Below are 57,671 nucleotides of genomic sequence, written 5' to 3' on the forward strand. Positions count from 1 at the left end.
AATAATAAGGGTAAATTCAAAAAATTATCGGTGAAACTTTTATGTCTTCAGATTGTAGTTAAGTGGTAATACTGCGTCTCAAAAAGGCAATGGTGGATTTATTCGCTTTAAGAGAAATCATTTCTTTTAAAGCATCAGGAATTTTCCTTCTAAACGAGTAGATAGAAAAATTTTTCAAGAAATTCGTTTAAAAGGCGTGTTTTTTAACAGTTGGTGATAGTAAATGAAAAGGGAGTGGGGAAATGGAATTAAAACAGATTTCTAAAACAATTGAGAATAAGTCGATTTTGACCAATATCGACCTCGAAGTTCGACCGGGAGAAATCGTTGGGTTGATCGGTCCTAATGGTGCTGGCAAGACCACCACGATGAAGATAATGAGCGGTTTAACGGTTAACTATACAGGAGAAGTGATTGGCGATGAACGGGTGGGTATGTTGATTGATGGACCAAAATATTTTCCAAAAAAGACAGCAAGAGAAAACTTAGCTTATTTTCAAGCTATGTCTAATGATAGTTATTCGCTAGAATATATCGAGTCGCTTTTTGACATGGAAGGCTATCAAAACAAAAAAGTGAAGAACTTCTCTTTAGGCATGAAACAACGCTTAGGAATGGGAATCGCACTCATTAATAAGAATGATTTATTGATTTTGGATGAACCGATGAACGGTCTTGATCCAGATGGAATTCAAGCAACCATTGACACATTGAAACACCTTGCGAAAGATTTAAATCTCTCGATAATCATATCGAGCCATATTTTAAGAGACTTAGAGAAACTTTGTGACAGAGCTTATTTCATCAAGAATGGCGAAATTGTCTATCATGCGGAACTCGGCGCAAAAGAGCGTTATCAATTTGTTTTCTCAAAAGAAGACATAACCAACGTTGAGAAATTGATCGGCCAAATTGGAGAATATGAACAATTAAATGAAACCTTTATCGTAGACGCTTCGGTAAGAATTGAATTAATGAAATTACTTGTTCGTTTTGATTTATTTCCAACTGAAATAAAAAAATACCAATCAAATTTGGAAGAGCTGTATTTTTCAATGTAGGAAGGAGCAAGAATAATGAATGTATCCGTATTAACAAGAAAAGATATTCGAAGACGCGTTGTCTCTTTTGGCAGCAAATATTTAATTGCAGTTAGCCTAGTTTGTTTAGCATTGCCATTCTTGAACTATTTCATGGGAGATCCTTTGGATTTCACTGATTATCTTGGCGCCGTTAATTTTATTTTCCCTATTTTGTTGCCTATACTAGCTGTTAACTTTTTAATAGACGATCAAAACACGCATATTGGCGATTTCTTCTTTAAAACAAAGAAAGGTAGAAGGAACTATCTTCTTTCGCTTTTTCTCTCTGCACTTGCTCTAGGTATTGTGGCAGGAATATTACTGGTTATTTTTAGTCTGGTCTTCCAATTTGGTTTTCAAGTGACCGTTTTATGGGACCCCGTTCTGCTTTCAATAGGGGCTTATCTGTTGTGTCCGCTTTTCTATTTGAGCATTGCGTTGATTCTAGCTCTTTTTGTTAAATATGAAGGGGTAACACTAATGACCATCACGATTTTGCTGCTGATCCTGTTACCAATATTGATCTCGATTGGTGCAGCAAATATCGGGCTTTCTTTTCTCTTTGAGACACCCTTTTATTTGCTTAGTTTTTTAGGAGTAGGATCCGTTGCAGCAATCGATCTTGTGTATACAGCAGCTGTGGTTCTTATTCTTTATCTGATAGCTAATTGGAGAATCAAAAGGATTGATTTCTAAATGGATCATTCAGTAAAACAATATCTGTTCGTTGACGAATGAACATCCGTCTTTAAAAAGATTCTTTAAAACGTTTAATTTCAAAATTCGCCTACGATCAACCGATATGTAGGTGATTTTTTTCGGCTCTTAAAGCCATTGTCTCTGGCCTTGATCAATCAGCTAGAGATAAGAAGATCAGAGAATCGCAACGATTCAATAAAAGACAATTCATCAGATTTGAGGTGGGAACAGTGCAAACATTTCTAACAAAAACATCACTGAAGAAAGTAATCTTATTAGATTATTTACTGGAAAGGAATACTCCTTGCGAAATCAACGAATTAAAAAGGATTCTCCATTTAACGGATCGATCCATCTTAAACTATCTAGAGGAACTGACTGAATTATTCAAAAGGTATGATGGGAAAATTTGGTTGTTGAATGATAAAAACAAACGATTTCAGATCCAAAAAGAAGAAGATTTTCCGATATACACTATCTATCTTTATTTTTACAAAGCATCCTACAATTATCATTTGATTCAGTTCATGTACCATCACCCGGAAAAGAACTTGAAAAAATTTGCTGAAAACCAGTTTACAAGTGTTTCAACGGTTCTTCGCTACGCAAAGCTTCTTGAACCGTATTTTCATCGTTATCGAATACATTTCCATCCCTATCGACTACAATTGACTGCGGATGAGCGAAACATCCGCTGTTTTTTCTATTACTTTTATTGGAACGCCACTAGAGAAACTGAGGATAAATGGCCTTTCCAAATTAAGTTCGATAGAATAGAAAGTCTAATCCAATCATTTGAAAAAATCTATCAAATCACATTGGAACCCTTGCAAAAAAGGATATTCTCTTACTGGTTAGCAATTAATTTAGAGAGAAGTAGGATCAAGAAGATTGTTGTTCCTGTCGAGGATCAAACTGTGATCAATGATGACCCAAATTTTGTGCGTCTGCGTCAATGGGACAGTCAAACAGGGCTCATTCTTGATGAAAATGAACTTTATTTTCTTTACCAAGTGATTTATTCATTTGGCATTATCGATGGAAATAGCCAATACGAAAATAGTTATGCTGCGGCGCAAAGAAAACATCAGACATGTTCCTACAGAGTCGTCCAACATTTGACGAAAGTTTTAAAGGAGATGTTTAAGTTTACTTTGGCTATTGATGATCCTGAATTACTATTTAATTTTATTGCATTTCATGAGCGTAGTTCTTTCTTCTTCGGGAATACCGATCTTTTTTTTAATCGTTCTTACAGCGATGAAGTAAAAGAAGAGAGTTCCCAAAAAAATCGCATTCTCGAAGAATTTCATCTGCGAATGAGCGATACAGAAGATAAAGAGGTGGCTCAACTTCTTGAAAATTGGGAACAACTATTTTTAGATTATTACTTTATTCTCGATTATTACGATTTATTCTCATTTTATATTGATCCGGTAAAAATTTTAGTCCACGATGATTTACATCATACCCATCGTCTGTGGTTAATGAATAAGATCAATGCACTCTTTGGGCATTCCTATACCTTTGCATTCTATGATTATCAAACAGATGTAGGGGATGTTGATTTGGTCATTTCAAATTATTACTTCAATACAGGCGAAGTCCCCCTGATATTAATGAAGAACATTCCTACTGAAAGAAATTGGCACCAATTAGGTGAGGTTTTGTACCAGTTAACAACGATCAAAGCAAGTTATCGCTAAACGCGGACTTGCTTTTTTTTTACAATTTAATCGTAACTTTTTTCAAGAAAGATGAAAATTCTTGAACTAGAAAACCCATAGTAATCGTGTCAGAATAATCTTAGATCTAAATTAGATCAATTATTATCTAGGAGGAATTATAAAATGAAAAAAACATTGGTTGCTACAACCGCACTAGGACTACTCACGCTTATCGCAACAGGTGTGACTGCTTTCGCAGAGAGTCAAGAAAGTCAATTAACAGGGATTACAAACAAAACTGACGTAACATTTACACCGGGATCAGGAGAAGATGTAGATCCAATCGTTCCTGATGATACCCATGATGACGATCCAAGCACAGGAGATACCGGTTCATTATCGATTCCTTTCGCTTCGAACATTACCTTTGGTCAACATGAAATCTCTCAAGGAGACGAAACTTACTTTGCATTGAACCAAAAACCACACGTTCAAGTAAATGACACCCGGGGTGGGGCAAAAGGCTGGTCGCTTGGTGTAACATTAAAACCTTTTGTTGGAGAAAATGGTCATGAATTAACAGGAGCCAAAATGACATTGTCGAATGGTAAAGTTGTAACTAAAAACAATCAATCACCGATGCCAAAAATGACAAACACAACAGTTGATTTGAATGAACAATACCAAGACTTAATGCTTGCTAAAGAAGGGCAAGGTGCCGGTGGCTTCGCTGCTGTTTTTGAAGGGGAAGACGGCAATAACCAAAACGTGAAGCTGTATGTTCCACGAGCTAGTGTTGAAGCACAAGCCTATACAGCAGATCTAACGTGGGTGTTAACTGATGCGCCAGCCTAAGAATCACGGAGGATGGGGAATAGCATTCTCCATCTTTTTTCTTTTTTCTGTCTTCTTCTTAGTAGCTACATTTCCCTTAAATGGTTTTGCAGAAACAGATTCAAAAACAACGAATAAAGTTTCTTTTGATGCACAGGCAGTGTTGCCAGAAAATCAACAATCAGAAGCAAGCTATTACGATTTGAAAGTTACTCCTGGCAGCGAACAAAAATTGATTCTTAAACTGCGAAATACCAGTACAAAGGACATCAAGGTCAATGTAGAAGCAAACAACGGAGTAACCAATCAGAATGGGGCGATTGACTATTCCAAACATGGAGAAAAACTTCTCGGAGGACCTTCTTTTGAAGAACTGATTTCGAAATCACAAAAAATCGCCTTAAAACCAGAGGAAGAAAAAGAGGTGGTTTTTGAACTGGAAATTCCTGAAAAAGGTTTTGATGGGACTGTACTAGGCGGATTTTATTGCTATGAAGACACGGAAGGAAAAGAAGAACAAGCCAAAGGATTTACTCTAAACAACAAATTTGCTTATACGATAGGGGCGAAATTGATTTGCTCCAGCAAAGAAGTACAGCCAAAATTTGCGTTAACAAAAGTCACACCCGGTTTGGATAATGGTTATTTGACGGTTTTTGCTGATTTAGAAAATTCGCAACCCGTCCTCATGAGTAAACTGGCTATGCATGCAACAGTCACTAAAAAAGGCCAAAAAGAAGTGCTAAAAGAGATGGATAAAAAAATCTCTTTTGCTCCACGAACAAAATTCAGCCTACCAATCAGCTGGAACAACGAACCGTTAAAAAAAGGGATCTACGAATTGAACATTGATTTGAAGAATGAACAAGGAAAAACGTGGCAGTTAAAGAAAGAGTTTGAGATCAAGGGGAAAGATGAAGAACTAAACACGAAAGCAGTCGAAGTAAAAGAACAGAATCACACAATGATTTATCTCATTGCCGCACTGTTTTTGGTGATTATTCTTGTGTTAGTCGGCTATATTTTCAATTTGAAACGTAAACAGCCATAGAATGGGGGAAACAAAATGAAAAAACTCTTTAGTCTGTTCATATTGGTTTTAATTTTTGGGGGAGCAACATCGGTATCTGCAAGTGAACAAGTGAATAGTGAAGTGGGAATCTCTTTTTATCAACCTACTAATAAAAATCAAGTGATCCCCATGGAGAAGGTAAATGCCGGGGATCACGAAATAGCGGTTGGCCCGAAAACATTACCAAAGACCGGGGAAGAACGACCATTTTTATTTCAAGGATTTGGTGTACTATTCGTTGGTGTAGCAACTACACTTTACTTATTGAAGAATCAGAAGGATAAAAGGGATGCCTCATGAGAAAATATAAGCAGTTATTCTTTTGGTTGATTCTATTCTCTGGTCTTTTTTTTGGGGCAGTGACTGCAGAAGCAGCCCCAAGGCCTTTAACGGATCTAGGCTACTTTCATTGGGCCAATCAATCAGTGACCCCTGCTGAAAACACGTTTATCATGCATTACGGTGAAAATACAACGATTGAACCAATTGAAGGCGATGTGTACTCGGATTATTTAACAGTTGGTAAGAGTGCTGCTAGTCTTAGTAAAGCAGTGGTTAAAAACGTAGGTTATTATCAAGGAAAATCAGTAAATTTACTAGTAACTTTGAAAAAAAATAAGAGCAACATGGATGGCGGTTCAATAAGCTTTGATAAGTCATATTTTTTAGGTATAACTGTTGTTGGAGAAGTAATGGTAAGTCTAGATTTTATTGATCAAGATGGGAATCCAATGATAATAAAAACAGCTTTTAATTATTACGGATTAAACGCAAATAAGTATATTGGATATAAGGACCCAGGGGATCTTATTCATTCTCTATATGCAAATAATCCAACACATATTCTTTATGATACTTGGGATGGAGGGAAAGATGATTATTGGCTCTATCTAAAAAATCAAACGCCAGGAATTCCATGGCGCGATCCAAGACAAAGATTTGAGTTAGTGACCAATGCCATTTCCAATATGACTTTTGTTGTCCATAATAATGATAATACGCCATCTTCCATTGTTTACTTTACAGATTTTTTGGCTAAACCAGAATTTCCTCCGGCTTATGCATCAGATTCTAAATTTGAAAAAGTAAAAGGAGTTTCGCTGAATGCGAAACAAACCATTCCTAATGTAGATCAATGGCAGAAATCTCAACAGATAGAGATTGATTTCAACTTGGATCAAGTGGAAAAAACCAAACAGTTTGAATTTGAGAAAGTTTGTGTCACAAATTTTGCTGGTGATGATCTTACAGATTTATTTACTAGCAAGATGATAGATGAGAAAAAAATCCAAATTGTTGCTAAGAATCCTAGCGATAATCGCTTGTATGATACCGTTTTACAATACCAAGTAATACTAAAATGGATAGGCAATGAACATCCTGTGGATCCTTCCATTCTTTCAGATGGTGACTTAGATTTACCATTTAATGTGAATACAATCTTCGATGGAACTAACCTAGGAGAAAAATCGGCGTCCTCATTAGTCAACTATAGTAGTCAAGTAACTGTTGCTTTTCTTGATGAAAATGACAATATTCTTCTTGCCTCGTTAACAAAAAAAGGGATTTTAACAACATCATTTGATTTATCTGATGATTACCCTGAAATAGCTGGCTACACACCAATTAAAAATAATAGACAAGACAAAGGGACCTTTTTACCAGATAATCAATTGGTTGTTCATCGATACAAAAAAGGGCAACCTTTACACTTTGAACTTTTTAATAAAGAAAGTCCCCTACAAGTCTCAAGATTTAACAATAAAAGAGAGTTAGCTATCCAATACTCTCAAGATCCTTCAAAAGAGAAAGCGACAACTCTCTCTTTCGTTGCCAAGTATCAGGAGGAAGAAAAGGTCATAAAAGAATTTCCGTCTGCTCCTCAAAAAGGGGATGCTAAAGTTACCTTTGCATTTCCAGAACAATGGATAGGCCATGAAGTTTCTTTCTATATGAAAGATAATGACGGACAGGAATCGAATATGGAAACGAGAGTAGTTGAAAAAGAAAAGGGGCCAAGTTTCTCTCTTCCGGAAGAAATTAGTTTCGGTAAAGTTCACATTCCTTCAAAGGAAAAAACTGTTTTCTCAACTACTAAAGATAATGCTCAAGTAGAAGATCATAGTAAGTTAGATGAAAGTCACTGGACAGTGAAAGTAAAAGAAGAACAGCCGCTTACGAATAAACAGAAAGACGTATTAGCTCAACGGTTAATCCTAAAAGGCGATAAAACAGACTTACGGATCAATCATGCCGAGCAAGAAATCTGGACAGGAAGTGGAAGTGCTGCATTTGACTTATCGAAAGATCTAAAATTGACTGTTTATCCTTCTGATAGTGTGGGAAGCTATCATGGTTCTCTACGCTGGACCTTTGAAGATGCACCAGACTAAGTAATTTGAGTAATAAAATCCAGCGCTCTTTTATCAAAGAAAAGTTGAAAGGACTAGCGAATCAGCTAGTCCTTTTTTGCCTTTCTATTCCCATGTTTGATTCATTTTGTCAGCGTAAAAAGCAATCGCTTTGCGATAATCATTGATTTTTTGATCCGATGAAGTTTGTGCCAGTAGTTCTAATAAAATTTGATTGGATTGATTGTATTGTCGAAGATTAAAAAGAGCCATCGCATAGAACACTTTTAACCCATTGTTTGTCGGAAATTTATCTTGTCCTTCACGCAAGACTTCTTCCGCTTTTTGATAGTTCCCTAAAGCGCGATACGTGCTTCCCAAACCGAGATAGGCTTCTTCCAGATCTGGATCCGTCAAGCCTAATTCAATTGCGCGTTCATAATAAGGCACCGCTTGTGACTCTTTCCCTAAGACATCAAAGCTCCAAGCAATTTGATAATTCAAATAGGCATTCTCGGGATCACTTGGATAGGTTTTTAGCAATAGATCATTTGAATTTTGAAGCTTTCCAGCTTTGCGTAACTGGATGGCAGTTTCGATGATAGCCAGTTGGTTTTTCTTCATCTATGTTTCCCCATTCCTAGTAGACATAATCAAATTATATTATTCTTGATAAGCTTTCAGCCAGTGATGAGGTTGCAAACTGCTCAACTTTGCAAATTCAATCCTGTGAAAATCTTTTGTGGTCAATGCGCATAACACATCGCCACCCCAAAGAGCAAGCCGTTCTTGACATATGCCGCAGGGAGAAAGAATTTTGAAAGGAGCGTTTTCGTCCTCTCGAACCAAACAGAGGGTATGGGTGATTTGAGCATTCATTTTAGCCGCTTCCAACATACAACCTAGTTCCATACACACACTAGAACCGGCATTGGGAAAGTCTGGCGAGATGCCAATCACTATTTCATCATTCTCTAAATAGGCACCAGCAACACCACCCCAACCTGTCGGATACCGCTGAAGTAACTCGGATTTAACCGTTTCAAAAAGTTTTGTTTCAGCTTTCATGAAAAACTCCTTTGCTTGATTTTTTATTGTCTTTAGTCTGAAAAAAGCTTATTCCTTCGCTCTCAGAAGCAGAGAAAAGTTAGGCACTGAATGGCGAAAGGATTTGGATGCTCGCCGTTTTAGGTGCGTCCTTTTTTGATTGCTAAACCAATGTACACCATGAAACTAATAAAAAAGATCATGCTGGCGACTTTCGCTAAATTTCCCTTAGCAAAAAGCAGCAACGCGGAGGCCAGAAAATTAATGAAAGCAACTGCGAAATAAACATGACTTATTTTTTTGTTCGACATTGACAAAACACCTCTTTTTCCTAACAATAGCATACTTTACGTACAAAATGAATTCCCTCAAAGCAGAAGCAGAGAAAGTGATTACTTTTGACAGATTTATGCTAAAAGTTTCCATATGAAAGACATAATGAAAGGCAGAAATGTTATTTTTTAAGACCAGAACTGCAAAAATTCTCTCATGGTTTTCTCCTATTTTCCAACTGAATATTTTGAACCACAGAATCATTCACAACTTTTGCGTCAAATGAATGACTAGTATCCGACGCAAAAATCATTAAGGATAAGCCAATTGAAGGCTGTAGACCAAAGAAACTGAGACGGATATCGGTCTTTTGGAGGATGTCGTTTTTTTCTGTTTACAAGTGAAGAGGAACACATTTTCCATACTAAAAAAGAATAAAGATTTCATGAAAAAGAAGTGTAAATTCACAAAAACTCCGATGAAAAAAATTTTCTCCGGAAAATATAACACAATATATTGTGCCTGATTCGTGACAGTGATACTATATATCGTGTTCCAAGAAGAAGTAGGAGGGATCGATGTGAAAAGAATCAACATTCTTTATATCAGTCTAACAGGAAATACAAGAGACTTTATTAGGCGTTTAGAAGCCTATTATCGTCCAAAAAATATAGCAGTACACTCATGGAATGTAAAAGAAATTGTTACCAACAAACAGGCATTCCAGAAAATCACTGAACCATTTGTCACCTTTTTGCCAGCCTTTTTAGAAGGGGGCAATGGGACCGATAATGGCTATCAAGAAATACTTACCACACCCCTCAAAGAGTATTTGACCTTTGAAAAAAATTACGAAAATTGTTATGGAATCATCGGGAGCGGCAACCGAAATTTCAACAAACAATTCGCTTTGACTGCGCATCAATATGCAGAGCATTTTGGTTTTCCATACTTGGATGAATATGAGTTAAAAGGAACCACAAAAGATGTTCAGCGAATCGGCGAAAAACTACTCATTTGCCAAAGTTTAGCAGAATTAAAGAAAGAGAGAGAAGGATCACTATGAACGATGAACTGACATCCTATTTTTATTTGAATAATCTAGTTAACATTCCAGTGGATGGGAAAATTCCTTTGCAATATGACAAGGAAGCATTACACGCTTTTTTTAACGAAGAAGTGGAACCAAAAACTATCGCTTTTCCTTCTTTCAAAGAAAAAATACACTTTTTAATTGAAAATGAATATATCGATCAAGCATTGATTTCAAAATATTCCTGGTCATTTTTGTCTGATCTTTATCAAGAAATTGTTGATCAGAAATTTGCATTTAAGAGTTTTCTAGGAGCGTATAAGTTCTATTCCCAATATGCGATGAAGACAAATGATAAAGCCAAATGGCTGGAAACTTTCAATGATCGGGTCTTCTACAATGCATTGTATTTAGGAAATGGGGATGAAACGCTGGCTCAACAAGTGGCTGGTGAACTGATCAATCAACGGTATCAACCGGCAACCCCAACTTTTCTAAATGCTGGTAAAAAGCGCAGAGGTGAAATGGTCTCCTGTTTTCTAATTGATGTTTCTGACTCGATGTTAGCGATTGGACGTGCCATCAATTCAGCTTTGCAACTCTCAAGAATTGGCGGTGGTGTGGGAGTCAATCTCTCGAATCTTCGCAGCTCGGGCGATCCCATCAAAAAGATTGAGAATGCTTCTTCTGGCGTCTTACCGGTAATGAAATTATTGGAAGATTCCTTTAGCTATTCCAATCAGCTTGGTCAAAGAAATGGGGCAGGGGTCGTTTATCTAAATGTATTCCATCCAGATATTTTTGCTTTTTTGGCAACCAAAAGAGAAAACGCGGATGAAAAGATTCGGGTAAAGACACTGTCATTAGGGGTCACTGTCCCGGATAAATATTATGAGTTGTTGAAAACAAATGAGCCAATGGCTTTGTTTAGTCCTTATGACGTGGAACAAGTATACGGCAAGCCTTTCAGTTACATTGATCTAACCGCAGAATATGATGCAATGGTCCAAAATAATGAAATCCGCAAAGTCTACATCAATGCGAGAGAACTTGAACAAGAAATTTCAAGACTTCAGCAGGAATCTGGTTACCCTTATATTTTGAATATCGATACGGCCAATCGTACCAATCCAGTAGAGGGTAGAATCATTATGAGTAATCTCTGCAGTGAAATCTTGCAGCCGCAAGAGCCTTCAATTTTGAATGACGATCTGTCTTACCAAACGATTGGCACAGATATCTCTTGCAACTTAGGTTCAATGAATATTATGAACTTGATCGTTTCTCCTGATTTTGGTCAATCCATTGAAACGGCAGTCAGGGCATTGACCACCGTTTCTGACTTAACCGCAGTGAAGCAAGTCCCAAGTATCAAAAAAGGAAATGACCTGTATCACACGATTGGCTTAGGGGCAATGGGGTTGCATACCGCCTTCGCCCGAAATCAAATCGAATATGGCAGTCCAGAAGCGTTGGAATTTACTGAGGCCTTCTTCTTAGCAATGAACTATTATTCTTTAGTTGCAAGTAATAAAATCGCAAAAGAACGCCAGGAAACATTTCATCGATTTGAGAAATCGACCTATGCAGACGGCACCTATTTTGATACTTACCTATCATCAGACTTCGAATTAACATTTGCCAAAAACAAAGAACTCTTTGCTAATATCTGCTTGCCTAAAAAAGCTGACTGGCAAACATTGAAAGAATCTGTTGCTGAGTACGGGCTGTATCACCGCAATCGTCTCGCCATCGCACCGAATGGATCGATTTCTTATGTAAATGAAACAAGTGCGTCACTGCATCCTATCACCCAATTGATCGAACAACGCCAAGAAAACAATGTGGGGTCGATCTTCTACCCAGCACCATTTTTAAGTGATGAGACCCTGCCATTTTATACTCCGGCATATGATATGGATCAGCGCAAAATCATTGATACCTATGCAGTTGCTCAAAAACACATTGATCAAGGGATGAGTTTGACTTTATTCATGCGCTCTGTTTTGCCAGAAGGAATCTATGAGTGGAAGAAAAACGGGACTTCACTGATGACTACCAGAGACTTGAATCGGTTGCGTAACTATGCTTGGACCAAAGGAATCAAATCTTTGTACTATGTGCGGACATTTACCGAAGATGACGAGATCCATACCGCCAACGAATGTACTTCATGCATGATCTAACATAAGCCAAACCTGAAGGAGAAGAAACAATGAATTATTTGTACTATAAAGCAGTCAACTGGGATGAATTGCAGGATGCATTGGACCAATACACTTGGGAAAAATTAACCAATAATTTTTGGCTGGATACCCGCATTCCCTTGAAAGAGGATATCGCAGAATGGGAAAACCTTTCTGTCCAAGAACAGGATCAACTGAACAAGCTATTTGCCAGTTTATCTGTGAATTACACCTTGCAATCGGAATATGGCGCTGCTAGCTTGCGTCGGGGCATTCAAACCCAACAAGAAGAAGCTGTTTTGAATATCACCACCTTTATGGAGTCTGTTCATACCAAGGCGATCACGACATTTTTCCGTGCCTTTATTGATGAAGAAGAAACCGCTGCTTACTATGCTTTTGCGGATCAACAATCTGCGTTGGCAAGGGAACTGCAACGAATCAGCGAGAGCTATCAGACCGGAAATGAATTACAAAAAAAAGCAGCTTTTCTTTTGTGTGAGACCATTCTAACCTATGGAAGACTTGCTCCAGTTTTTGTCAAAGACTCATTGATTCAAACCAATCAACTTGTTGGCAATCTCTTGCGCGGTAGCAGTATTTATTCCGCTTATCTTGGCTATAAGTTCCAACTTGCCTGTCAGCAGTTGTCAGCGGAAGAACGCACTGCACTTATCGCGTGGGTCAACCAGCTGGTGGAAGAAATGCTTTCGATAGAAGTCGATTTCATACAAGAAATCGGCGAACCGATCATCGGCTTGGAATTGCTTCACTATGCCACGAATTATTTCTATCATCTATTGGGTTTCCCTCAATCGGTTTCTTATGATTTGCCAACTGCCACTTTAACCAAAATCACAAATCTAATTACTAGCATCGATGACTTGCAGAAACAATCACGCTTGATTTTAAGCAGCAAAACCGAAGAGATGGAAAACGGGGATTACGAGTTTTAAGGCATTCGTTAAAGGAGGATAACACAATGGAACAGACAGTAAATTGGAATGTGATCGAAGACGAATTTGATGAGTATGTATGGGACAAAGCAACTGCTCAATTTTGGTTAGATACGCGAGTTCCGGTATCCAATGACTTGAAAGACTGGCGGGTTTTATCAGACATTGAGAAAAGTATTTTGAATAAAGTTGTCGGTGGGTTAGCGCTATTGGATACATTGCAATCAGAAGAAGGCGTAAATGTGATGCGGGAAGACGCATTGACCCATAAAGAGATCGCCGTTATCAATAATTTTCTAATGATGGAATCGATCCACGCCAAAAGTTATGGTACGATCTTAACCTCATTAAATGAAAAAGCCGTCACTGAAGCAACCTATGAATGGATGAACAATGATCCACGGATGCAATATAAAGTGCAACGGATCAATGAGATTTATCAAACAGAAGACAACTTGAAAAAGAAAGTAGCAAGTGTCTATTTGGAAGGTATTCTTTACTACAATAATTTCTTCTTGCCCCTTTGGTATCGCGGTCAAAATAAACTGGCCAACTTATCAGAAATCATCAAATTAGTGATCCGGGATGAGTCCGTTCACGGCACGTATCTCGGCTACAAATTTCAGTTGAGTTTTGCTAAACTTTCATCTGAGGAGCAAGCAGCTTTCAAAATCTGGATGGATGAACTACTAGACGATCTTTTGGAAAATGAGTTCCGTTTTACAGAAGAGATATATGCACCAATTGGCTTGGAGGATGAGGTCAAACAGTTTGTTCGCTACAATGCCAATAAATCATTGCAAAACATGGGCTTTCAGGCACGCTTTGATCATGCGACGATCGAAGATATCAATCCGATCGTGATGAACGGCATCTCAACAGAAACGGCCAATCATGATTTCTTCTCACAAGTCGGTGCGGGGTACTTGATGGGCAGTGTAGAAGCCATGGAAGAAGACGATTACGACTTTTAAACCTTTGATAGAAAGAAGTCTCCGTTATTGGGGTCTTCTTTTTTTTGCTAAGAGCAAGACGTAGGAGAGGCAATAGCTGTTTTTTTTTAGAAATTTTCAGTGCAGTTTTTTTATAGTTTTTTTGAGAAGGAACTCTTGTCAATTTGTTCGTTTGAAAGTGAAAAAATGTGGCAAATAAAATGAGTTTTTTAAAAGTTTTTTGTTCCTGTTCACTTACGTTGGCTGTCAGACAATCGAGAAATGAGAGGAGATAACCTTATTCTTGCTATTGTAGTCTTTATGGTATGATAGCCTTGATTGAAAAGGAGGAAGAAAATGGACCTTAAAACAAAGATAAGGGATTACGCCAGCACATTGGAGAATGTTCAAAAAGACCATCCTTTCCAAAAATTCCCTGAATATGAAGTCTTTCGCCATACAAAAACCGGCAAGTGGTTTGCACTGATCATGACCATCGATCGGAACAAATTAGGTATTTCTGGTGATGGACAGGTGACTGTGATTGATGTGAAAGCAGAGCCTGAAGAGATCTCTATCTTGATCAATGCGCCGGGGTATTTTCCTGGTTATCACATGAACAAAAACCATTGGCTCACGATTTTGTTGGATGGCACGGTAAAAGAAGAGCAAATCCGGGAAATGATCAAAAACAGTTACGCATTAACCCGTTGAATTTTATTTATTCTATTTACTTGAAAATCAAGATTCTGCAAGAAAGAAGCCAAACTACAACCGATGTTGGCTCATCGATTGTGATTCGGCTTCTTTTATTAATGAGCAGTTTGATATTCCTGATACAGTTTGGCAATTCTTACTTTCTGTTTTTCTGTCAGGCGCGACTGTTTTTCTAAACGCAAGAATAAGGCAGGCAATTCCTCAAGAGGAGTAATTTGATCTACACGAATCGCATTCTGAAGCATACGCAATAAGTTGCTGATTTTTTCTGTTTCAATCATCTCTAGATAGTCGTCTTTGATAGCAAGAAACTTATTCTCAACATCACATACAATTAAATTACTTATCATGTCATGAGCGATGCGTCGATGGTAGGAGTTTTGATGTTGATGCAGCTGCCAAAAATCCTTCCAGTAGGGATAAAAAAGCATGGGTTCAATGAACGAGGCTCTTTCAATAATCAAGTAACTATTGAAATAATAATTAATATGGTTCTTGCCATTGATGACATTTTCAATTAATTTTTCTCTTAACGACTGATCGAACAATGTGCTCTCAATGTAAGGGGTAGGGTCAAAACTCGTCGTCTGAAATTTTTGTTCAATTTCTTCATAGGTAAATTGTTCCGAGTAAGTCATATTAACGCTCCTTCCTGTGGCTCCTTGTGTATAGTGGAGAGAAGTAGTTCACCATTATAGTAACAAAGATAGTAAAGAATGGCAGTGGAAAATGGAGTTTTCTTCTATATTAAATAGTTTTTAGCTTGTCACCTTTCCTTTTATATAAACAATCTATGTTTTTCACGCGAAGTGACAAAAATGATCGTTTCGAGTGGAAGATTTTCGTGCTATAGTATGGAAACATTATTCACGAAAGAGGGAATACTCGATGCCAGTCATCGCTATTTTAATTGATTTGATTACTTGTGCTAGCTACTTTTTTCAATTGCACTCCGCACCGTCACAATCCTTGTACTTGCTGGGAATGATCTTACAGGCATTCTTTACCCTCATTTTATTGATTATCGCTTTCACTTATAACGGAAAAAAGTTTGCCCGTATCCAGATCCATCTTTTTTACCGGGTCGTTTCTATTAGGTATGCCATTATCTTGGTCTCTACATTCATCAACGGAGCCGTCCTGTTTTTGTATGTCCTAAATTACTTAGGTATCAATGATGTGGTCTTTTCCAATTTCTGATCAAGCAAAACAGTAAAGATCAAAAAAATCCACTCGTATAAAGTGGATTTTTTTTGTGTGATCTTCATTTAAATTAGGTGGCAGACGAAGAGGCAATTGGCACTTCGTCTTTTTATTTCGATCTTAGGAGAGATAAAATTCTTTCAACGTTTTCGCGATCATTTTTGCGATGGGATGCCCCTCGGTAAAGCTGGAAGACAGATAAATCGTCCGAGACAGGGGAAAGTCATCCAAGGTGCGCAATACGAATGGGGCACTTTCTTTGTAGCCCCAGGTCACTTTAGGAAAGAAGGTGACCCCTAAGCCCTGATTGATCAATGAACGTAATGTTGCCGGATCATCCGTGGTGGCGCCAATACTCAAAGGAATTTTTCTTGATTCAAATGCTTCGTCAATGGTACGTCGTAATGGTGTATTCGATACGAGCATGATTAACGGTAAATCAACGATATCAGCGGTCTTCAGATCGTTTTTTTTCGCTAGCGGGTGATTTTTAGGAATGGCCAAGAGAATCGGTTCAGTAAAGATGGGTAAATTCGTCATTCCGACTTTCGGCTCCGAAGTAATGTAAAAGACCCGACCTTTTTCCTTTTCAGCTTTTCCGTGTTGTTTGATCGAAAGCTGGATATCTGGATGTTTTTCAACAAAAGTTTTGACAAGGTTGGGAATAGACACCGAGGCCACTTCTGAATAGATGGTGATAGAAGGGATGATCTCATTGTTAAGTGATCGGATCGCTTCCAACCCAAGATCATATTGTTCCAGAGTCTTTGTGACGTAAGGGTAAAATTCTTCGCCATACATCGTCAATTCAATGTGGCGGCCCGTATGATAAAACAACGGTGCGCCGATTTCGCTTTCTAAATGTTTCATGGCCCGGCTCAATGCTGGTTGCGAAATATACAGTTCTTGCGCAGATTGAGTGATATTTTTAGATTCTGCGACTTTTTGAAAATAACGCAAATGTTCGAGGTTCATGGGATGCTCCTTATTTCCATACCTTTTTGTTATGGATGGTTATCATTTTGGCATTTTTTATTATAGCAAACTTTGACTAGAATAACAGTGTAAGAGAAATTGTTAAGGAGGTTCTTCATGAGTACAGGTTTCTTATTCCCAGGTCAAGGCAGCCAAACAAGCGACATGATCCAAGATGTACCAGATGATTATTTCATCCGATTGGAACAAGCCACCGGCTATCAATTGAAAAAGGCAACGAATGTTGAAAATGACACTGTCTATATTCAATTAGCTATGCTTGTCAAAGCTGCTTATTATACCGACCAGATCAAGAAGGCAGGCATTTATCCTGATTTGGTTGCGGGTCATTCCATCGGCGCATTTTGCGCAGCACTGGCAAGTGAATGTCTAAGTTTTGAAAGCACCGCCAGTCTGGTCTATCATCGAGCGACGCTGATGAAAGAAGCATATCCTTCTGATTATGCAATGGGTGTAATCGTTGGATTGACAAGAACAGAAGCGGAGAAGGTGGTCAATGAAAGTTTTGATCCAGAATTCCCAGTGTATCTGTCCAATGAAAATTGCCCGATGCAGCATACGCTATCCGGTCACATCCATGGCTTGAAGCAAGCCTTAGCACTTGCGAAAACGTACCATGCACAAACCGCAAAGCTATTGGCTGTTCCAGTTCCGTCTCATTGTGAATTGATGGACGAAACCGTCAAAAAGTTTGAGCCTTTCTTGCAGACTGTCACGATCAATTCGCCAGCTTGTCCTTATGTCAAAAATATTGACGGACGATTGACAACTGATCCAGCAGAGATCCGCAAAGATCTATTGCAAAATATCGCTTATCCTGTGCAATGGAACAAAATGATGGATGTCATTAAAGAAATGGGAACAGATATCGCTCTCGAATTTCCTCCCGGCAATACCCTAACAAAGCTGATTCACCTGAAGTTTGGTGAAAACCAAGCGATCCGAACCATCAACTTGAACCAGCACGGCATTGATGATGCCATATTCCTATATCAAAAATGGAGATGAACACAATGGAAAAACCAGCAAGAAACTGGGCCAGCAAACGCGAAAAAAAAGCCCAAACAATGAAAAAAATCGAACATTTGCTTGATGGAAAATATGTACCAACTGAAGCCATTATCGAAGTGTTAGAAACGGTTATTCAACCAGGTGACAAAGTCGTTTTAGAAGGAGATAACCAAAAACAAGCAAGCTTCCTTTCAAAAAGTTTGGAACAAGTCAATACAGATAAAGTCAATCAATTGCATATGATCATGTCGAGTATTTCTCGTCCAGAACATTTAACTATTTTTGAAAAAGGCATTGCAGCAAAAATCGATTTTTCATACGCTGGTGCGCAAAGCACACGTGTCGCTCAAATGATTGAAGACGGTACGATGAAATTAGGCGACATTCATACCTATTTAGAATTATACGGACGTTTGTTCGTTGACTTGATTCCTAATGTCGTTCTTGTCGCTGCAGACAAAGCTGACAAACAAGGGAATCTTTATACAGGCTACAACACTGAAGAAACACCAACCATCGTTGAAGCTGCTGCTTTTAAAGATGGCATCGTCATCGTGCAAGTCAATGAAGTGGTAGACGAATTGCCACGGGTCGATATTCCAAGTGACTGGATCGATATCGTTGTCTTGGCTGATCAACCTTATCAATTAGAAGCATTATTTACCCGGGACCCTCAAAACATCACCGAATTACAAATCTTGATGGCAATGATGGCATTAAAAGGAATTTATGCCGAACATGAAGTTCAATCATTGAATCATGGGATTGGGTTCAACACTGCCGCTATCGAGTTACTTTTACCAACCTATGGCGAAACGTTAGGAATCAAAGGGAAAGTTGCTAAAAACTGGGTCTTAAATCCACATCCAACAATGATTCCTGCTATTGAATCTGGTTGGGTCGAAAGCATTCACAGTTTTGGCGGCGAAGTAGGGATGGAAAAATATATCGCTGCTCGTCCGGATGTTTTCTTTGTTGGGAAAGATGGTACGATGCGTAGTAACCGTGCTTTGTCACAAACAGCTGGTCAATATGCGGTTGATATGTTCATCGGTTCTACTCTGCAATTGGATTATGAAGGAAACTCTTCAACAGTAACCAAAGGCCGTTTATCTGGTTTTGGCGGTGCGCCAAACATGGGGCATAACCCTGGCGGTCGTCGTCACTCAACACCGGCATGGCAATCATTGCGTGACGAAAAGGACCCATTAGGCAAAGGTCAAAAATTAGTTGTTCAAATGGTCGAAACTTACAGCTCAAACAAAAAACCTGTCTTTGTTGAAACACTAGATGCACTGGACGTTCAAAAACAAGCCGGCTTAGCCAACGCCCCTGTAATGATCTACAGTGATGACACGACTCATATTGTGACCGAAGAAGGAATTGCTTACCTTTATAAAGCCACTTCTAAAGAACAAAAACAAGCAGCAATCGCAGCAATCGGCGGTGTAACACCATTAGGTATGACGAGTACCAAAGAATCCTTGGATGAATTGCGTGCCGCTGGTATCGTAAAATTGCCAGAAGATCTTGGTATCAAACGCAGCGATGCGAAACGTTCATTACTAGCTGCTCAAACTGTGGATGATTTGATCGAATGGTCTGATGGCTTGTATCAACCACCTATGAAATTTAGAACTTGGTCATAAAGGAGAGAAGAACAAAATGGAACAATTAGCATATACCTATAAAACAACAAAACCCATCAAAGAAAAAATCCATGTTGGTGTGGTGGGTTCAGGAGATTTAGAAATTTTACTTTTCCCAACAGATAAAGCAGAAACTTCAGTGAAGATTTGTACCGGAAGTGACGGCTTTGGCGATGTTTGGCAAAATGTTTTGACACGCTTCTTTGAACGTTACCCAATCACCGCAGACATGGTTATCAATGACTTTGGTGCTACTCCTGGAGTTGTCTATCTTCGATTAACACAAGCAATGGAGGAACTTTCAGATGAAAAATAGTTTTGTTGAATTAAATGCCCGCGAACGTGTAAATGCGTTAGTTGATAATGGTCGCGAATTGATTGGACCTTTTGATCAAATGATCGCACCAAATTTAGTCGCTCAAGATATCGTTCCACAAAGTGACGATGGCATCGTTGTTAGCCGTGGTAAAATCGCTGACAAAGAAGTAGTTGTTATTGCTATGGAAGGTAAATTCCAAGGTGGCGGTATCGGTGAAGTTTCCGGTGCGAAAATCATTGCCGCTTTGACTCATGTACTGGAAGAAAACCAAAATGGCCACGAAATCTATCCAATCATCGTATTGGATACTGGTGGTGTCCGTTTGCAAGAAGCCAATTACGGGTTGCTCTCTATTTCTGAAATTGGTAATTTGATCGTCGCTTTGAAAAAATATGTTCCAGTCATTGGCTTAGTTCCTGGTCGTGTTGGTTCATTTGGTGGGATGTCTATCACTTCAGCCTTAATGAGCTATTTGATCGCTACCAAAAAAGCTCGGATCGGTTTAAATGGACCAGAAGTAATTGAACAAGAAGCTGGCGTTCGTGAATTTGATTCCAGCGACAAAGATTTGATTTGGAACACGATTGGTTCCCGTCAACGGTTGCATGCGCAAATCGTTGATGAATTAGTAACAGATAGCGTGGAAGCCATTAAAGCAGCTGTGATCGCAGCAATCAACGAAAAGAAAGACAGTCATCGCAGCGAAAACGCCGACTTTTATCTCTCTTTGTTGGCTAAACTAGATTTATCCAAACCAATGGCAATTGACGCGTACAATCAAGCATTAGCCGCTCACAAATCAACAACTGTGAAGGAAATCAACGTAACAGAAGGGACAGAAGATGCTGCTACAAGCGTTGGTTACGACTGGTTTGCGGCATTGACAGGGTTGAAACACCCAACTTCTACAAGTGCCACAGTTTATGCTGCAGCTTCAAACTTATTCAACGAAGATGCGGTTGTCACAGCCATTGTCCCAAATGCACAAAACCCAATGTACCGTGTTCGTAACGGGGAAGTTGGTTTGATCGAAGGCTTTGAAATGGCTCATGTCTTAGAAACCGTTTATCAAGAAGACAAAGAAAAATCTGTGAAACGTCCAGTTGTTGTCGTGATCGACGTACCAAGCCAAGCTTACGGTTATAACGAAGAATTGATTGGAATCCACGTAGCCTTAGCAAATAGTGCTGCAGCTTATGCAAAATTGCGTCAAGCAGGACATCCAGTGATTGGCTTCATCGCTGGGAATGCGATTTCTGGTGCATTCTTAGCCCATGGGTTACAATCAAGTCGCTTAATTGCTTTGAATAGTACCAACATTACGGTTCAAGCGATGTCTAAAGAAAGTGCCAGCCGTGTAACAAAACGGTCAATCGCAGCTATCGAAGCAGCAGCAGAAAAAGTACCAAGTATTGCCTACGACATCAAAAATTATACGAAACTTGGTGCGATTTTCACTTTCTTAGAATCAATTACGGATCAAGAAACCAGCGCTGACCATGTCAATGCAGTGATCGACGCCATCAATGAAGCGATTCTTGATGTTCGCCAAACAAACGATACTATGTTGACCAACCGATACACCAACGAGATTGCTGTTAAAGGCGGTCGCTTAGAAACAAATAAAGTCTTTGCCCGTATGAATGAAGAATGGACTGATTAAACAATGAACTTTGCCCACGATATTGTATTGATCGATAACCAAGCGCTTGCTGATCTCGTTTTACCAGATTGGCTGCACCAAAGGGAAAAAATGTATGCGACTGTCCGTAGAGGCATTCCTCAAAGCCCACAACATCTCCTTGTCGGCTTTCGAGGAACAAAACGGGAACAGCGCTTCGGCACCGAGATACTTTCCAAGTATGTGCTAGCTACCATTCATCCATGGCAGCTGATTGCCAAAGAAAGTTTTCGTCAAAAGGACATTGCAGATTATCCTGTTTATCGCCAATATCGTGAGGCACAGCGATTGTTGTGTGATTGTAAGTGGGGTGTGGGTGGCAGCTTGGGGTTTGAATTGGCTTCAGACCAAGCCGCAATCAAAGTAACCAGTGACTTGGATCTCTTGCTTTATGCTGATTCTGCCACTCAACTTCCTTTACAACTCATTCAGGACAATAAAGATTTTTTCAAGGATTTAGATATTCAAGTAATGACGAAAAAAGGCGGTTTTTCCTTAAAAGAATATTTGAGGAATCCCCAAAAGAAACTATTACTTAAAACAGACGAGGGGCCAAAACTCACAATCGAGATTTGGTAAATATAAGAAAAGTGAGCGAAAACAATGTTCGAGAATAAAGAAATCAAAATCAATATCAGCGACTTCCTAAAAGTCTTTGCTGTGACCGCCGTTATGATGCAGACTGTTTTGAGTTTTGCTTTAGCAAATGTCCAAAACGAAAAAACCGCCGCCTTTATTGGTATATTTTATGTCATCGTGAAATACACCGCACCAATGTTTATTTTTGCAATTGTTTATAATATGGTAAAAACAAGCCAACATCTTTCTTATTGGGAATTTCTGAAAGAAAAATTCTTTGAATTAGTGGTTCCTTACCTGTTGTGGACGACTGCATACTTATGGCTCTTTCCAGCCGTTCAACAAGGTCAACCCTACACAGATACTGCTTCATTCTTGTTGAAATATATTACCGGTGACGGCGCACCCCATCTATGGTATACCGTGATGATGCTTCAAATTCAATTATTGATGCCATTTTTCGTATGGTTAGGCTATAAAGTCTTTTCAAACAAGAAAAATGTTTGGCCTGTCCTAATCGTTGCGACAGTTTTATATGTAGCTTGGTATTTATTCTATGATGCGCAAGTTTTTGCAGGACCTCATCATGACAACTGGTACTTATTGGATCGTTTTGTTGCTAGCTTTGTGATCTATGGTATTTATGGCGAAGCAGCATTGATGTATCATGAAGCCATTTACCGCTTTTTATATAAAGTGCGCTATGCACTATTGCCAGTAGGCTTAGTATTAGCTTTATTTTCAGCTGATCATTTATTACACTTCGGCGGAGATCTTTCTTTCGCTCATGCACCTTATTTAAATACATTACAAAGTCTTTATAGCTTAGTGGTGATCTTCGGCGTCTTTATGTTAGGCTCAACCATGATCAAGAACAACGCACCACAACTGCGTGCATTCAAATGGTTGTCTGTTTATGCGTACCGTACCTATTTAGCCAATGTATTTGTATTTCAAGTTATTCTAGTTTGTTTCAAAGATACACTATTACAATTGCCAATGGGAATCATGATTCTTGTTGCCTACTTAGCTACTGCCAGCTGCGGCTTTTTGTTAAGCTATCTTCTGCATGTGATTTGGGCAGGGATCAAAGGACCATTTAGTAAATAAATCGTAAAAAGAGGGGAATCTTATGGAAGAACAATCTGCCTTCGCTACCTGTCATCAACTGGCAAAATTAGTTGAAAAAGCGCTGATCGATGAAGTGGAACTCTCACCCAAGCCAGGCTTAGTCGATCGTTTAACAACTGGTTCACATAGCGATATGAATCATGAACTATTTGTCTTATCGGCACGCACGCTGACACCATTTTTTGAAGAAATGGCGCTGTCTTCTTGGCAAAAAAGACCGAGCCAAGCCATCAGAGAAGCGATTGCTGAGATTGGCCGCCGTGCTGAAACAGCCATGTTTGCAGCTACTGGTGGCGTCAACACCCATAAAGGGGCCATTTGGGCAATGGGATTGTTTATCAGTGTGATCAGTAGCCAATACAGCTGCGATCGTCAGTTGTTCTTACCAAAGATTTTTACAGATATTCAACAGCTGGTCGCTTATCCAGATCGTCGGATACAAGTTGCGGCTACTGGAAGTCACGGAAACAAAGTCAAACAAAAATATGGTTATACGGGCGCTTTTGGGGAAGCAGCTGTAGGTTTTCCACATGTTCAAGTGGCATTATCTGATTTTTTGTCACGACAAACAAACGATTCATCAGAAAAAAGACTCCATATGCTACTAGCGATCATGGCCACACTTGATGATACGTGTATTTTGTATCGCAGCGATCAACAAGTGCTGAACCATGTTCAACAGTTGGCAAAGCAAGCCAATAAACAGCCCATTCCTAACGCCGCTTTTGAAGCATTGAACAACTATTGTCAACAGCAAAATGTTTCACCCGGCGGAAGTGCTGATTTATTAGCTGCCAGTTTCTTTCTGATTTCTTTGGAAAACTTAACGAGTCAGAAACTTTATTTCGCTACAGCAAAATAACAAATTTATTCCATTTGCAGGACTTTTAAAGAGATTGTTTCTTAAACTCTTTAAAAGTCTTTTTTATCTATTCAATAATCGTGTTATCTAAACAAAACGAATAAAATCCAAGGAGAGGAATCATTTAGCCGAGAAACCTCTTTTGATTGTTTGTTTTACGGCCAATAAAGTCTTAAAACTTTTTAAAGTCTTTTTTTCAAACGGGTGAACTTTATCTTTATTCATTTGTTTTAATCGTTATTTAAAAAGAATAGAGGAGGGGTTTGACACCCGAAAAAAAGAGTAGTAGTATCTAACGTGAATTGAATATGTTTCTTCGGGGCAGGGTGTAATTCCCGACCGACGGTGACAAGCAGTGGCTTGAAGTCCGTGACCCGCATTCGTGCGGTTGATCCAGTGAAACTCTGGAACCGACAGTTAAAGTCTGGATGGGAGAAGAAAAACTTACAAGAATATTGACGGGAGGAGTCTATCCTTTTTTGTCATCGTTTCTTTGAGTTTGTCTAATCATGGCCTCGTGTACTTATGCACGAGGTCTTTTTGTTTAAAGAAAGGAGGAATGTTTATGCATGAAACCTATATGAAGCGCGCCATATCCGCAGCATTAAAAGGCAAAGGACAAACTTTTACGAACCCTTTAGTCGGTGCTGTCATTGTGAAAGATGAGGAAATAGTTGCTGTAGGCAGCCACATGGCTTATGGACAGCCTCATGCGGAAAAGAATGCCATCGATTCATGTAGTTCCCCCGAAAAACTAATTGATTCAACCATTTATGTGACTCTTGAACCTTGTCACCATTACGGAAAACAGCCACCTTGTACAGCTGCCATTCTTCAAAGCGGCATCAAAAAAGTGGTGATTGGCCAATTAGATCCCAATCCATTGGTATCTGGCAAGGGCAAAGCGTTTTTAGAAGCACAAGGAATAGCAGTGATCACCGGCGTTTTAGAAAAGGAGGTACGAGAAATCAATCGCCACTATAATACCTATCACGAAGAGCTACGTCCTTTTGTGGCTTTAAAGCAAGCAACCACACTGGATGGAAAAATCGCTTTGGCTGGTCAGCGCACAAGGATAACCGGCGAAGCTGCATTGCGTCGGGCTCGCCAGGAGCGTTCAGACTATCAGGCTATTTTGATAGGGAGCCGCACTGCCTTGATCGATAATCCTACTTTGCGGACAGAGGCTGCCTTTCCGCCTTATCGAGTGGTCCTGGATCGTAAAGGAGAAACCTTGAAACAGCAACTGGCTCTTTTTGAGGATGCCAGTAGTCCTGTACTGGTCTTTACTACGAAAAATGTCCAAACTGTTTTCTCTAATCACGTGGAAATCATTGTCACGCCTTCACTGACCCTCTCGTTTGTCATGGAAGAATTGTATCGGCGCAAGATTCAATCGGTTTACGTGGAAGGCGGAAGCAGCATTCATGATGCTTTTTTGGCGAGTGGTTATTGGGACCAAGTTATCACCTATCTCTCGCCAAAACTTATCGGTGGCAATGGGACAGCGAGTTTTGCTAGTTCTCGCGAAGTAAATCAGATATTTGCGCTAAAAGAAGTCACTGTTGAACCGGTCGGAGAAGAGTTAAGGATCGTTGGAAGGAGGCAGGAAGATGTTTACTGGACTCATTCAAGAAAAGGGCAAGATCACGCGCATCGTACCTAGCGGCCGCACCATTGCATTGACTTGTCGTGGTTCTGAAGCATTGTTAGCGGATTATCGAATTGGCGATAGTATGGCGATCAATGGCGTATGTTTGACAGCGATCAAGACGGCCAAGGAAGAATTTACTGTCGAGATCATGCCGGAAACCTATCAACGAACGACCTTTGCAACCGTAAAAATCAATGATGAAGTCAATTTGGAACGAGCGCTAGCTTTCAACGGCCGCTTGGAAGGACACTTGGTGGCAGGCCATGTAGATACTACGACAACACTGGTAGAAAAGCGTGTGTTGGAGAATGCTCTGATTCTGACATTTGCTTATCCCGAGGAACTGAGAAATGAGATCATTCCACAGGGCTCGATCGCATTGAATGGAGTTAGTTTGACGATTATCGAGACCTCACAGCGCTGTTTCTCCGTTGGCCTGATTCCTCATTCCAAAAATCAAACCAATCTGGGGCGACTTAACCGCGGTGAAGCGGTGAATGTTGAAACAGATCTATTAGGAAAATATGTCAAAGCCAATCAACTGATCCGTGGCGGAAGAAAGGAACTGTCCTATGAGTAAAAATAAAATCGAAACAGCAGTAGACTATTTAAGGAACGGGCAATTAATCATCGTTGCTGATGATGACGACCGGGAAGCGGAAGGAGATCTTGTTGGGATCGCTAATCTAGCTACGATGGAAAGCGTGAATTTTATGACGAAATTTGCTCGAGGGTTGATTTGCGCACCGATTTCCGCAGCAATTGCCCACCGATTGGATTTAACGGAAATGGTAACGCAAAATACCGACAGTTTCAAAACAGCGTTTACTGTCAGTGTCGATCACCGTTCAACGACAACAGGTATTTCAGCGGATGAACGCGGGCAAACGATCCGAGGATTGGCTGATCCGAAAAGTAGCAAAGAGGACTTTCATAAGCCGGGCCATATTTTCCCATTGATTGGGAAAGCCGGTGGGGTATTAGAACGACGAGGGCATACGGAGGCTGCATTGGATTTAGCAAAATTGGCCAATCAAAGTGAAGCGGCCTATATTTGTGAAATTCTTAATGAGGATGGCACGATGGCTCGCCGTCCACAATTGGCTCAACTCGCAGAAAAATGGCAGTTGCCGATGATCACTATCGAAGAGTTAGCGACTTATCTGGCAACAAGGCAGTTAACCGTTCAATTACCCACCGCATTTGGTTCCTTCGATTTAACTTTATTTGAAGATCAGCATCATCTTGAGCACTTAGTATTAGCAAAAGGGGATTTGTCAAATCCCACAAAACCATTATTGGTCCGTCTTCATTCTGAATGTCTGACAGGAGATGTATTTGGATCCCACCGCTGTGATTGCGGGGAGCAATTACATGAAGCCATGAGGCTGATTGAAAAAGAGGGTACCGGAGCCATCTTGTATCTGCGTCAAGAAGGCCGTGGCATCGGCTTGAAACACAAACTGCAGGCGTATCAATTACAGGAGCAAGGCTTAGATACGTATGAAGCCAATGTTGAATTAGGTTTTCGTCCAGATGAACGGGATTATGGTTTTGCAGCGATTATTCTCAAGTCACTTGGTATCGATACGATTCGCTTGCTGACAAATAATCCGGAGAAAGTCACCGAATTAGAAGCTCATGGCATTCATGTGGCTGAAAGAATCCCATTGGAGATAGCGCCAGTTGCAGAAAATAACCGTTATCTTCAAACAAAAAAAGAAAAATTCCATCATTTATTATCACTTTGAAAAAGAAGGAGAGCACAACATGACACAATTTGAAGGAACATTTGACGGACAAGAAATGAAAGTAGGGATCGTGGTTGCCCGGTTTAACGAGTTTATTACGGCGAAACTTTTAAGTGGCGCACAAGATAATTTGATGCGGCATGGAGTAAAAGAAGAAGACATTGATGTTTACTGGGTACCCGGTGCCTTTGAAATTCCTTATGTAACAAAAAAATTGGCTAATGGGAACAAATACGATGGCTTGATTACACTGGGAGCCGTTATCCGCGGTGCGACCACCCATTATGAACTTGTCAGCAATGAAGTCGCAAAAGGCGTGGCGCAAGTTGGATTAGCGGCAGACATTCCAGTCATGTTTGGCGTTCTAACTACAGAAACTATCGAACAAGCCATCGAACGGGCCGGAACCAAAGCGGGGAATAAAGGTTCAGAAGCGGCACAAGGATTGATCGAAATGATTTCATTAAATCGGGTGATTTAATGGTTTAATGACGGTTTGCGACTTTCTTATGGTTGCGTTTATTTGCTAAAGGCATTCTATTTTTTCTCAAAAACTGCTATGATGAACAAAAAAGCTAGGGGCGAAATGAACGGATGCAAGAAGGAAAAAGACAAGTCAAAGCGATGGGAACGATCATTCAGCTTTGGATTCAACATGAAGATTCCACACCAATTTTGGAGGCAGCAGTCCAACAAATCAGAGCGTTTGAAAAACGGTTTAGTGCCAATGATCCTGCTTCAGATCTGATGAAAGTCAATCAAAACGCAGGAATTCAACCGACCAAAGTAGCCGAAGACTTGTTTGCTTTGATTGCCTTAGCAAAAGAACACAGCTTGCCAAAGGACAGTTTCTTGAACATTGCGATGGGACCACTGGTTCAGGAATGGCGTATTGGTTTTTCAGATGTCAAAGTGCCGACTGCAGAAAAAGTGACGGAATTACTACAGGTAACCGATCCTCAACGAATCGAATTGGATGACCAACAGCAGACGGTTGCCCTAGCTGCCGGTATGTCAATCGATCTCGGTGCTGTCGCCAAAGGCTATTTTGCAGATCAACTAGCAGACTTTTTTAAACAATCTGGAGTGATCGCGGCTCTGATTGATTTAGGCGGCAATGTCGTTACCTTTGGTGAAGCACCAAACCATGCGGATCATATGTGGCGCATTGGCATTCAAAACCCATTTCTGCCAAGAGGAAATTTTGTTGCTGCATTAAAAATTCAAAATCGCTCGATTGTAACATCGGGCATTTATGAACGATCCCATACCGTTGACGGTAAAACTTATCACCATATTTTTGATCGCCAAACCGGTTATCCGATTGAATCATCCCTCGCAAGTATTACGATCCTCTCTGATCGCTCGGTGGATGGGGAAATTTGGACCACACGACTCTTTGGTAAAAGTCCTGAAGAAATCATGAAACAGCTTAGCCAACTTGAAGGCATCACTGGATTGATCGTCACTCGGCAAGGACAGCTCCTTTACCCGGCAGAGCTGCAATCGCTGATTGAAACCAATGGACAATCGTAATCACTCTTCTGCAAGGATCATTCTAGCGAGAAGGGAACAAAGTATAATTGCCCCTTTTAATTTCAATAAACAAGCAGCAAACACTTTACGATAAAAAAATAGCGAGCGTGGGACAAAAGTAAAAAAACTTTTGTCCCACGCTCTTATCACGTCTAAACGGCGGAAGCAGAAGCAACTCCTTCGGAAATAAGGAGTTAAACACTTCTGTCCAGCCTCTTTTTTCATGCTGTCAAAAATGAAATCCCTGCTGATAAGTTACGCTCTAGTTAGGTGGTTGACCTAGCAAAGTTTTGCACTAAAGTAAAAGAATGAATTACTAGCAACGAAACGGTAATAGTCGGCGGAAATTTTCTATCCAACGGGAGTCATTTGCAAATGATTTACGCCAATGATTCCCGTTGGTTCTAGGATTTTATTATGCTCATACTTTTTCTAAAAAATGATTGATCAAATCTTGGTCGGCTAAGGATAAAGGACGTTCCGCCTGATGGGCAATAAAGTAATTCAATGTTAACATCTCTGCTGGAATCGGATAAAGATTGAATGGGGCGATCGAAGCAGCCTGTAGGACACTTTCTGGAACGATGGTCAATCCCAAATTATTTTCTGCCAGAGCAGCTGCGGTGTAAATATTGCTGCTTTCCATGAGGATGGTTGGTTCTACTTTATATTTTTTGAGTAGTTGATCAATTTGACGGCGAATGGCAGAACCACTGGTCGTCAAAATCAATGGACTTTGTAATAAGTCTTTCATAGAAACGCTATCTTGGGCAAGAAACTTCTTGTTTTCTTGATACAAAGGTGAAATTGGCGGGATGATAGCAAAATAACTTTCACTCTTTGTAGCATAGGTCGTCAAACTTGGCGAAATGGTCTCTGGATTTTGGCCGACGAAGAAATCCAACTGACCGCTCAACAAACGGTTCTCATTGTGTTTAGGCAAGTCTTCTCGTAAAAACACAGTCACATCTTGATGTTTGGCAAGGTAGTCCGGCAAAAAGAGAGGGAGTAAAAAAGAGCCTAAACTCGATAAAATTCCCAGTCGCAGGGTTTTGGTATCCGGTGAGGTATAGCGCAGCAGCCGATGACGAAATTTTGCGGAGGCTGTTTCCAGTGTTTCTAAATATTGATAATAGATTTTACCCGCTTCCGTCAAATGCAAGACACCAGACTGACGAACAATGATTGCTGTTCCTAGTTCTTGTTCCACTTTTTTTACGGCTTGTGTCAGATAAGGTTGGGAAATAAATAAGTCTTTTGCTGCTTTAGTATAGTTGTTGTGTTTGAGTAAAGTGTCAATGTATTGGAGCATCAAATGGGAATCTTTAAGAGACATGGGGCAACTCCTTTCAAAGAGATAAGTCCATTATAACAAAAATGTTATCACAATATAATTAAATAAATATTTCACAAACCCGGAGACAGGGTCTAAACTAGAGGAGTAATGAATCGAGACAAAATCGTCGTCCGTTCCACTGTTTTATATCGGATAAAAGCAAGAAGAATTAAGTTTTCAACCGATTTCATTTCATGGCAGATGACAAATTGTACCGCAAACCTTTGGAATACTCGAAGGGTTAAGCAGTTATAATCGACTCGATTGTTAAAAAAATCACATTTAGGAGAGATGAGTATGAAACTGATCGGAATCGTGGGTACTAACTCTGCACGTTCAACCAATCGCCAATTATTGCAATTTATCCAAACCCATTTCAAAGACCAAGCTGAAATCGAGCTTTGCGAAATCAAAGATCTGCCGGCCTTTAATGAGCCGGAGGACAGAACAGCACCAGCAGCAGTTCAAGCGTTAGCTGAAAAAATCGAAGCTGCCGACGGTGTGATCATCAGTACGCCAGAATACGATCACTCCATTCCTGCCGTACTAAAAAGTGTCATTGAATGGCTTTCTTACACGTCTCGTCCACTTATTGATAAACCAGTCATGATTACTGGCGCTTCTCTTGGCGCTTTAGGCTCTTCACGAGCACAAGCACATCTTCGCCAAATTTTGGATGCACCGGAAGTCAAAGCGCGAATCATGCCTAGTGCCGAATTTTTACTTGGTCATTCCATGCAAGCCTTTGATGAAGAAGGATGCTTAAAAGATGAAGAAAAAGTTGCAGAATTAGAAGACTGCTTCAATGAATTCAAATTATTCGTTGAAATCACGAATCGCTTAGTCAGTGAATATTCAACTGCTAAAGAGCGCTCAAAGAAATTTTCTTGGGAACAGGTATAAGAAAGAGAGGAAATGTCCATGAAATTTGTCGGTATAATTGGTACAAATGCCAAAAAATCAACGAATCGTCAATTAGTGACTTTTATGCAAACTGCATTTGCTGATTTAGCTGAAATAGAAATTTTAGAAATCGATCAAGTGCCAATGTTTAATGAAACGGAAGATCAAACCAATAGTGAAGTGATCCAAACATTAAATCAAAAAATTCTAGATGCCGATGGTGTGATCATTGCTACGCCCGAACATAATCATTCCATTCCATCCGCACTAAAAAGTGTCTTAGAGTGGTTATCCTTTAATGTCCATCCGTTTGATGGCAAACCAGTGATGATCGTAGGTGCTTCTTACGATGTCCAAGGATCTTCTCGTGCGCAGCTGCATTTGCGCCAAATACTAGATGCACCCGGTGTCAATGCAACCGTGATGCCTGGTAATGAATTCTTATTAGGTCGTGCCCATCAAGCTTTTGATGAAAATGGTCAGCTAAAAGATCAACGGACTGTTGACTTTTTGGAAAGCTGTTTTAGAAAATTCATTCGCTTTACAGAAGTTGCCAACATTTTGAATGTTCCTGAAGAAGTGGTTTACCAACCTGGAGACTATACTGTGACTGCACCAGGACATAATGGCGACCTGCCAATGGTGGTAACATTAAGTGAAGAACGGATCGAAGCAATCAACATCGATACTTCTGGCGAATCAGAAGGGATCGCAGATGTGGTATTTGCGCGAGTTCCTCAAGAAATCATTGAAGGGCAAACATTGAACGTTGATGCGATCTCAGGGGCTTCCGTTACCAGTAACGGTGTCGTTGATGGCGTCGCGAAAGCAGTGAAAATGGCCGGCGCAAATCCAGATGTTTTAAGAAAACGTCCAAAAGCAGCCAGTGCATTAAAAACAGAAGATGAAACATATACCACAGACATCATCGTAGTTGGTGGTGGGGGAGCAGGATTGAGTGCCGCAGCAAGCATCCTGCAAGAAGGCAAAGATGTCATTTTAGTTGAAAAATACCCAGCAATCGGCGGAAATACCGTTCGTACGGGTGGACCAATGAATGCCGCAGATCCTGACTGGCAAAAAACATTTGCTGCTCTTCCAGGAGAACGGGCTGCATTGGAAGAAATCATTGCAGTCGATGAAGCAAGCATCGATGCAGAATATTTGGCTGATTTCCGCCTATTGAAAGAACAGATCACAACTTATTTAGAAGCAACAACTCCAGAAAAAGAATTCTTATTTGACTCTTCCATCTGGCACCGTATCCAAACCTATTTAGGCGGTAAACGGACTGACTTAGAAGGAAACGTCATCTACGGTCAATATGACTTAGTAAAAATCCTAACCGATCGTGCATTAGAATCTGTGAAATGGCTAGAAGAAATCGGCGTTGAGTTTGATTATAAGCATGTCGATATGCCAGTAGGGGCAAAATGGCGCCGTGGGCACAAACCATTGAAAAACGAAGGGTACGCCTTTGTTTCTGCTCTACACAATTTCGTCAATGAAAATGGCGGAAAAATCCTTACCGATACACCCGTCAAAGAATTGATCATCGAAGATGGACAAGTCGTAGGGATCATTGGTGAAGGTCGCAATGGCCAAAAAGTAACGATTCATGCCAAAGCAGTTATCTTAGCTTCTGGTGGTTTTGGGGCAAACACACAAATGTTGAAACAATACAATACTTATTGGACTGAGATTGAAGATGACATCAAGACCTCTAATTCTCCAGCCATTACAGGGGACGGAATCAAACTAGGGGAAAGTGCCGGTGCGGATCTTGTGGGAATGGGCTTCTCACAAATGATGCCGGTGTCTGATCCAAATACTGGTGCCTTATTCAGTGGCCTACAAGTACCTCCAGCAAACTTTGTGATGGTCAATCAAGAAGGCAAACGTTTCGTCAATGAGTACGAAAGTCGTGATGTATTGACACAAGCTGCGATCGATAACGGGGGATTATTCTACTTGATCGCAGATGAAGAAATCAAGAAAACAGCTTACAATACTAGCCAAGAAAAAATCGATAAACAAGTAGCCAACGGAACATTATTCCGCGCAGATACCCTTGAAGAATTAGCAGAGCAAATCCATGTGGATCCAACTGTTTTGAAAGAAACGATCGCTGCCTACAATTCTTATGTAGATGCCGGTAAAGACCCAGAATTTGGGAAAGATGTTTTTGATTTGAAAGTGACCACAGCACCGTTTTATGCAACACCAAGAAAACCAGCTGTTCACCACACCATGGGTGGATTGAAAATCGACACTCAAACCCATGTATTATCAAAAGAAGATCAAGTAATCAAAGGGCTATACGCTGCTGGGGAAGTAGCCGGAGGTATCCATGCAGGAAACCGTCTAGGAGGAAATTCCTTAACAGATATCTTTACCTTTGGTCGAATTGCTGGGAAGACAGCAGTTGCAGAAAATCTTTAATTGAATGAAAGAAATGTGCAGGCAAACCCGCTGCACATTTCTTTCCCAAGATTATGTGAAAAACGTAACATGAAGTAGCATTTATTCAATTTATCCAAACAAAAATATTTGGGGGTTAAAAAATGGAAACAAAAATCAATCGCTGGCTAATCTTGATTGTCTCAACCGCTGTCCTGCTTTGTACGGGGGCTGTCTATGCCTTTAGTGTTTTTGCCGGACCACTTAGTCAATTAAAGGGCTGGTCAATGGAAGAAATCATGCTAGCATTTACCATCAATGCCGCTGTCGGACCGATCACAATGATTTTAGGCGGATTCTTGACGGACCGCGGCTTAGCAAAATGGACCATCGCGTTTGGCGGTTTATTATTCGCATTAGGCTTCTTCTTAACTGGATTTGTAGAATCTCCTGGAATGCTTTATCTGACTTATGGTGTGCTTTCGGGTCTTGGACAAGGCTTTGCTTATTCGGCTTGTTTGAGTAATACGATTCGTTTATTCCCAGACAAACGCGGCCTTGCTTCAGGATTGATCACTGCCGGCATGGGTGGTGCTGCGATCATCGCTGCGCCAATCGCTAATGCCATTATTCAATCAAACGATGTGTTAACGGCTTTTCGGGTAATCGGTATCGCTTATATGGTCGTCGTCGTAATTGCCAGTTTCTTTATCAAAAAGGCACCAACGGATTATCGTCCAGCAGGATGGGTACCACAAGCGACTTCTGCAAAAGGACCTGCAACCAATTATTCATGGCAAGAAATGATGAAAACACCAGCCTTTTACTTAATCATTTTGATGTTAGGAGTGGGGGCATTCTCTGGTTTGATGATTGCCTCAAACGCTGCTGTGATTGGACAACAAATGTTCGGATTAACAGCAACAACAGCCGCTTTTTATGTCAGCCTTTACTCTTTGAGCAACTGCTTGGGAAGAGTAATCTGGGGAACTGTCTCTGACAAGATTGGCCGTTCCAATACATTGATGATTATTTATGGTGTTGTCGCTTTATCACTACTCCTTTTGACACTTTCAAGCGCAGCAATGATCTTCGCTGTAGGAATCATCGGTTTAGGCCTCTGCTTTGGCGGGGTGATGGGCGTCTTCCCATCAATCGTGATGGAAAATTACGGACCAGTCAACCAAGGTGTCAACTATGGGATCGTCTTTGTCGGCTATTCCACTGCTGCGTTCTTTGGACCAAGAGTGGCGGCAGGCATGGCAGCCAGCAACAATGGCGACTTTACCAATGCCTTCTATACAGCTATTGCTTTGGCAGTCGTTGGTTTCGTTTTAAACATTGCTTATATCCAATTAAAAAAATCTCGCAATCTTTCAACAGCAAAATAAATCGTTGCAAAAGACAATTGAAAAACATGACACAACTAACAGCTCATTGGTGAAGGTTTCCTCACTGATGGGTGGTTGTGATTCAGATTTAGACCACTGCACCATTACTTGCTTCAGCAAATTTCAAAGCAGTCTCTAAAAACATTTAAGCCTCCCTTTTTCTTTTTTTCATCTCCTAGTGCAAATAATGATTATAGTTTTTTGCGTCAAGATGATAAGATGAATACAAGAAAGGGAGGGTTATTATTTTTAAAAAGAAAAGCTGATCACCATTCTGCTGTTTCCTATGTAGAAAAAAGCAGCTTTCATTCTAAAAAATTGGAATCAGTAACCTTTTTCTAAGTGATATTCAAAAAATTCATGAAGCATTGAAAAAATCGATTTGTTAGTGTCAATACACGTCGCTTATGATAAAGAGGCAACGTGGATTTTAAATGACCATCAGCAGTAGAAGGGCTTGGGGAAGTCTCTTCTTTTGCTGGTGGTTTTGCTCGTTCTTATGAATTGAAATGATACGATGTAAATAGCAGGCAAAAGGACCACATCCTAGGAAAGGGGATTGGGTCCTTTTTTTGAGTCAAGCTGAAAAGTGGTGATGATGTTTTGGCTGACCACTTCAGGAGACAATTTGGTGTTGTCGATTTTCATCGTTTTTACTTTTGGGAAAAGGGAAGCGAGTTCCTCCGGCTTGCTTTCTAAACGGTATTTTTTATTAGCTGAAAGAAGTTCTTCGTGGGAAAAAGCCAGATCGCGTTTTGACGGTTTAGCTTTTAAACGTTCTTCCTGGCGATTGCGAGCAATCCGTTCTTCTAAATGAGCGACCAGTTCCACAAAATAGACGGCATGCCCTGCATGTAAAAAGATGTCTGAAATGTTGTGTAAAAAAGCCAGATCTTCTTTCTGATCAAACCCCACTAAAACAGTAAAAATAATGGTCTTAGCCGTATTTTGTTCATCTGCGACAAACGCTTTGAACAGTTCGATCCTTGTGGAATTAGACAATTGAAATGCCGCTGGGGTATATCCGAGATAATTGGCAAATAAATCAATGGTTTGATGATTAAATAGTAGCTTTCCATCAATTCTTTTTTCAAGTTCACGACCAACAGTCATTTTCCCGACAGCCTGCGCGCCAATCAAAACTAGTAATGGCATAGCATTCACTCCATTCTTTTCGTCTTATTGTAACAGAAGACTTAGCTTAAAAATGGATAATCTTCATTTTATCCTCTCTTCAAGTAATATGTTTCTCTTTTTTATGAAACAAAGGAAAAGTCTAGTACAAATTTTTTTAGCAGCTACGACAAAAAACGCTTTCAATTATATGCCAAGAAGAGGAGAAACACTTTTATAATGTAAAAGTCAGGAGGTAATTGAATGAACGACCGGATCCGTAAAATTCTTACACAATTGATCAAAAAACCTGAAATAAAAATGGCTGAATTGTCAGCTGAACTTTCTTTGACAAGAAGACAAATTAATTACGCACTCGCTCAATTTAATGAAGAACTAGTCGAGAATGGTTGGCCAGAAATCAAAAGAAATCATGTGGGAGATTTCATAATCCCTATGGAGGTGTTCCGACTATTTTCTATTCAACAAAGTGAAACAAATCAGCGACTAAAAGAAAATATATTATCCGAAGATGAAAGAGTCGCAATGCTCATCAGTTACTTATGTACTACGACAAGCTATGTTAGCTTAAATCATTTCTGTGATCTTTTAATGATTAGCCGAAATACAGTACAAGATGATCTAAAAAAAGCAGAAAAAGTTGTTAGTCATTATGCATTAACGATTCGCTATAGTCGTCAAACAGGGTATCAGTTATATGGATTGGAGAGGAGAATTCTGCAATTACAATCTGATTTAATCAAACAATACCCTATGTTTCGTCAAGTAGAAATCAAAGAGCAGCTAGCACCCTTAATTCCCGAGGAAGAAGTACTTCACCTTATCCACAATATGGAACAGATGCTTCATTTAAGCTATTCGGATGAATCAATTGATTTTTTGCAGTCTGCGGTTCGTTTGACATTACAAAGAAGTCAAGCGGAGTCAATTCTCTCTGAAGAATTGGGACAGACAGAAATACGTCGAACGCCAGAATATAAATTTTTAAAAGTGCTTTTGCAAGAAACTTCTTGGCAAGGTACTCAGGAGAAATATTTGACTTGGATTACTTTATTATTTTTGACATCGAACATCTATGAGCGAAAAACAACTCAAGTATTTGACTCTGATGCAGAGTTGAAACGGCTTATCCACAATATGGTTTCTGATTTTGAGAAACAAACATTGATCATTATTGATGATCGTGAAGCCTTCGAACGACGCATTCTAGGTCATTTACGTCCAGCTTGCTTCCGAATCAAATACAATTTGAGCTTAGGCTTCTATTCACTGGACAGTCTCGTTCAAGATAGCAATCATGCTATTTTAAATGAGTTAATGAAAGAACTGATCGTACCCACAGAAAACTGGCTGGGACGAGCATTTCCAAGTGATGAGCTAGAATTGCTTTCGTATTATTTTGGCTATCAGCTGACCACACCTCATAATGGAAGCTTATACAAACCACGAGCAGTTGTTGTTTGTGCGAATGGTGTCATGGTTTCTAAGTTGATGAGAGAAAACCTAAAAAAACTTTTTCCAGAACTACATTTTTTAGCCTCTTTTTCTGTTCGAGATTTTTATAAATTTGGTAACGATTATGACCTTGTTTTCACAACTACTTTATTGAGTAGCTGTGTGCCACAATTCATTATTGATCCAATCATGACCTACAAAGAGCAAATCCGTTTGCGCTATCGTGTTTTAAATGAATTGGGATTAAGTGAAGTTGATCATTCTGTCGATGAATTGCAACATATCATTCGTAAATATGCTGTAATTTCTGATGCAAAACCATTACGCGAAGAGTTGGAATACTTTTTGCTAAAAGAAAAACAGAATTCACCTTTGGAAAATTTCAAAACCCTTCCGGCTTTGACAAACTATTTGAAACCGCAATTTATTTTGCAGACTTCAGAAGAGCTAACTTGGCAACAAGCATTGATTCTTGCTTGTCAGCCATTAATCGACTACCAGATTGTTAACGAAGTGTTTATTCAAGATTGCCTAGTACAAATTGAATCTAAGGAATACGGTGGTTATTTAGGGACCCAAACATGTATCCCACATACAACTGTTGATCATGGTGTGCTGAAAGATGGAATTGGCTTACTGATTTCTAAGAAACCAATCACTTTCCCTAATGGACAGCAAATTCACTTTATTTTTCCGTTGTCTTTTTATGATTTGACTAAACATTTAAAAGCTGTTAACCAGCTGGCAGATATTTGTAAGGATCAAACCTTCTTAATAAAGTTATTGGAGTTAGAGGATAAGAAGACTATTTATCAATTATTACGACAAAGTAGCTAGGAGGAATCGTTATGAAAGTGACAGACTACCCTCGCTTTACGATTATTATGCGAGGCTATACTTACGAACAAGCAGAAGCAATTTTGACAGCTATGAAGGGATTTGAGAATGATTTTGCTGTCGAGCTGACATTAAACACTACAGATGCCTTGAAACAACTACAACAACTGTGTGCGAAGTTTGGCAAAACGATCACTATTGGCGCAGGAACGGTTCGTAACATATCAGATGCAGAAGGGGCTATTGCAGCAGGTGCTCAATTTTTATTAGGTCCCCATACATTTACTACCGAAATATTATCATTAGCCAAAACGAAAAAAGTGCTTGCTGTGCCTGCTGCAATGACACCCTCCGAAATCAATGAAATGTTTGAGAAAGGAGCTGATATTGTCAAAATATTTCCAGCGGCTGTCGTAACACCTCGTTTTTTTGCGGATGTACAGGCTCCATTAGGTCAGTTACCTTTAATGGCTGTCGGAGGCATTTCGGCGAATAATGCAAAAGAATTCTTTGATCAAGGCGCTAGCTATCTTGGGATAGGCTCAAATCTATTTCAATACCAAGATTTACAAACAGGAGATATACAGAGATTAGCAAAATCACTTCAGACATTGTTGGCAGCAGTTTAGGGAGGAAAAATATGATGGACCTGCAGTTAAATGAAGAATTAGTATTTCGTAATATTAAAGTGGACACAGACAAAGAAGTCCTTGCCTATTTAGCAAACAAACTCTATCAAAAAGATTATGTAAAAAAAGACTATATCGAAGCGATTCAAAAAAGAGAATTTGAATATCCCACAGGGCTTCCATCTACACCACCGATAGTTGCCATTCCACATGCCAATTATGAATTAGTCAGTCATACGACATTAGCAATAGCAACATTAGAACAAGCTGTTGATTTTCATAATATGGAAAACAAAAATGAAACCCTGCCCACAAAAATCGTTATCATGATGGCTATTAGCGAACCTCACGGGCAAGTTGAAATGTTACAAAAAATTGTTGGAATCATTCAGAACGAGACATTACGAAAGAGAATGATCTTAGCAGAATCGGATTTTGAATTACTTACTTTATTAAAACAGGCGATTGCCTAAAAAATAGGAGGAATAGAAATGAAACGAATTTTGATTGCATGCGGGAATGGAATCGCAACCTCAACAGTAGTAGCTTCCAAAGTAAAAGAATATTTAAGCGAACACGGTGTTGAAGCAACCACGACTCAAACAAAGTTGATGGAAGTTCCCAGCAAAGTACACGATTACGACTTGTTAGTAACAACTGGTCAATTTGAAGGTCAAACTGGAGATATACCTGTTATAAAAGGAATGCCTATATTAACAGGAATTGGGGCTGAACAAACGATGACAGAAATCTTGAATTATCTAAAATAAAATCAAGGGAGAAAAACGATGAATTATGTGATGAATGTATTCAATTTCTTTATTGACGCGGGACCGACCGTGATGCTTCCGGTGATAATTACGATTATAGGTATGATATTTGGTTTGAAACTCTCCAGAGCATTCAAGTCCGGATTGACTTTAGGTATCGGTTTTGCCGGAATCAAATTAATCTTAGATTTTATGACCACCAATGTTGGACCTGCAGCTAAAGCGATGGTTGACCGCACTGGCGTGCAGTTAGACGCTCTAGATGTTGGTTGGGGTTCAATTGCTGCCGTTACATGGGCATCTCCGATTATTGCATTGCTGATATTTGCTATCTTAATTGTAAATATCGTTCTTTTGATTTTGAAACGAACTCAAACGCTTGATGTTGACATCTGGAATTATCACCATATGGCGATTGTTGGCGTAATGGTTTATTTCGTAACAAAAAATGTTTTTTTAGGTGTTGGCGCTTCAATTGCAATGGCAATTATTACTTTTAAACTTTCAGATTGGTCACAGCCATTAGTTGAGGACTTCTTCGGTATTCCTGGTGTTTCTTTACCAACAGTTTCTGCTTTGTCCTCGCTAGTCATTGCTTGGTCACTCAATTGGCTACTAGATCGGATTCCTTTTTTTAGAAATTCTAAATTTACGATCAAAGATGCCCAAAGATACCTCGGATTCTTTGGGGATTCAATGATCATGGGCGGTGTGATTGGCATAGTCATCGGTTTTCTAGCTGGGTATGATATCAAACAAATCCTTCAATTAGGGGTGAGTATGTCCGCTGTTCTTGTGTTAATCCCGAAAATGACTTCTCTATTTATGGAGGGATTAATGCCAATCTCAGATGCTGCTCAAAAATGGTCGCAAAAGAAATTTAAAGGACGAAGATTATTTATTGGATTAGATGCCGCAGTCGTAGTTGGAAATCCTGATGTTATCACAACTGCATTGATTATCATTCCTTTGACCATCGCAACAGCATTAGTCTTACCAGGAAATCGTGTGTTACCATTTGCCGATTTAGCTGTAGTTCCTTTTCGTGTAGCCATGGTGGTTGCATTGACTCGCGGAAATTTGCTTAAAAATATTGTTATTGGATTAGTTGTCACTGCATCATTACTCTGGTGTGGATCAGCGACTGCTCCTGTTTTGACAGCAATCGCGAAATCAGTTGGGATCAATCTTGGAGCAAATGCTATGTTGATTTCTTCATTTGCAGCAACATCAATGATCCAAAGCTATCTTGTGTTCTTAGCGTTTACTTATAACCCACTTATTGGGATTCCGCTTCTATTACTAATATTTGGTGGTGTTTGGTACTTTTTTGAAGGAGTGAAAAAGATTAATCGAGAAATAGCTGCGGAATAGAGAAGACCATAGCATCTATTTCATGCTTGAAAAAGGGGAGAATCAACTTTGAAAATTTCTAAAATTACCGTATACAAGGTGAAACCTCGGTGGATATTTGTAAAACTTTCTACCGATGAAGGAATCGATGGCTGGGGGGAAATGATTTCTGGTACAAAAACGGAAACAGTTGTTGCTGGGGCATATGAAGTAGGAAATCGATTTTTAATTGGAAAAAATCCATTTGAAATTGAGCGTTTATTTCAAGAAATGCACCGTTCATTTTTCAGAGGGGGACCAATTCATGGAACGATTGTATCTGGATTGGAAATGGCATTATGGGATATCAAAGGAAAAGCTTTAGATATTCCCGTTTACGAATTATTGGGAGGAGCAGCGCGTGACCGCATCAAAGTCTATTCCTGGATTGGTGGTGATCGCCCTAATGAAGTCGCTGACCAAGCGCAAGATCGCTTTGATCGAGGGTTTACTGCTGTAAAAATGAATGCGACAGAAGAACTACACTATATTGACTCCTACGAAAAAATTTCGGAAGTTGTGGATCGGGTTTCCTCGATTCGGAATCGCTTTGGCAATAAATTGGATATTGGTGTTGACTTTCACGGTCGAGTTCATAAACCAATGGCAAAAGTTTTAGCAAAAGCATTGGAACCATATCATCCAATGTTTTTGGAAGAAGTTGTTCTTCCAGAAAATGAAGAATATTTTTCAAATGTAGCAAATTCTGTCGCTATTCCTTTAGCAACGGGGGAGAGATTATATACTCGTTGGCAGTTTAAATCGATTTTTCAACAAGGTGCGATCGATATTATCCAACCTGATGTTGCATTGTGCGGAGGTATATTAGAAACCCGTAAAATTGCAGCTATGGCTGAAGCTTACGACATTGCCGTTGCACCACATGCTCCATACGGTCCAATAGCTCTAGCAGCCACACTGCAAGTTGATGCCTGTACACCAAACGTTTTTATACAAGAGCAGAGTTTAGGTATTCATTACAACAAGGGATTTGACTTACTAGACTTTGTCAAAAATAAAGAAATCTTCCAATATAAAAACGGTTACGTAGACTTACCAACTAAACCTGGACTTGGTTTGGAAATGGATGAGGAACGCATAAAAGAAATCGCACAAGAAGGACTAATTTGGACAAATCCTCAATGGAAAAATTATGATGGTACTATTGCAGAGTGGTAAAGTAGAAGGGAAGATAGGATGGCTGAAGCAAGTATTATTCTCATTTTTTTGCTACTTCTTTTAGGTATCCAGATAAAAGAACAGTCTAAAATCAGATTATTTGCTAAGACTAGTAAAATTAAACGAAGGCTCTCTCTTTTTCTGATGTTGATAATACTCTTAACCTTTTGGCCCCAAATTTTGGCTGATCAAATTAAGTTGATGGCTTTCGCAATCATGATCGGTTCGATTGGCTTTTTAAAAGAAGGATTGGGAGAAAAGCAGCTCATTAAATTTGGGCTCTTAAATGGTATGTATCAGCAGTTCACGACTATCCAAATTGAAGCAACATCAGAAAAACAGACCATTGTTACCTTTTATAAGTTTAAGCATAATCAGCTTTCTCTCTTTTTTGAAGAGGAGTTTTCAGTAATAGCAAATTATTTTATCAAATTAGGATTATCTTCCAAGATTACGAGTGAAAAAATAGCAGATACAAAGAAAAACAAATAAAGAATCATGTAAGATAGATGTCGCGGGTAAAATTGCAAATTCTGAAGCTTAGGTTATTTCTTTTAAAAGTCAGATTAAAATTGACTTTTAAGAGAATAGCTTAAGCTTTTTTTGCTAAACTGTTTAGCTCAAAAAATATTTCTTTGAAGAATAGAAAAACACAAATGGTTCAAATCATTATGTCATAGTTTCCCTTTTGAGCTAATCTTTTTGTTGGGATTGGGCATTCAGCTATACTTAAAGCATACTTGAAAAGCGGAGGATATTATTTATGAATGAGATCATTCAAACATTTAGTGAGCGGAAGGAGGAGTTGTTGCGAGCGATCTTTGAACATTTAGCCATTTCATTGAGTGCGCTGATTTTAGCGATTCTGATTGCGATTCCATTGGCGATCTTACTGAGCCAAAAGAAACGAATGGCAGAATTTGTTTTACAGATCACAAGTATTCTGCAAACCATTCCCTCGTTGGCATTATTGGGATTGTTGATTCCTTTTGTTGGTATCGGCACCGTTCCAGCCCTTATTGCACTGGTGGTTTATGCCTTACTGCCAATTTTTCAAAATACGTATATCGGACTTTCTGAAATTGATCCATCGATTGAAGAAGCAGCGGATGCCTTCGGTATGTCTCGCTTGCGAAAACTATTCAAAGTGGAATTGCCTATCGCGATGCCGGTGATTATTTCCGGAGTACGGACAGCGTTGGTATTGATCATTGGAACGGCTACATTGGCCGCATTGATTGGTGCTGGCGGCTTAGGGACCTTTATTTTACTGGGGATCGACCGCAATGATCCTAGTCTGACACTTCTCGGGGCCATTAGCTCGGCTTTATTAGCGATTTTATTCAGTGGGTTGATTCGTTTTTTACAAAATCGCAGTATGAAAACAACACTGATTTCTTTGGGCGTTCTTTTTCTAGGGATTGGCGGGATTCTTTTTGCCCAATATAATCCAATTTCAACGAAAACAGTAACGATTGCCGGCAAACTCGGCTCGGAGCCAGATATCCTTATTAATATGTACCAAGCTGTCATTGAAGAAGAAGACCCTAGTTTAACGGTTGAGATCAAACCCAACTTTGGGAAAACCAGCTTTTTATTTAGTGCCCTTAAAAATGACCAGATCGATATTTATCCCGAATTTACAGGTACCGTATTAGAAAGTCTGGTCAAAGTTCCGGAAAAGACCAAAATCGATGGTTCTCCAGAGGCAACGTATCAAGAAGCAACAAAATTACTTAGTGACCAGTTTCATATGCGTCTGTTAGAGCCAATGACTTATGAAAACACCTATGCCTTAGCCATGCGTCGTGAGCAGTCAACAGAGTTAGGGATCACCAAAATCTCCCAATTAGTTGCCCACGAATCAGAGCTGCGGGCTGGGTTTACTTTAGAGTTCATCGATCGAGATGATGGCTATCGTGGCATCCAAAAACAGTATGGATTGACTTTTGATTCTGTCCAAAGTATGGAACCGGCACTACGTTATCAAGCAATCCAGAGCAAGGATGTGGATGTGATCGATGCTTATTCAACAGACAGTGAGATCAAACAGTATGATTTGGTGGTGTTAGAAGATGATCGCCAACTTTTCCCACCGTATCAAGGCGCCACATTGATGAAAGACGAATTTGCAGCTGAACATCCGCAAGTTGTCAAAGCATTGGAAAAACTATCAGGAAAAATCACAGAAGATCAGATGATTGACATGAACTATCAAGTGAATGTGGAGAAGAAACAACCGGCAGATGTTGCTCGTGATTTCCTGAAAAAAGAAAAGATTATTGGGGAGGGAAACTAAATGGAGCCAATTATTGAATTTAAGCAAGTTGCCAAAGAATTCGAAGGCCAAGTCGTATTAAAAGAGTTAGACCTCTCCATTCATCAAGGAGAAATCTTCGTACTGGTAGGTCCTTCTGGAAGCGGAAAAACCACCTCCCTCAAAATGATCAATGGACTGATCGAACCGACGGAAGGCAATGTTTATTTCAAACAAAAACGAGTGAAAGACTATCAACTGCAAAAACTACGCTGGAAAATCGGTTATGTGTTGCAGCAGATCGCGTTATTTCCAACCATGTCGGTCAAAGAGAATATTGAAATCATTCCAGAAATGTTGGGATGGGATAAAAATCGTCGCAATCAACGGGTCAATGAACTGCTCACGGAAGTTGGGCTTGAGCCAGAAACCTTCAAAAAACGAATGCCGGCAGAACTTTCTGGGGGACAAAGCCAGCGGATCGGGATCTTGCGGGCGTTGGCAGCAGAACCTGACATCATTTTGATGGATGAACCCTTTAGTGCACTTGATCCGATCTCTCGCACGAATCTGCAGGATCTCGTATTGGATTTGCATAAGAAATTAGGCAATACGATCGTCTTTGTGACCCACAATATGAACGAAGCCTTAAAACTCGGGGATCGAATCGGGGTAATGAACGAAGGCAGGTTGGTTCAATGTGATACACCTGAAAAAATACGGACAGAACCTAAAACGGAGTTCGTTCGGGCCTTTTTTGATGAAACACAAGGAGCACAGAAAAATGACTCTCTTCAGGCAATTATTGATGCTGGCTATTATCAAAACGTTTCTCCTTTGCAAGAAGGGATAGCTGTTGATGTGAAGACGCCTCTATCACAGATATATCAAATCTTGACCAGCCATGAAAGTCTGATAGTGACAAAACAAGAACAAGTCGTCGGTGAAGTTCGTCGTTCGGATATTTTTCATTTTTTAAGTCAGGAGGAGCAAGATGAAAAAATATGATGTCATTGTTGTAGGCGGTGGTCCTGCTGGTACTGCTGCAGCCTATTCTTTTAGTGAACAAGGCAAGACTGTTGCAATCGTTGAAGCCGATCTCTGGGGAGGGACTTGCCCGAATCGTGGTTGCGACCCGAAGAAGCTGCTGATGAGCGCCGTTGAAGCACAGGCAAAAGCCGCTCACCTAGTAGGGAAGGGAATCACAGGAACGCTAGGCATTGACTGGGAAGACTTAATGGCTTTCAAGCGCAGTTATACGGACCATGTGCCTACCAGCACCAAGCAAGGATTAGTTGATTCCGGCATCGACGCCTATGAAGGAGAAGCAACATTTATCGATGATCAAACGCTACGGATTGGTTCAGAGACCCTTTCAGCGGAGCAATTCTTACTGGCTACTGGCCAACGGCCTGCAGTTTTACCAATTAAAGGACAAGAATACTTGCATTCCAGTACCGATTTTTTGGCATTGGAAAAACTACCTGACAAAATTACTTTTTTAGGAGCGGGGTATATTACTTTTGAGCTTGCTGTGATTGCGCAAGCGGCAGGAGCAGAGGTGCATATCATTCATCATAATGACAGACCACTGAAAGCCTTTGATCAAGAATTGGTGCACACCTTTGTTGAACAATTAGAAGAACAGGGGATTTCCTTTCACTTTAACGTCGAGATTGAAGCCGTCACCCAATCGAAGAAGGGCTACACATTGCAAGGAAAAGACTTTGCTTTAGCGACGGACTATGTTGTCGGTGCCACCGGTCGTATCCCAAATGTTGAATCCTTGCACTTGGAGAATGCCGGTGTTGATTATTCCAAAGGGGGGATCAAAGTCAATGACTATTTGGAAACGACCAACCCGCGAATTTTTGCTTGCGGCGATGTAGTGGCGAAAAAACAACCTAAGCTGACCCCTGTGTCAAGCTTTGAAGCAAAATATGCCGTCGCTTCTATGAGCGAGAAGGATAACCGAACAGCAATCAAGTATCCGTTGATTCCGACCATCGTTTTTGGTGATTTGAAACTGGCACGGATTGGTCAAAGCGAAAAGGAACTGGCAGAAAACCCTCATGTCCATAGTGAAACGATCGACCTTACTAATTGGTTTACCTATCGTCGTGTCAACGATCCTGTTGCTAAGCTGAAACTGGTTTACGAAGGGGACAGGGTCGTTGCGATTACCTGTCTTTCAACTATTGCAGATGAATTGATTAATCTGTTCTACTTGATTTTGGAAAAACAGATCAGTCATGAAGAGATCGCAGCATTGATTTTTGCTTATCCAACTCCTGCAAGTGATTTATCCTACATTTTATAAAGAGAGAACTACCATTATGACAACAAGCAGAAAACCTGCTTTTAGGTTCACCTTTTCTACTGATGCCACAGCTCAGTAAGAAAAGGTGAGCCTTTTTTGTCTCTTTTTCATGGTCTCTCTTAAAAAGAACGAATGGCTATTCGTGAAAAAGTTTCAAAAACTGCTTGACTTAAAGTTAAGGTGAAGCAGTATACTGTCTAACAGAGAAGGGAGTTTTTTGATGCTATTAAAAACAATCACAGATCCAGCGGATTTGAAGAAATTATCCATTGCAGAATTGCAACAAGTGACAGACGAGGCAAGAACCGTCTTATTGGAAAAAATCAGCCATCACGGAGGGCATAATGGCCCCAACTTAGGTGTAGTTGAAATGACGGTGGCATTACATACCGTATTTGATTCGCCAAAAGATAAAATGGTGTTTGATGTCTCTCATCAAACTTATGTGCATAAAATGCTGACTGGTCGGGGAGAAGCTTTTTGGGATCCTGCTCATTATAGTGATGTTTCTGGTTACACCAATCCTAAAGAAAGTGACCATGACTTGTTTACAGTCGGTCATACCTCTACTTCATTGTCTTTGGCAAATGGTGTTGCCAAAGCGCGGGACTTGAAAAATGAAGAGGGAAATGTGATCGCGGTCATAGGTGACGGCTCATTGTCCGGTGGTCTAGCTTATGAAGGTTTGAACAATATCGTTGAGACTGGAACCAATACGATCGTGATCGTAAATGACAACGATCAGTCGATTGCAGAAAACCACGGAGGTCTCTACAAAAATCTTCGAGACTTACGTGCAACGAAAGGGCAAGCAGAAAATAACTTTTTCAAAGCGTTAGGTTTCGACTATCATTACCTTGACAATGGGAATGATCTCACCGCATTGATCGACCTATTTACTCAAGTTAAAGATAGCGACCACCCAGTTGTCTTGCACATTCATACCATTAAAGGGAAAGGCTTCAAGTTTGCGGAAGAAAATCGAGAAAAATTCCATGCTGGTGGACCATTTAGCCTTGAAACAGGGGATTATCTTGCTGCTAACGCCGGTGGAGAAACCTATTCGACAGTAACGTCTAACTATCTTTTAGAAAAAATGGCGCAGGATCCAACCGTCGTCGCTGTGAATGCAGGTACGCCGATGGTCCTCTTTACCCCTGAACAACGGAAAATTGCGGGCAAACAATTTGTTGATGTAGGGATCGCAGAGGAACATGCCGCAACCATGACTGCAGGTCTGGCAAAAAATGGCGCAAAACCGGTTTGGGCAGTTTTTTCTACCTTTATGCAACGGAGCTTTGATCAGATTTCTCATGATCTATCTTTGAACAATGTGGCGGGAACGATCTTAGTTTATGGGGCTTCTGCCTTTGGTATGAATGATGAAAGTCATTTAGGAATCTTTGATATTCCATTTTTGAGCCATATTCCTAATCTGGTTTATCTCGCACCAACCACTAAAGAAGAATATTTAGCGATGCTGGATTGGTCCATCGATCAAACAGAACATCCGGTAGCAATTCGTGTTCCAGTTGGTCCCCTTGAATCAGGAGCAGCAGACCAAACCGACTATCGTCAACTGAATAAAAATCAATGCATTCAAATCGGCAGCCAAGTTGCCTTACTTGGTGTAGGGAACGCTCTTGGATTAGCTAAAAAAGCAGCTGCTACACTAGAAACAGAACTAGGGATCAAACCGACGGTCATTAATCCTAAATTTATTTCTGGTTTAGATACGGAGACATTGTCTGGTTTAGTCACTGACCATCAATTGTTGATCACACTTGAAGATGGACTGCTTGAGGGCGGCTATGGTCAAACCGTCGCTAGTTATTTAGGAAAAGCACCGATTCGGGTGATCAACCTTGGCTTAGATAAAGCCTTTCATGACCGTTATCAAGCTGGCGAACTATTGCAAGAGAATGGATTGACCGTTGATGCAATTCTTCAAGCCGTTCGGGAAGAATTTTCTAGTACACACTAAGCAATTTTACAGTTAAGAAAAATCAAACTCGAGCAAGCACAAGAAAAAGCGGCTCTTCAATCAACCATTGAAGAGCCGCTTTTTTGATAAATGTCGTCTGCTTTAGTTTCCGCTAAAACAGACTGTAAATCATTATGTCACCATCCATTATGTCATAGAAACCTTAAAGTAACCATAAAAAGAGTTTGACAGCCTTTTTTGCAAGCAAACCAACACAGCTCTTAATAACTCTAGGTTCTTTTAGCAGCTTCGTCACTAATTTTATTTGCACAGCCGCCAAATGTTTGAAAGCATTTGATAATTGGCGGAAAAAGTGGTTAGATAGTTTTGAGAGGATATGGACGACTGCGACTTGTCGTCTTGAGTAAAAAAGGAGCGTGTTCATGAATTATTACCATCGATTTGTTGCCAACGTCCCATTAAGACGGTGGACCGTGTTACTATTTATTTGTGGCGTCTTATTTCTATTTCGCAGTATGATGACCATTATTTTGTTAACCTTTATTTTTACTTATTTAATTTTCAAGTTGGTTCAGCTGATTCGTAAGAAAGTGAATGTTTCCATCAAATTGCTTTCAATTGTGTTGTACTTGATCGTGGTCTTCTTGGTATATTTAGTTATTACCAAGTACGTACCAGTCATTCTGGATCAGTCTGCCCAATTAATCAAATCAGTCACTGATTTTTATCAAAAAGCAGACTCTAACAACGAATTATTGGAGTATTTGCTGCATATGGTTCAAACAAGCGATTACGTCCAAAAAATTCAAAATGGGGTAGTGGTCGTTATTAATTATCTCTATAATTTCGGTGAGTTGGCGTTAACGGTATTGATCTCTTTCTTGTTGAGTTTCTTCTTTATGATCGACAATAAAAAGACCGTCGCCTTTTCGCAACTTTTTTTGCAAGGGAGCGCTTCGTGGTTTTTTGAAGACGTTTATTATCTCGCAAAAAAATTTACCCGCGCATTCGGTAGTGTGATCGAAACCCAGTTATTGATTGCCGTTGTTAATACAGTGATTACGGTACTGGCATTAGCTATCATGGGCTTTCCTCAACTGTTAAGCTTGGCACTGATGATTTTCTTTTTGAGCTTGATTCCGGTAGCAGGAGTCATCATTTCCTGTATTCCATTAACGTTCATTGCCTATACCGTCGGCGGACTCAATGATGTTGTCTATGTGTTACTGATCATTATTTTTGTTCATGCCCTTGAGTCTTATGTACTCAATCCACGACTTATGTCCCACAAAACGGAGATTCCAATGTTTTATACCTTTATCGTCTTATATTTAGGCGAGCATCTCTTTGGGATTTGGGGACTGATCGTTGGGATTCCATTGTTCACCTTTTTATTAGATTTAATGAAGATCAAACAAGTGCCGTCGATCCGGGATGCGCTTAAAAAAAGCGCGCCGAGTGAAGGAGACTGACTGAACAATCAGCTACCAGACGGAATGCAGAAACGCCTAGATTGATTTTTCTCAACTAGACGTTTCTTTTTGTTTTCTGGTACACTTGTTTGTAGTAAATCGCCAATTTAGGATGGGAGAGCGCTATGCAAAAAATATATCTTGTAGAAGATGACACCACGATCGTTTCTGTTTTAGCAGATTACTTGAGACAATGGGGATATGCGTGTCATCCCGCAAAAAAATTTGATGCTATTTTGACAGAGTTTCATGAGGTAGATCCTGATTTGGTGCTTTTGGACATCTCACTGCCTTATTATAACGGGTATCACTGGTGCCAAGAAATTCGCAAGGTTTCTGAAGTACCGATCATTTTTCTTTCGTCGATGGACCAGCAAATGAATCAAATCATGGCCATGAATATGGGCGCGGATGATTATTTGACGAAGCCCTTTGATTTGGCTTTCGTTTTGGCAAAAATCCAAGCACTGTTGCGTCGAAGTTATCAATATAGTCACCAACAAACATTGACCTTCTCATTAGGTGAACTCACATTTTACCCAACTGAAAACTTGTTAAAAAATGAAACGGAGCATTTGCCCTTGTCGCCGAATGAATCTCGGATTCTGTCCCTGCTTTTGCAACAGCAAGGGAAAATCGTTCCCAAAGAGACGATTATTGAGATGCTTTGGAATAGCGAAGAGTTTATCGATAACAATACATTAGCCGTTAATATGACCCGTTTGCGAAAGAAATTGAGCCTCATTGGATTGTCTGATTTGATTCAAACCGTCAAAAACAAAGGCTATTTGATTGAAAGGGAACAAGCCTATGAATAATCTAAAGGAGTATTTTTTACTGTACGGCAAGTTCTATTTGTTTTTTCTCTTGTTTAGCGGCGGACTCTTCGGGTTGTTTTTTCTCCATCATCTCCCCTTAGAGCCCTTCGTAGATTATCTGGTGTTTACGGGAGTGATTTTAGGACTGCTTTCTATCTGGCAGTATATTCGCTATGCTCAAAAAAGACGCCAGCTACAAAATTTGTTGGCCAAAAAAATGCTGACGGAAGCGGCGCTCGCCTTTTTGCCTGCTGCTAGGAATGGGATCGAAGAAGAATACCAGCAACTACTCAAGCGGCAAGCCAAAGAAAAAACTACTGCTGAGTACAAAGCCGCTTTGAAAAACGAAGAAATCTACGAAGACTTTGGGCTGTGGCTGCATCAGATCAAAACCCCATTAGCAGCAATGGACTTATTGGTGCAAAGCGATGGATTATCGCCAACTGACGTCAAAGCCGAATTATTCAAAGTGAATGATTATTTGCAGATGATGCTGAATTATTTACGGCAAAATTTAACCAATGAGGATTTTGTTTTCGAACCGATCGTGTTGCAGCCCCTCATTCGCCAAGCCATCAAAAAATATGCTTTGTTTTTCTCAAAAAAAGACTTGCAGCTGGATTTAGCCATTGACTTGACCGTGACTTCCGATCGAAAATGGTTGACGTTCATTTTTGAACAAATTCTTTTTAATAGCCTGAAGTACACGGAGACAGGGGGAATCCGAATTTTCACTCAGGACAATGCCCTGTTGATTCAAGATACCGGGATCGGCATCCGGCAAGAAGATTTACCGCGGGTTTTTGAGAAAGGCTATACGGGACAAAACGGGCGCTTTCAGCAACGAGCCAGTGGCTTAGGGTTATATTTGAGCCAGCAAGCGGCAGAAAAAATCGGCTGTCAGCTCACGATTGATTCCCAGGTAGGGAAGGGAACCACTGTGGCAATTCATTTTCCCACGAAAGACTTCTTTTGAACGCAAACTTTCAACACTGTAAGTTTGCGTTTTTTATTGTAAGTCGCTTTTTTCTTCTCAACGGCTTATGCTAAAAAGGAAAGGGGAGAGAGTAATGCCACTATTAAATATTCAACAAGTTAAAAAAGTCTATCAAAGCCAGTTAAACGGCCAACCAGTGGAAGCATTGAAAAATATCACCTTTGCCGTAGAACAAGGGGAATATGTCGCAATTATGGGGGAATCTGGTTCTGGAAAAAGTACCCTGTTGAACTTGATGGCAACACTGGATCAGCCAACAGCAGGTGTGCTTGAGCTAAACGGTGTCGATTTGACGACGATCAAAGAAAAGGATGCCGCCAGTTTTCGTCGAGATCATTTAGGATTTGTTTTTCAAGATTTCAATTTATTGGACACCTTCTCCGTCAAAGACAATATTTTGCTGCCATTGGTCTTATCGAAAGTGCCCGTCAAACAAATGGAGCAACGATTACAACCATTGGTACAGACACTGGGAATTGCCGACCTCCTGCAACATTATCCCTATGAATTGTCTGGCGGCCAAAAACAACGGGTCGCAGTGGCACGAGCCATCATCACAAAACCCGATCTTTTACTAGCAGATGAACCGACTGGCGCTTTGGACTCAAAAACCTCGGATCAATTGCTGGCACTGTTCCAACAAATCAATCAAAATGGGCAGACAATCATCATGGTCACTCACAGTTCCATCGCAGCAAGCCGAGCACAACGGGTATTATTCATCAAAGACGGACACGTCTTCCATCAGCTTTATCGCGGAGAACGAACCAATACAGCTTTTCTAGAAGCCATCTCGGAAACCATGACGGCTGTCTTTGCAAAGGAGGAGTAAGGAATGTTCTTTCAAAAAATCGCCTTCTCCAATTTACGTAAGAACACCAAGGCCTATGCACCGTTTTTACTGTCCATGAGCCTGCTGGTGGCGGTTATTATGATGACGCAAATCATTGTGAATAACCCCGGGATGAATAAGCTGCCAAGTAGTCAAAGTGCTATTTTTATGTTTCGACTAGGAAATATCATTTTAATGATTTTCGCCGCCATCTTTTCCTTTTACACCAACAATTTTTTGATCAAACAACGTCAAAAGGAGTTTGGGCTATACAATGTATTAGGACTAGGAAAACGAGAAATTGCATTGGTGGTCTTTTGGGAACTTTTTTATAGCTGTCTCATTAGTCTGGTCGCAGGACTAGTTGGTGGTCTGTTGTTTGCACGACTGGGATTTCTAATTTTAAAAAGAATTCTAGACGTGGGAGCCTCCTTTGTCTTTGAGCTTTCTGTGGAAAGTATCGGCCTTGTGATTCTCTATTTTTTGATCGTCTATGGCTGCTTGTTTCTATTTAATATGCTCCAAGTCCGGAGAACCAAGCCAATCGAGCTTATGCAAGGAAGCAAGCGTAACGAAAAAGAACCGCGAGCAAAAGGTTTTTTAGCCCTTCTAGGAATCATCTGTTTGATAGTGGGGTATACGATCTCTGTCACCATCCAGTCGCCGATCAGTGCATTGGCTCTCTTTTTTGTTGCGGTGATTCTTGTGATCGTTGCTACGTATCTGCTGTTTATTTCCGGCAGTATTAAAGCCTTGCAATTTTTAAAGAAACGTTCCACGTATTATTATCAAACGACCCATTTCATTAATGTGTCAACGATGCTTTATCGGATGAAACAAAATGCTGCAGGTCTGGCTAGTATTTGTATTTTGTCGACGATGGTTTTAGTGACCGTTGCTACAACAGCCAGCCTTTATTTTGGCCAAAAAAATGTGGTGGAAACTCGGTATCCTTATGACTTCCAAATCGAATCCGAGGCTGATTCACAACAATTGAACAGCACCATCGATGGTCTGGAAGGGAAAGTAACCCTCAAAAACCGACACCAAGTAACTACTACTAAAAACTTGCTTTTCACCGTAGATGGAAATACTCTGACTCCTTCGACTACATTTGAAGATAACAGCGAACACTTAGAAAAAGCTGTCTTTCTCATATTCCTGACAAGTACAGAATACCAACGAATAACGGGGAAAGAAGGACCAGGGAAAAATGAATTATTGGTATTTCCAGAAAATTGGACAAATCAAGCCTTGCCGAAAGAGCTAACGATCGATAATAGTTCGTTCACTCTTCGATCACTCACGGAGTTGCCACCTTTTACCCAAGCAGAAAATCCTGTTCAACAATTGGTATTAGTCGTTGATGATGCATGGCTTTCAGAAAAACTAAGCACATGGTATCAGGAAAAAGATTTTCTGATGTACCAACAGCCAGCAGTAATCACCGTTTTTGATTTTCAAGAATCCGATGGCAGTAATCGAGAAGCCCTCAGCAAAGAGATTCAAGAGAAATTGCGAAAGACTGATCCCAATGCGAGCATCGAATCAAAAGATCTTTTCCAAATACAGACGAAAACCTTCACAGGCGGATTCTTTTTCTTAGGTTTGATCTTTGGACTGATCTTTATCTTAGCAGCTACATTGATCATCTATTACAAGCAAGTCTCTGAAGGAATGGAAGACAAAGAACGCTTTGAGATCTTGCAGAAAGTCGGATTAAGCCACAAAGAAGTCAAACAAGTGATTCAACAGCAAGTATTGATGATTTTTTCTTTTCCGCTGATAGCAGCCATCATCCACCTTGCGTTTGCGTTTCCTCTGATTCAAAAGTTACTTTTACTTTTCGGACTTACCGACCGCAACTTACTGATCAGCGTGACGGTTATTTCCGTCGTGGCATTCGCGGTGGTTTATCTACTGGTGTACCTCATTACAGCAAAAGTCTATTACCGACTTGTAGAACGAGAGCAATGACTGCTGTTGTTGCTATAAGCTAAATGGCGCAATAAAATACCCAAAGGAGAGACGTTTCTTTAGCGTTACAGAAACGATTGACTCTTTGGGTATTTTTTATTTTTGCTTAGATAACTCTGCTTGTTTTCACCGATTCATTACGCTAGAAAAGATGATCCCTAATCACCGCCAGTAGAACCAGAAGCAGCCTCTGCAAAACAAGCAATCCGGATGCTTACGCCGAAAAAGAGGCGAGGGGCAATAACCTGATTTTTGAACTATTTGTTTTTTCGCATCGTCATCACCACTAACGGAATGGTTAATGTGATGTAACCAATAATAGAGGCCACCAGTACATAGAGCCACGTATGGGAAATATGGAAGACATTCGTTACTAAAACAGCCACGCCCATAGATACAAGATAGCAAATAAACAATTGAACAAAACGTTTGAGATTCATCGATTTTCCTCCACAACAGCAAATTTATTAGGAATAAACACAGGAATAGAAACAGTTAGGTTGAGTCATTGATCGGATACTATTGGATCACTTCCAGCATAACATCCATCTGATCGGCAGGCACATTGCCAGCATAGTTCGGTGTTGCGAGAGAAAGACCACCCGTATGGTTGAAAAACAGATACATTGCCCCATGGTGATCTTGACGATCTTGCCTACCATCCAACACTTCACCGACTGAAATCTAGGTATTGAGCTTGACTTCACGGATTTGATTCGTTCCTTCACTAAACACATGAATCGTTTTTGTAGGAATTGTGGTAATCGTTGCTTGATAGCGACTGATGAGAGAATCATCTGAGAGGAATTCTTAAAAGTCACTTCCGAATTCTTTTGATCGATTGCAACAGAATCAGGGACATTGTATCCTTCAAAAGAAAATATCAGCAACGACGCTTGTTGAGTCATATCCACTTGATAAGGATAGGCGCTCGCAGATTCTGTTGTCTTTGTTGCCACAGTTTCGTTTTGAGACGGGCTAGTAACTTCAATCGCAGGATCCGTTTCAGCTAGCGAAGCAGACGTAGAAGAAGATGATGATTCTATGGTTTCGCTAGTCGCTGGGCTTTGACTACTGGGATATTCCGTGGCTTTTTCTATTCCTTTTGAAGAACAACCGCTTAACAGCAAGGTAAAAGCAGGGGAACAACTAACTTTCTTTTCACGGAATAAATAGGTCTTCTCTCGCTAATTTTTGATTATTATAACATATTTAGTGTCCAAAGTAAGGCAGAAGATAAATCATCTCAATCAAATTACGATAATACCAGTCTTTAAAAATACCAACTCCAAATACGATTCCTAAAACTAAGCCAATGGCTAAGAGAATCAGGAGCATATTGACCAGCATCATAAACCGATAATTGAAGTGCCAGTTACTAACGATATAATCTAGAGGATTTTTCCGTTGTATATTTTCAATGATCGGAATTTTGTTCAGGGCAGGAATCGTATCATGAAAATGTTGGAACAGAACAAAATCTTTCTTTGTCAACACATCACTAAAAATGTTGTTATCCGATTGAAAATCAAAGTAAGCCCAAAACATGATTTCCTCATCTTCCGGCTTTTCATAGCGATTTAATTTCCGCGGCTTCAATGAAAATGCCGAGATAGAAGAGTAGGGATAACTGAAATAGGTCTGACTGTCTAAATAGTCAATAATAACCAGAAACAGAATACGTTTTTCTGTAAAAACAAGTAATTGATTGTTTCGGGTATCCTTGAACTCTTTGACATACTGCTTTGCCCGTTCTGTGCGTGCGTAAGATAAACCGCTGATTCCTTGCTTACTGATAGCAAGATTGCCAGAACTTGTAAGAGGAAGATAGCCTTGAACAGTTTCGTCTTTCTCTAAAAGAGATTGGATATCCATGATCAGATCCTGAAAAAAGATATAGGTTTTGCTGTCCTCTAAAAGATGACTTTTCTCTTCTGATGTGACCTCATTTCTTAGCCGACGATTTTCTGAATCTACGATCTGCTTAAAATTCATCACTATTCATCCTTTCTTTCCAAATTTTTTTAAGAAGTTTTTTGCCGCGAGATAGGTGGTTATAAATTGCTGTTGTCTGTAAGCCAAGCTGTTGGGCGATTTGATCGGGACTTTCCTGATAAAAATAATACAAAAGAAAAATTTGTTGATCGACTGCAGTTAATTCTTCCAGCCAAATCAGAAATTCTTCCTCCTTCAATGGTGACTCTTGGAAAGCCAGCTGGCCGTGCTCCGCGATATCTTCTTGTTGAAACGATTGATTCAACTTGCGTTTGCGGTCGATTGCGCGGCTTCGAGTAATTAATAAGACCCAAGTGACAAAACTGCTTTTCTTAGGATCATAAGCTTCGATTTTCCGCCAGATTTCATAGAATACTTCATTTGCTACATCCGGCCAATCACTCTGTTCAT

55 protein-coding genes and 1 riboswitch (1 of these 56 running past the window's edge) are annotated in these 57,671 nt (G+C 40.0%); of the genes, 44 read left to right on the forward strand and 11 right to left on the reverse strand.

What is annotated here, in order from left to right; translation table 11 throughout:
* Window positions 1–242: 242 nt before the first annotated feature.
* The 7 genes from Q0A12_RS02285 to Q0A12_RS02315 all read left to right on the forward strand — a co-directional run bounded on the left by Q0A12_RS02285 (window position 243) and on the right by Q0A12_RS02315 (window position 7,747).
* Window positions 243–1,061: an ABC transporter ATP-binding protein gene (locus tag Q0A12_RS02285; protein ID WP_291291093.1), complete on the forward strand. Its 819-nt coding sequence runs from the start codon at window positions 243–245 to the stop codon at window positions 1,059–1,061.
* 15 nt (window positions 1,062–1,076) lie between these two features.
* Window positions 1,077–1,778, forward strand: coding sequence for a hypothetical protein (locus Q0A12_RS02290; RefSeq protein ID WP_291291094.1), 702 nt, complete (start codon window positions 1,077–1,079; stop codon window positions 1,776–1,778).
* A gap of 233 nt (window positions 1,779–2,011) precedes the next feature.
* Complete coding sequence (locus Q0A12_RS02295) at window positions 2,012–3,487, forward strand: helix-turn-helix domain-containing protein (protein WP_291291095.1); 1,476 nt, start codon at window positions 2,012–2,014, stop codon at window positions 3,485–3,487.
* A gap of 144 nt (window positions 3,488–3,631) precedes the next feature.
* Entirely contained in the window at window positions 3,632–4,303 is a 672-nt protein-coding gene (locus Q0A12_RS02300; RefSeq protein WP_291291096.1) for a WxL domain-containing protein, read from the forward strand.
* Complete coding sequence (locus Q0A12_RS02305; RefSeq protein WP_291291097.1) at window positions 4,290–5,333, forward strand: DUF916 and DUF3324 domain-containing protein; 1,044 nt, start codon at window positions 4,290–4,292, stop codon at window positions 5,331–5,333. Before Q0A12_RS02300 ends, Q0A12_RS02305 begins: the two co-directional genes overlap by 14 nt.
* Before the next feature lie 15 nt (window positions 5,334–5,348).
* A complete protein-coding gene (locus tag Q0A12_RS02310; protein WP_291291098.1) occupies window positions 5,349–5,654 on the forward strand; it encodes an LPXTG cell wall anchor domain-containing protein in 306 nt (101 codons plus the stop codon).
* Window positions 5,651–7,747, forward strand: a complete 2,097-nt coding sequence (locus tag Q0A12_RS02315; protein ID WP_291291099.1) for a MucBP domain-containing protein — start codon at window positions 5,651–5,653, stop codon at window positions 7,745–7,747. Before Q0A12_RS02310 ends, Q0A12_RS02315 begins: the two co-directional genes overlap by 4 nt.
* A gap of 84 nt (window positions 7,748–7,831) precedes the next feature.
* On the opposite strand, the gene Q0A12_RS02320 is transcribed toward Q0A12_RS02315, so the two are convergent.
* From Q0A12_RS02320 to Q0A12_RS02330, 3 genes are all read right to left on the reverse strand, one after another.
* Entirely contained in the window at window positions 7,832–8,329 is a 498-nt protein-coding gene (locus Q0A12_RS02320; protein ID WP_291291100.1) for a tetratricopeptide repeat protein, read from the reverse strand.
* A 39-nt stretch (window positions 8,330–8,368) separates the two neighbouring features.
* On the reverse strand, window positions 8,369–8,773 hold the full coding sequence (locus tag Q0A12_RS02325; protein WP_291291101.1) for a cytidine deaminase: 405 nt from the start codon (window positions 8,771–8,773) through the stop codon (window positions 8,369–8,371).
* Window positions 8,774–8,892: 119 nt separating this feature from the next.
* On the reverse strand, window positions 8,893–9,063 hold the full coding sequence (locus tag Q0A12_RS02330; RefSeq protein ID WP_291291102.1) for a hypothetical protein: 171 nt from the start codon (window positions 9,061–9,063) through the stop codon (window positions 8,893–8,895).
* Window positions 9,064–9,605: 542 nt separating this feature from the next.
* Between Q0A12_RS02330 and nrdI the strand changes: the two genes are divergently transcribed.
* The 5 genes from nrdI to Q0A12_RS02355 all read left to right on the forward strand — a co-directional run bounded on the left by nrdI (window position 9,606) and on the right by Q0A12_RS02355 (window position 14,846).
* A complete protein-coding gene (gene nrdI / locus Q0A12_RS02335) occupies window positions 9,606–10,091 on the forward strand; it encodes a class Ib ribonucleoside-diphosphate reductase assembly flavoprotein NrdI (protein WP_228158728.1) in 486 nt (161 codons plus the stop codon).
* A complete protein-coding gene (gene nrdE, locus Q0A12_RS02340) occupies window positions 10,088–12,244 on the forward strand; it encodes a class 1b ribonucleoside-diphosphate reductase subunit alpha (RefSeq protein WP_291291103.1) in 2,157 nt (718 codons plus the stop codon). The genes nrdI and nrdE overlap by 4 nt, the downstream gene beginning before the upstream one ends.
* 29 nt (window positions 12,245–12,273) lie before the next feature.
* Window positions 12,274–13,200, forward strand: a complete 927-nt coding sequence (locus Q0A12_RS02345; protein WP_291291104.1) for a ribonucleotide-diphosphate reductase subunit beta — start codon at window positions 12,274–12,276, stop codon at window positions 13,198–13,200.
* A gap of 26 nt (window positions 13,201–13,226) precedes the next feature.
* A complete protein-coding gene (gene nrdF / locus Q0A12_RS02350; RefSeq protein ID WP_291291105.1) occupies window positions 13,227–14,174 on the forward strand; it encodes a class 1b ribonucleoside-diphosphate reductase subunit beta in 948 nt (315 codons plus the stop codon).
* Window positions 14,175–14,489: 315 nt separating this feature from the next.
* A complete protein-coding gene (locus Q0A12_RS02355) occupies window positions 14,490–14,846 on the forward strand; it encodes an MmcQ/YjbR family DNA-binding protein (RefSeq protein WP_291291106.1) in 357 nt (118 codons plus the stop codon).
* A 98-nt stretch (window positions 14,847–14,944) separates the two neighbouring features.
* Here the strand turns inward: Q0A12_RS02355 and Q0A12_RS02360 are convergent, their stop codons facing one another.
* Window positions 14,945–15,487, reverse strand: coding sequence for a hypothetical protein (locus tag Q0A12_RS02360; protein ID WP_291291107.1), 543 nt, complete (start codon window positions 15,485–15,487; stop codon window positions 14,945–14,947).
* 250 nt (window positions 15,488–15,737) lie between these two features.
* Between Q0A12_RS02360 and Q0A12_RS02365 the strand changes: the two genes are divergently transcribed.
* Window positions 15,738–16,049 (forward strand): hypothetical protein, encoded by a 312-nt coding sequence (locus Q0A12_RS02365; RefSeq protein WP_291291108.1) that lies wholly within the window; start codon window positions 15,738–15,740, stop codon window positions 16,047–16,049.
* 123 nt (window positions 16,050–16,172) lie between these two features.
* On the opposite strand, the gene Q0A12_RS02370 is transcribed toward Q0A12_RS02365, so the two are convergent.
* A complete protein-coding gene (locus Q0A12_RS02370; protein ID WP_291291109.1) occupies window positions 16,173–17,027 on the reverse strand; it encodes a LysR family transcriptional regulator in 855 nt (284 codons plus the stop codon).
* A 117-nt stretch (window positions 17,028–17,144) separates the two neighbouring features.
* Between Q0A12_RS02370 and Q0A12_RS02375 the strand changes: the two genes are divergently transcribed.
* From Q0A12_RS02375 to Q0A12_RS02430, 12 genes are all read left to right on the forward strand, one after another.
* On the forward strand, window positions 17,145–18,056 hold the full coding sequence (locus Q0A12_RS02375; RefSeq protein WP_291291110.1) for an ACP S-malonyltransferase: 912 nt from the start codon (window positions 17,145–17,147) through the stop codon (window positions 18,054–18,056).
* A gap of 5 nt (window positions 18,057–18,061) precedes the next feature.
* Complete coding sequence (gene mdcA / locus Q0A12_RS02380) at window positions 18,062–19,708, forward strand: malonate decarboxylase subunit alpha (protein ID WP_291291111.1); 1,647 nt, start codon at window positions 18,062–18,064, stop codon at window positions 19,706–19,708.
* 16 nt (window positions 19,709–19,724) lie between these two features.
* Window positions 19,725–20,024, forward strand: a complete 300-nt coding sequence (locus Q0A12_RS02385; RefSeq protein ID WP_060814921.1) for a malonate decarboxylase subunit delta — start codon at window positions 19,725–19,727, stop codon at window positions 20,022–20,024.
* On the forward strand, window positions 20,014–21,690 hold the full coding sequence (mdcD, locus tag Q0A12_RS02390; protein ID WP_291291112.1) for a biotin-independent malonate decarboxylase subunit beta: 1,677 nt from the start codon (window positions 20,014–20,016) through the stop codon (window positions 21,688–21,690). Before Q0A12_RS02385 ends, mdcD begins: the two co-directional genes overlap by 11 nt.
* Before the next feature lie 3 nt (window positions 21,691–21,693).
* Window positions 21,694–22,287, forward strand: a complete 594-nt coding sequence (locus Q0A12_RS02395) for a malonate decarboxylase holo-ACP synthase (RefSeq protein ID WP_291291113.1) — start codon at window positions 21,694–21,696, stop codon at window positions 22,285–22,287.
* A gap of 24 nt (window positions 22,288–22,311) precedes the next feature.
* Window positions 22,312–23,397 (forward strand): acyltransferase, encoded by a 1,086-nt coding sequence (locus Q0A12_RS02400; protein ID WP_291291114.1) that lies wholly within the window; start codon window positions 22,312–22,314, stop codon window positions 23,395–23,397.
* 22 nt (window positions 23,398–23,419) lie between these two features.
* Window positions 23,420–24,280, forward strand: coding sequence for a triphosphoribosyl-dephospho-CoA synthase MdcB (locus Q0A12_RS02405; protein ID WP_291291115.1), 861 nt, complete (start codon window positions 23,420–23,422; stop codon window positions 24,278–24,280).
* Window positions 24,281–24,588: 308 nt separating this feature from the next.
* Window positions 24,589–24,724: riboswitch (FMN riboswitch) on the forward strand.
* A gap of 121 nt (window positions 24,725–24,845) precedes the next feature.
* Window positions 24,846–25,946, forward strand: coding sequence for a bifunctional diaminohydroxyphosphoribosylaminopyrimidine deaminase/5-amino-6-(5-phosphoribosylamino)uracil reductase RibD (ribD, locus tag Q0A12_RS02410; protein WP_291291116.1), 1,101 nt, complete (start codon window positions 24,846–24,848; stop codon window positions 25,944–25,946).
* On the forward strand, window positions 25,894–26,514 hold the full coding sequence (locus Q0A12_RS02415; RefSeq protein WP_291291117.1) for a riboflavin synthase: 621 nt from the start codon (window positions 25,894–25,896) through the stop codon (window positions 26,512–26,514). The genes ribD and Q0A12_RS02415 overlap by 53 nt, the downstream gene beginning before the upstream one ends.
* Window positions 26,507–27,685: a GTP cyclohydrolase II gene (gene ribA, locus Q0A12_RS02420; protein ID WP_291291118.1), complete on the forward strand. Its 1,179-nt coding sequence runs from the start codon at window positions 26,507–26,509 to the stop codon at window positions 27,683–27,685. The genes Q0A12_RS02415 and ribA overlap by 8 nt, the downstream gene beginning before the upstream one ends.
* A 19-nt stretch (window positions 27,686–27,704) precedes the next feature.
* On the forward strand, window positions 27,705–28,166 hold the full coding sequence (ribE, locus tag Q0A12_RS02425) for a 6,7-dimethyl-8-ribityllumazine synthase (protein WP_291291119.1): 462 nt from the start codon (window positions 27,705–27,707) through the stop codon (window positions 28,164–28,166).
* A 113-nt stretch (window positions 28,167–28,279) separates the two neighbouring features.
* Window positions 28,280–29,221 carry an FAD:protein FMN transferase gene (locus tag Q0A12_RS02430; protein WP_291291120.1) on the forward strand — a complete coding sequence of 314 codons (942 nt, stop codon included), beginning with the start codon at window positions 28,280–28,282 and terminating at the stop codon, window positions 29,219–29,221.
* 421 nt (window positions 29,222–29,642) lie between these two features.
* Here Q0A12_RS02430 and Q0A12_RS02435 read toward each other — a convergent pair whose 3' ends face one another.
* Window positions 29,643–30,557 (reverse strand): LysR family transcriptional regulator, encoded by a 915-nt coding sequence (locus tag Q0A12_RS02435; protein ID WP_291291121.1) that lies wholly within the window; start codon window positions 30,555–30,557, stop codon window positions 29,643–29,645.
* A 297-nt stretch (window positions 30,558–30,854) separates the two neighbouring features.
* Between Q0A12_RS02435 and Q0A12_RS02440 the strand changes: the two genes are divergently transcribed.
* From Q0A12_RS02440 to Q0A12_RS02450, 3 genes are all read left to right on the forward strand, one after another.
* Entirely contained in the window at window positions 30,855–31,460 is a 606-nt protein-coding gene (locus tag Q0A12_RS02440) for an NADPH-dependent FMN reductase (RefSeq protein ID WP_291291122.1), read from the forward strand.
* A gap of 18 nt (window positions 31,461–31,478) precedes the next feature.
* The gene (locus tag Q0A12_RS02445) at window positions 31,479–33,902 is read left to right on the forward strand and encodes a flavocytochrome c (RefSeq protein ID WP_291291123.1); all 2,424 of its coding nucleotides are present in this window, start codon (window positions 31,479–31,481) and stop codon (window positions 33,900–33,902) included.
* 122 nt (window positions 33,903–34,024) lie between these two features.
* Entirely contained in the window at window positions 34,025–35,251 is a 1,227-nt protein-coding gene (locus Q0A12_RS02450; RefSeq protein WP_291291124.1) for an OFA family MFS transporter, read from the forward strand.
* A 546-nt stretch (window positions 35,252–35,797) separates the two neighbouring features.
* Here Q0A12_RS02450 and Q0A12_RS02455 read toward each other — a convergent pair.
* A complete protein-coding gene (locus tag Q0A12_RS02455; RefSeq protein WP_291291125.1) occupies window positions 35,798–36,406 on the reverse strand; it encodes a hypothetical protein in 609 nt (202 codons plus the stop codon).
* A 222-nt stretch (window positions 36,407–36,628) separates the two neighbouring features.
* Here Q0A12_RS02455 and Q0A12_RS02460 point away from each other — a divergent pair, with 222 nt between their 5' ends.
* From Q0A12_RS02460 to Q0A12_RS02535, 16 genes are all read left to right on the forward strand, one after another.
* Window positions 36,629–38,677 (forward strand): PTS sugar transporter subunit IIA, encoded by a 2,049-nt coding sequence (locus tag Q0A12_RS02460; protein WP_291291126.1) that lies wholly within the window; start codon window positions 36,629–36,631, stop codon window positions 38,675–38,677.
* Between the two features lie 11 nt (window positions 38,678–38,688).
* Complete coding sequence (locus tag Q0A12_RS02465) at window positions 38,689–39,306, forward strand: bifunctional 4-hydroxy-2-oxoglutarate aldolase/2-dehydro-3-deoxy-phosphogluconate aldolase (RefSeq protein ID WP_291291127.1); 618 nt, start codon at window positions 38,689–38,691, stop codon at window positions 39,304–39,306.
* Between the two features lie 14 nt (window positions 39,307–39,320).
* Window positions 39,321–39,779, forward strand: coding sequence for a PTS sugar transporter subunit IIA (locus tag Q0A12_RS02470; RefSeq protein ID WP_291291157.1), 459 nt, complete (start codon window positions 39,321–39,323; stop codon window positions 39,777–39,779).
* 18 nt (window positions 39,780–39,797) lie between these two features.
* Complete coding sequence (locus Q0A12_RS02475; RefSeq protein WP_291291128.1) at window positions 39,798–40,076, forward strand: PTS sugar transporter subunit IIB; 279 nt, start codon at window positions 39,798–39,800, stop codon at window positions 40,074–40,076.
* Window positions 40,077–40,094: 18 nt separating this feature from the next.
* Window positions 40,095–41,450 carry a PTS transporter subunit IIC gene (locus tag Q0A12_RS02480; RefSeq protein WP_291291129.1) on the forward strand — a complete coding sequence of 452 codons (1,356 nt, stop codon included), beginning with the start codon at window positions 40,095–40,097 and terminating at the stop codon, window positions 41,448–41,450.
* Window positions 41,451–41,498: 48 nt separating this feature from the next.
* Window positions 41,499–42,647: a galactonate dehydratase gene (dgoD, locus tag Q0A12_RS02485; protein ID WP_291291130.1), complete on the forward strand. Its 1,149-nt coding sequence runs from the start codon at window positions 41,499–41,501 to the stop codon at window positions 42,645–42,647.
* A gap of 18 nt (window positions 42,648–42,665) precedes the next feature.
* Window positions 42,666–43,139: a hypothetical protein gene (locus Q0A12_RS02490; RefSeq protein ID WP_291291131.1), complete on the forward strand. Its 474-nt coding sequence runs from the start codon at window positions 42,666–42,668 to the stop codon at window positions 43,137–43,139.
* A 271-nt stretch (window positions 43,140–43,410) separates the two neighbouring features.
* A complete protein-coding gene (locus Q0A12_RS02495; RefSeq protein WP_291291132.1) occupies window positions 43,411–44,946 on the forward strand; it encodes an ABC transporter permease/substrate-binding protein in 1,536 nt (511 codons plus the stop codon).
* The gene (locus Q0A12_RS02500) at window positions 44,947–45,912 is read left to right on the forward strand and encodes an ABC transporter ATP-binding protein (RefSeq protein ID WP_291291133.1); all 966 of its coding nucleotides are present in this window, start codon (window positions 44,947–44,949) and stop codon (window positions 45,910–45,912) included.
* Window positions 45,899–47,224, forward strand: coding sequence for an NAD(P)/FAD-dependent oxidoreductase (locus Q0A12_RS02505; protein ID WP_291291134.1), 1,326 nt, complete (start codon window positions 45,899–45,901; stop codon window positions 47,222–47,224). The genes Q0A12_RS02500 and Q0A12_RS02505 overlap by 14 nt, the downstream gene beginning before the upstream one ends.
* Window positions 47,225–47,444: 220 nt before the next feature.
* A complete protein-coding gene (locus Q0A12_RS02510) occupies window positions 47,445–49,208 on the forward strand; it encodes a 1-deoxy-D-xylulose-5-phosphate synthase (protein WP_291291135.1) in 1,764 nt (587 codons plus the stop codon).
* 383 nt (window positions 49,209–49,591) lie between these two features.
* Window positions 49,592–50,641: an AI-2E family transporter gene (locus tag Q0A12_RS02515; protein WP_291291136.1), complete on the forward strand. Its 1,050-nt coding sequence runs from the start codon at window positions 49,592–49,594 to the stop codon at window positions 50,639–50,641.
* 125 nt (window positions 50,642–50,766) lie between these two features.
* Window positions 50,767–51,459 (forward strand): response regulator transcription factor, encoded by a 693-nt coding sequence (locus tag Q0A12_RS02520; RefSeq protein ID WP_291291137.1) that lies wholly within the window; start codon window positions 50,767–50,769, stop codon window positions 51,457–51,459.
* Window positions 51,452–52,435, forward strand: coding sequence for a sensor histidine kinase (locus Q0A12_RS02525; protein ID WP_291291138.1), 984 nt, complete (start codon window positions 51,452–51,454; stop codon window positions 52,433–52,435). Before Q0A12_RS02520 ends, Q0A12_RS02525 begins: the two co-directional genes overlap by 8 nt.
* A gap of 94 nt (window positions 52,436–52,529) precedes the next feature.
* On the forward strand, window positions 52,530–53,288 hold the full coding sequence (locus tag Q0A12_RS02530; protein ID WP_291291139.1) for an ABC transporter ATP-binding protein: 759 nt from the start codon (window positions 52,530–52,532) through the stop codon (window positions 53,286–53,288).
* Window positions 53,289–53,291: 3 nt separating this feature from the next.
* Window positions 53,292–55,265 carry an ABC transporter permease gene (locus tag Q0A12_RS02535; protein ID WP_291291140.1) on the forward strand — a complete coding sequence of 658 codons (1,974 nt, stop codon included), beginning with the start codon at window positions 53,292–53,294 and terminating at the stop codon, window positions 55,263–55,265.
* Between the two features lie 257 nt (window positions 55,266–55,522).
* On the opposite strand, the gene Q0A12_RS02540 is transcribed toward Q0A12_RS02535, so the two are convergent.
* The 4 genes from Q0A12_RS02540 to Q0A12_RS02555 form a co-directional block, all read right to left on the reverse strand.
* The gene (locus Q0A12_RS02540; protein ID WP_291291141.1) at window positions 55,523–55,705 is read right to left on the reverse strand and encodes a hypothetical protein; all 183 of its coding nucleotides are present in this window, start codon (window positions 55,703–55,705) and stop codon (window positions 55,523–55,525) included.
* 79 nt (window positions 55,706–55,784) lie between these two features.
* Window positions 55,785–55,931 (reverse strand): hypothetical protein, encoded by a 147-nt coding sequence (locus tag Q0A12_RS02545; protein ID WP_291291142.1) that lies wholly within the window; start codon window positions 55,929–55,931, stop codon window positions 55,785–55,787.
* 546 nt (window positions 55,932–56,477) lie between these two features.
* On the reverse strand, window positions 56,478–57,260 hold the full coding sequence (locus tag Q0A12_RS02550; RefSeq protein WP_291291143.1) for a hypothetical protein: 783 nt from the start codon (window positions 57,258–57,260) through the stop codon (window positions 56,478–56,480).
* A protein-coding gene (locus tag Q0A12_RS02555; RefSeq protein WP_291291144.1) for a sigma-70 family RNA polymerase sigma factor crosses the window boundary here: on the reverse strand, window positions 57,250–57,671 show its 3' portion. 121 nt of this gene lie beyond the right edge of the window; 422 of the gene's 543 nt are visible here — the last part of the coding sequence; its start codon lies beyond the right edge, outside the window; the stop codon is at window positions 57,250–57,252. Before Q0A12_RS02555 ends, Q0A12_RS02550 begins: the two co-directional genes overlap by 11 nt.

Source organism: Enterococcus sp., from assembly GCF_022711995.1.
GTDB lineage: Bacteria > Bacillota > Bacilli > Lactobacillales > Enterococcaceae > Enterococcus_D.

What these genes read in the sequence shown, in the direction of transcription:
- Q0A12_RS02285 (WP_291291093.1), top strand. Translation starts at nt 243, where the DNA reads ATGGAATTAAAACAGATTTCTAAAACAATTGAGAATAAGTCGATTTTG.
- Q0A12_RS02290 (WP_291291094.1), top strand. Translation starts at nt 1,077, where the DNA reads ATGAATGTATCCGTATTAACAAGAAAAGATATTCGAAGACGCGTTGTC.
- Q0A12_RS02300 (WP_291291096.1), top strand. Translation starts at nt 3,632, where the DNA reads ATGAAAAAAACATTGGTTGCTACAACCGCACTAGGACTACTCACGCTT.
- Q0A12_RS02305 (WP_291291097.1), top strand. Translation starts at nt 4,290, where the DNA reads ATGCGCCAGCCTAAGAATCACGGAGGATGGGGAATAGCATTCTCCATC.
- Q0A12_RS02310 (WP_291291098.1), top strand. Translation starts at nt 5,349, where the DNA reads ATGAAAAAACTCTTTAGTCTGTTCATATTGGTTTTAATTTTTGGGGGA.
- Q0A12_RS02315 (WP_291291099.1), top strand. Translation starts at nt 5,651, where the DNA reads ATGAGAAAATATAAGCAGTTATTCTTTTGGTTGATTCTATTCTCTGGT.
- Q0A12_RS02320 (WP_291291100.1), bottom strand. Translation starts at nt 8,329, where the DNA reads ATGAAGAAAAACCAACTGGCTATCATCGAAACTGCCATCCAGTTACGC.
- Q0A12_RS02325 (WP_291291101.1), bottom strand. Translation starts at nt 8,773, where the DNA reads ATGAAAGCTGAAACAAAACTTTTTGAAACGGTTAAATCCGAGTTACTT.
- Q0A12_RS02330 (WP_291291102.1), bottom strand. Translation starts at nt 9,063, where the DNA reads ATGTCGAACAAAAAAATAAGTCATGTTTATTTCGCAGTTGCTTTCATT.
- nrdE (WP_291291103.1), top strand. Translation starts at nt 10,088, where the DNA reads ATGAACGATGAACTGACATCCTATTTTTATTTGAATAATCTAGTTAAC.
- Q0A12_RS02345 (WP_291291104.1), top strand. Translation starts at nt 12,274, where the DNA reads ATGAATTATTTGTACTATAAAGCAGTCAACTGGGATGAATTGCAGGAT.
- nrdF (WP_291291105.1), top strand. Translation starts at nt 13,227, where the DNA reads ATGGAACAGACAGTAAATTGGAATGTGATCGAAGACGAATTTGATGAG.
- Q0A12_RS02355 (WP_291291106.1), top strand. Translation starts at nt 14,490, where the DNA reads ATGGACCTTAAAACAAAGATAAGGGATTACGCCAGCACATTGGAGAAT.
- Q0A12_RS02360 (WP_291291107.1), bottom strand. Translation starts at nt 15,487, where the DNA reads ATGACTTACTCGGAACAATTTACCTATGAAGAAATTGAACAAAAATTT.
- Q0A12_RS02365 (WP_291291108.1), top strand. Translation starts at nt 15,738, where the DNA reads ATGCCAGTCATCGCTATTTTAATTGATTTGATTACTTGTGCTAGCTAC.
- Q0A12_RS02370 (WP_291291109.1), bottom strand. Translation starts at nt 17,027, where the DNA reads ATGAACCTCGAACATTTGCGTTATTTTCAAAAAGTCGCAGAATCTAAA.
- Q0A12_RS02375 (WP_291291110.1), top strand. Translation starts at nt 17,145, where the DNA reads ATGAGTACAGGTTTCTTATTCCCAGGTCAAGGCAGCCAAACAAGCGAC.
- mdcA (WP_291291111.1), top strand. Translation starts at nt 18,062, where the DNA reads ATGGAAAAACCAGCAAGAAACTGGGCCAGCAAACGCGAAAAAAAAGCC.
- Q0A12_RS02385 (WP_060814921.1), top strand. Translation starts at nt 19,725, where the DNA reads ATGGAACAATTAGCATATACCTATAAAACAACAAAACCCATCAAAGAA.
- mdcD (WP_291291112.1), top strand. Translation starts at nt 20,014, where the DNA reads ATGAAAAATAGTTTTGTTGAATTAAATGCCCGCGAACGTGTAAATGCG.
- Q0A12_RS02395 (WP_291291113.1), top strand. Translation starts at nt 21,694, where the DNA reads ATGAACTTTGCCCACGATATTGTATTGATCGATAACCAAGCGCTTGCT.
- Q0A12_RS02400 (WP_291291114.1), top strand. Translation starts at nt 22,312, where the DNA reads ATGTTCGAGAATAAAGAAATCAAAATCAATATCAGCGACTTCCTAAAA.
- Q0A12_RS02405 (WP_291291115.1), top strand. Translation starts at nt 23,420, where the DNA reads ATGGAAGAACAATCTGCCTTCGCTACCTGTCATCAACTGGCAAAATTA.
- ribD (WP_291291116.1), top strand. Translation starts at nt 24,846, where the DNA reads ATGCATGAAACCTATATGAAGCGCGCCATATCCGCAGCATTAAAAGGC.
- Q0A12_RS02415 (WP_291291117.1), top strand. Translation starts at nt 25,894, where the DNA reads ATGTTTACTGGACTCATTCAAGAAAAGGGCAAGATCACGCGCATCGTA.
- ribA (WP_291291118.1), top strand. Translation starts at nt 26,507, where the DNA reads ATGAGTAAAAATAAAATCGAAACAGCAGTAGACTATTTAAGGAACGGG.
- ribE (WP_291291119.1), top strand. Translation starts at nt 27,705, where the DNA reads ATGACACAATTTGAAGGAACATTTGACGGACAAGAAATGAAAGTAGGG.
- Q0A12_RS02430 (WP_291291120.1), top strand. Translation starts at nt 28,280, where the DNA reads ATGCAAGAAGGAAAAAGACAAGTCAAAGCGATGGGAACGATCATTCAG.
- Q0A12_RS02435 (WP_291291121.1), bottom strand. Translation starts at nt 30,557, where the DNA reads ATGTCTCTTAAAGATTCCCATTTGATGCTCCAATACATTGACACTTTA.
- Q0A12_RS02440 (WP_291291122.1), top strand. Translation starts at nt 30,855, where the DNA reads ATGAAACTGATCGGAATCGTGGGTACTAACTCTGCACGTTCAACCAAT.
- Q0A12_RS02445 (WP_291291123.1), top strand. Translation starts at nt 31,479, where the DNA reads ATGAAATTTGTCGGTATAATTGGTACAAATGCCAAAAAATCAACGAAT.
- Q0A12_RS02450 (WP_291291124.1), top strand. Translation starts at nt 34,025, where the DNA reads ATGGAAACAAAAATCAATCGCTGGCTAATCTTGATTGTCTCAACCGCT.
- Q0A12_RS02455 (WP_291291125.1), bottom strand. Translation starts at nt 36,406, where the DNA reads ATGCCATTACTAGTTTTGATTGGCGCGCAGGCTGTCGGGAAAATGACT.
- Q0A12_RS02460 (WP_291291126.1), top strand. Translation starts at nt 36,629, where the DNA reads ATGAACGACCGGATCCGTAAAATTCTTACACAATTGATCAAAAAACCT.
- Q0A12_RS02465 (WP_291291127.1), top strand. Translation starts at nt 38,689, where the DNA reads ATGAAAGTGACAGACTACCCTCGCTTTACGATTATTATGCGAGGCTAT.
- Q0A12_RS02470 (WP_291291157.1), top strand. Translation starts at nt 39,321, where the DNA reads ATGGACCTGCAGTTAAATGAAGAATTAGTATTTCGTAATATTAAAGTG.
- Q0A12_RS02475 (WP_291291128.1), top strand. Translation starts at nt 39,798, where the DNA reads ATGAAACGAATTTTGATTGCATGCGGGAATGGAATCGCAACCTCAACA.
- Q0A12_RS02480 (WP_291291129.1), top strand. Translation starts at nt 40,095, where the DNA reads ATGAATTATGTGATGAATGTATTCAATTTCTTTATTGACGCGGGACCG.
- Q0A12_RS02490 (WP_291291131.1), top strand. Translation starts at nt 42,666, where the DNA reads ATGGCTGAAGCAAGTATTATTCTCATTTTTTTGCTACTTCTTTTAGGT.
- Q0A12_RS02495 (WP_291291132.1), top strand. Translation starts at nt 43,411, where the DNA reads ATGAATGAGATCATTCAAACATTTAGTGAGCGGAAGGAGGAGTTGTTG.
- Q0A12_RS02500 (WP_291291133.1), top strand. Translation starts at nt 44,947, where the DNA reads ATGGAGCCAATTATTGAATTTAAGCAAGTTGCCAAAGAATTCGAAGGC.
- Q0A12_RS02505 (WP_291291134.1), top strand. Translation starts at nt 45,899, where the DNA reads ATGAAAAAATATGATGTCATTGTTGTAGGCGGTGGTCCTGCTGGTACT.
- Q0A12_RS02510 (WP_291291135.1), top strand. Translation starts at nt 47,445, where the DNA reads ATGCTATTAAAAACAATCACAGATCCAGCGGATTTGAAGAAATTATCC.
- Q0A12_RS02515 (WP_291291136.1), top strand. Translation starts at nt 49,592, where the DNA reads ATGAATTATTACCATCGATTTGTTGCCAACGTCCCATTAAGACGGTGG.
- Q0A12_RS02520 (WP_291291137.1), top strand. Translation starts at nt 50,767, where the DNA reads ATGCAAAAAATATATCTTGTAGAAGATGACACCACGATCGTTTCTGTT.
- Q0A12_RS02525 (WP_291291138.1), top strand. Translation starts at nt 51,452, where the DNA reads ATGAATAATCTAAAGGAGTATTTTTTACTGTACGGCAAGTTCTATTTG.
- Q0A12_RS02530 (WP_291291139.1), top strand. Translation starts at nt 52,530, where the DNA reads ATGCCACTATTAAATATTCAACAAGTTAAAAAAGTCTATCAAAGCCAG.
- Q0A12_RS02535 (WP_291291140.1), top strand. Translation starts at nt 53,292, where the DNA reads ATGTTCTTTCAAAAAATCGCCTTCTCCAATTTACGTAAGAACACCAAG.
- Q0A12_RS02540 (WP_291291141.1), bottom strand. Translation starts at nt 55,705, where the DNA reads ATGAATCTCAAACGTTTTGTTCAATTGTTTATTTGCTATCTTGTATCT.
- Q0A12_RS02550 (WP_291291143.1), bottom strand. Translation starts at nt 57,260, where the DNA reads ATGAATTTTAAGCAGATCGTAGATTCAGAAAATCGTCGGCTAAGAAAT.